General features: G+C 70.3%; 47 protein-coding genes, 1 other RNA gene and 1 pseudogene (2 of these 49 only partly in view). 33 read left to right on the top strand and 16 right to left on the bottom strand.

Annotation, left to right across the window (positions count from 1 at the left end):
* The 3 genes from ABD830_RS33345 to ABD830_RS33335 all read right to left on the bottom strand — a co-directional run.
* Nucleotides 1-576 carry the 5' portion of a hypothetical protein gene (locus ABD830_RS33345; RefSeq protein ID WP_344996513.1) on the bottom strand. 270 nt of this gene lie to the left of the window's left edge, so 576 of the gene's 846 nt are visible here — the first part of the coding sequence; its start codon is at nt 574-576; the stop codon falls past the left edge of the window.
* 69 nt (nt 577-645) lie between these two features.
* A complete protein-coding gene (locus ABD830_RS33340; RefSeq protein ID WP_344996510.1) occupies nt 646-2,160 on the bottom strand; it encodes a DUF1996 domain-containing protein in 1,515 nt (504 codons plus the stop codon).
* Nucleotides 2,157-2,801, bottom strand: coding sequence for a DUF4142 domain-containing protein (locus ABD830_RS33335; RefSeq protein ID WP_344996507.1), 645 nt, complete (start codon nt 2,799-2,801; stop codon nt 2,157-2,159). The genes ABD830_RS33340 and ABD830_RS33335 overlap by 4 nt, the downstream gene beginning before the upstream one ends.
* Nucleotides 2,802-2,909: 108 nt before the next feature.
* Here ABD830_RS33335 and ABD830_RS33330 point away from each other — a divergent pair, with 108 nt between their 5' ends.
* The 4 genes from ABD830_RS33330 to ABD830_RS33315 all read left to right on the top strand — a co-directional run bounded on the left by ABD830_RS33330 (nt 2,910) and on the right by ABD830_RS33315 (nt 9,460).
* Entirely contained in the window at nt 2,910-3,464 is a 555-nt protein-coding gene (locus ABD830_RS33330) for a sigma-70 family RNA polymerase sigma factor (RefSeq protein ID WP_344996504.1), read from the top strand.
* Complete coding sequence (locus ABD830_RS33325; protein WP_344996501.1) at nt 3,464-3,661, top strand: zf-HC2 domain-containing protein; 198 nt, start codon at nt 3,464-3,466, stop codon at nt 3,659-3,661. Before ABD830_RS33330 ends, ABD830_RS33325 begins: the two co-directional genes overlap by 1 nt.
* 82 nt (nt 3,662-3,743) lie before the next feature.
* On the top strand, nt 3,744-4,547 hold the full coding sequence (locus ABD830_RS33320; protein ID WP_344996498.1) for a tryptophan 2,3-dioxygenase: 804 nt from the start codon (nt 3,744-3,746) through the stop codon (nt 4,545-4,547).
* A 38-nt stretch (nt 4,548-4,585) separates the two neighbouring features.
* A complete protein-coding gene (locus ABD830_RS33315) occupies nt 4,586-9,460 on the top strand; it encodes an NAD-glutamate dehydrogenase (protein WP_344996496.1) in 4,875 nt (1,624 codons plus the stop codon).
* On the opposite strand, the gene ABD830_RS33310 is transcribed toward ABD830_RS33315, so the two are convergent.
* From ABD830_RS33310 to ABD830_RS33285, 6 genes are all read right to left on the bottom strand, one after another.
* Nucleotides 9,457-10,599 (bottom strand): DUF418 domain-containing protein, encoded by a 1,143-nt coding sequence (locus ABD830_RS33310; RefSeq protein WP_344996493.1) that lies wholly within the window; start codon nt 10,597-10,599, stop codon nt 9,457-9,459. The two genes, ABD830_RS33315 and ABD830_RS33310, sit on opposite strands and share 4 nt — an antisense overlap.
* Nucleotides 10,600-10,603: 4 nt before the next feature.
* Nucleotides 10,604-11,443 carry an ABC transporter permease gene (locus ABD830_RS33305; protein ID WP_344996490.1) on the bottom strand — a complete coding sequence of 280 codons (840 nt, stop codon included), beginning with the start codon at nt 11,441-11,443 and terminating at the stop codon, nt 10,604-10,606.
* Entirely contained in the window at nt 11,440-12,330 is an 891-nt protein-coding gene (locus ABD830_RS33300; protein WP_344996487.1) for an ABC transporter ATP-binding protein, read from the bottom strand. Before ABD830_RS33300 ends, ABD830_RS33305 begins: the two co-directional genes overlap by 4 nt.
* A gap of 6 nt (nt 12,331-12,336) precedes the next feature.
* On the bottom strand, nt 12,337-12,819 hold the full coding sequence (locus ABD830_RS33295) for a Clp protease N-terminal domain-containing protein (protein ID WP_344996484.1): 483 nt from the start codon (nt 12,817-12,819) through the stop codon (nt 12,337-12,339).
* Nucleotides 12,816-13,049 (bottom strand): hypothetical protein, encoded by a 234-nt coding sequence (locus ABD830_RS33290; protein WP_344996482.1) that lies wholly within the window; start codon nt 13,047-13,049, stop codon nt 12,816-12,818. Before ABD830_RS33290 ends, ABD830_RS33295 begins: the two co-directional genes overlap by 4 nt.
* 106 nt (nt 13,050-13,155) lie before the next feature.
* On the bottom strand, nt 13,156-14,172 hold the full coding sequence (locus tag ABD830_RS33285) for a DUF8094 domain-containing protein (RefSeq protein ID WP_344996479.1): 1,017 nt from the start codon (nt 14,170-14,172) through the stop codon (nt 13,156-13,158).
* Between the two features lie 216 nt (nt 14,173-14,388).
* Here ABD830_RS33285 and prfB point away from each other — a divergent pair, with 216 nt between their 5' ends.
* The 10 genes from prfB (at nt 14,389) to ABD830_RS33235 (ending at nt 25,017) form a co-directional block, all read left to right on the top strand.
* The gene (gene prfB, locus ABD830_RS33280) at nt 14,389-15,513 is read left to right on the top strand and encodes a peptide chain release factor 2 (RefSeq protein ID WP_344996476.1); all 1,125 of its coding nucleotides are present in this window, start codon (nt 14,389-14,391) and stop codon (nt 15,511-15,513) included.
* A gap of 392 nt (nt 15,514-15,905) precedes the next feature.
* Complete coding sequence (gene ftsE, locus ABD830_RS33275) at nt 15,906-16,595, top strand: cell division ATP-binding protein FtsE (RefSeq protein WP_020541427.1); 690 nt, start codon at nt 15,906-15,908, stop codon at nt 16,593-16,595.
* Between the two features lie 21 nt (nt 16,596-16,616).
* Nucleotides 16,617-17,525, top strand: coding sequence for a permease-like cell division protein FtsX (gene ftsX, locus ABD830_RS33270; RefSeq protein WP_344996472.1), 909 nt, complete (start codon nt 16,617-16,619; stop codon nt 17,523-17,525).
* 25 nt (nt 17,526-17,550) lie between these two features.
* A complete protein-coding gene (gene smpB, locus ABD830_RS33265; protein ID WP_344996470.1) occupies nt 17,551-18,018 on the top strand; it encodes an SsrA-binding protein SmpB in 468 nt (155 codons plus the stop codon).
* 19 nt (nt 18,019-18,037) lie between these two features.
* On the top strand, nt 18,038-19,897 hold the full coding sequence (locus tag ABD830_RS33260) for a penicillin-binding transpeptidase domain-containing protein (RefSeq protein WP_344996467.1): 1,860 nt from the start codon (nt 18,038-18,040) through the stop codon (nt 19,895-19,897).
* A gap of 290 nt (nt 19,898-20,187) precedes the next feature.
* Nucleotides 20,188-20,571, top strand: a transfer-messenger RNA (tmRNA) gene (gene ssrA / locus ABD830_RS33255).
* A gap of 244 nt (nt 20,572-20,815) precedes the next feature.
* Complete coding sequence (locus ABD830_RS33250) at nt 20,816-21,679, top strand: hypothetical protein (RefSeq protein ID WP_344996464.1); 864 nt, start codon at nt 20,816-20,818, stop codon at nt 21,677-21,679.
* Nucleotides 21,676-22,326: a hypothetical protein gene (locus ABD830_RS33245; RefSeq protein WP_344996462.1), complete on the top strand. Its 651-nt coding sequence runs from the start codon at nt 21,676-21,678 to the stop codon at nt 22,324-22,326. Before ABD830_RS33250 ends, ABD830_RS33245 begins: the two co-directional genes overlap by 4 nt.
* A gap of 151 nt (nt 22,327-22,477) precedes the next feature.
* Entirely contained in the window at nt 22,478-23,857 is a 1,380-nt protein-coding gene (locus ABD830_RS33240; RefSeq protein WP_344996460.1) for a hypothetical protein, read from the top strand.
* Complete coding sequence (locus ABD830_RS33235) at nt 23,854-25,017, top strand: ARPP-2 domain-containing protein (RefSeq protein ID WP_344996457.1); 1,164 nt, start codon at nt 23,854-23,856, stop codon at nt 25,015-25,017. The genes ABD830_RS33240 and ABD830_RS33235 overlap by 4 nt, the downstream gene beginning before the upstream one ends.
* Here the strand turns inward: ABD830_RS33235 and ABD830_RS33230 are convergent.
* A complete protein-coding gene (locus ABD830_RS33230; RefSeq protein ID WP_344996454.1) occupies nt 24,962-25,372 on the bottom strand; it encodes a hypothetical protein in 411 nt (136 codons plus the stop codon). The two genes, ABD830_RS33235 and ABD830_RS33230, sit on opposite strands and share 56 nt — an antisense overlap.
* 99 nt (nt 25,373-25,471) lie before the next feature.
* On the opposite strand from ABD830_RS33230, the gene ABD830_RS33225 reads away from it, so the two are divergent.
* The 5 genes from ABD830_RS33225 to ABD830_RS33205 all read left to right on the top strand — a co-directional run bounded on the left by ABD830_RS33225 (nt 25,472) and on the right by ABD830_RS33205 (nt 32,027).
* On the top strand, nt 25,472-26,434 hold the full coding sequence (locus tag ABD830_RS33225) for a GlxA family transcriptional regulator (RefSeq protein ID WP_344996451.1): 963 nt from the start codon (nt 25,472-25,474) through the stop codon (nt 26,432-26,434).
* Between the two features lie 42 nt (nt 26,435-26,476).
* Complete coding sequence (locus ABD830_RS33220) at nt 26,477-27,985, top strand: serine/threonine-protein kinase (RefSeq protein ID WP_344996448.1); 1,509 nt, start codon at nt 26,477-26,479, stop codon at nt 27,983-27,985.
* 13 nt (nt 27,986-27,998) lie between these two features.
* Entirely contained in the window at nt 27,999-30,803 is a 2,805-nt protein-coding gene (locus ABD830_RS33215; RefSeq protein ID WP_344996446.1) for an AfsR/SARP family transcriptional regulator, read from the top strand.
* Nucleotides 30,804-30,877: 74 nt separating this feature from the next.
* Complete coding sequence (locus ABD830_RS33210; RefSeq protein ID WP_344996444.1) at nt 30,878-31,501, top strand: hypothetical protein; 624 nt, start codon at nt 30,878-30,880, stop codon at nt 31,499-31,501.
* Nucleotides 31,485-32,027, top strand: coding sequence for an OmpA family protein (locus ABD830_RS33205; RefSeq protein WP_344996442.1), 543 nt, complete (start codon nt 31,485-31,487; stop codon nt 32,025-32,027). The genes ABD830_RS33210 and ABD830_RS33205 overlap by 17 nt, the downstream gene beginning before the upstream one ends.
* A gap of 9 nt (nt 32,028-32,036) precedes the next feature.
* Here ABD830_RS33205 and ABD830_RS33200 read toward each other — a convergent pair whose 3' ends face one another.
* A complete protein-coding gene (locus tag ABD830_RS33200; protein ID WP_344996439.1) occupies nt 32,037-33,119 on the bottom strand; it encodes a S1C family serine protease in 1,083 nt (360 codons plus the stop codon).
* A 17-nt stretch (nt 33,120-33,136) separates the two neighbouring features.
* Nucleotides 33,137-34,567, bottom strand: a complete 1,431-nt coding sequence (locus ABD830_RS33195; protein ID WP_344996436.1) for an AMP-binding protein — start codon at nt 34,565-34,567, stop codon at nt 33,137-33,139.
* Nucleotides 34,568-34,614: 47 nt separating this feature from the next.
* Between ABD830_RS33195 and ABD830_RS33190 the strand changes: the two genes are divergently transcribed.
* Together ABD830_RS33190 and ABD830_RS33185 are read left to right on the top strand one after the other, a co-directional pair.
* Nucleotides 34,615-35,559, top strand: coding sequence for a hypothetical protein (locus ABD830_RS33190; protein WP_344996434.1), 945 nt, complete (start codon nt 34,615-34,617; stop codon nt 35,557-35,559).
* Nucleotides 35,560-35,622: 63 nt separating this feature from the next.
* Complete coding sequence (locus ABD830_RS33185; protein ID WP_344996431.1) at nt 35,623-37,866, top strand: acyl-CoA dehydrogenase family protein; 2,244 nt, start codon at nt 35,623-35,625, stop codon at nt 37,864-37,866.
* Here ABD830_RS33185 and ABD830_RS33180 read toward each other — a convergent pair.
* Nucleotides 37,863-39,686, bottom strand: coding sequence for a hypothetical protein (locus ABD830_RS33180; protein WP_344996428.1), 1,824 nt, complete (start codon nt 39,684-39,686; stop codon nt 37,863-37,865). The genes ABD830_RS33185 and ABD830_RS33180 overlap by 4 nt on opposite strands.
* A gap of 83 nt (nt 39,687-39,769) precedes the next feature.
* Here ABD830_RS33180 and ABD830_RS33175 point away from each other — a divergent pair, with 83 nt between their 5' ends.
* The 5 genes from ABD830_RS33175 (at nt 39,770) to ABD830_RS33155 (ending at nt 47,853) form a co-directional block, all read left to right on the top strand.
* The gene (locus ABD830_RS33175) at nt 39,770-41,302 is read left to right on the top strand and encodes an MmpA family trehalose lipid delivery protein (RefSeq protein ID WP_344996425.1); all 1,533 of its coding nucleotides are present in this window, start codon (nt 39,770-39,772) and stop codon (nt 41,300-41,302) included.
* A 104-nt stretch (nt 41,303-41,406) separates the two neighbouring features.
* Nucleotides 41,407-41,541: a hypothetical protein gene (locus ABD830_RS33170; RefSeq protein ID WP_344996422.1), complete on the top strand. Its 135-nt coding sequence runs from the start codon at nt 41,407-41,409 to the stop codon at nt 41,539-41,541.
* 11 nt (nt 41,542-41,552) lie between these two features.
* Nucleotides 41,553-42,356, top strand: coding sequence for a glycosyltransferase (locus ABD830_RS33165; protein WP_344996419.1), 804 nt, complete (start codon nt 41,553-41,555; stop codon nt 42,354-42,356).
* The gene (locus tag ABD830_RS33160) at nt 42,353-43,447 is read left to right on the top strand and encodes a glycosyltransferase family 4 protein (RefSeq protein WP_344996416.1); all 1,095 of its coding nucleotides are present in this window, start codon (nt 42,353-42,355) and stop codon (nt 43,445-43,447) included. The genes ABD830_RS33165 and ABD830_RS33160 overlap by 4 nt, the downstream gene beginning before the upstream one ends.
* Complete coding sequence (locus ABD830_RS33155; protein ID WP_344996413.1) at nt 43,444-47,853, top strand: alpha-(1->3)-arabinofuranosyltransferase domain-containing protein; 4,410 nt, start codon at nt 43,444-43,446, stop codon at nt 47,851-47,853. Before ABD830_RS33160 ends, ABD830_RS33155 begins: the two co-directional genes overlap by 4 nt.
* Here the strand turns inward: ABD830_RS33155 and ABD830_RS33150 are convergent.
* On the bottom strand, nt 47,774-48,922 hold the full coding sequence (locus tag ABD830_RS33150; RefSeq protein ID WP_344996410.1) for an acyltransferase family protein: 1,149 nt from the start codon (nt 48,920-48,922) through the stop codon (nt 47,774-47,776). The genes ABD830_RS33155 and ABD830_RS33150 overlap by 80 nt on opposite strands.
* Before the next feature lie 167 nt (nt 48,923-49,089).
* Here ABD830_RS33150 and pgfA point away from each other — a divergent pair, with 167 nt between their 5' ends.
* Nucleotides 49,090-50,007 carry a cell envelope lipid trafficking protein PgfA gene (gene pgfA, locus ABD830_RS33145; RefSeq protein WP_344996407.1) on the top strand — a complete coding sequence of 306 codons (918 nt, stop codon included), beginning with the start codon at nt 49,090-49,092 and terminating at the stop codon, nt 50,005-50,007.
* Between the two features lie 159 nt (nt 50,008-50,166).
* Nucleotides 50,167-51,273, top strand: a complete 1,107-nt coding sequence (locus ABD830_RS33140) for an NAD(P)H-dependent flavin oxidoreductase (RefSeq protein WP_344996406.1) — start codon at nt 50,167-50,169, stop codon at nt 51,271-51,273.
* Nucleotides 51,274-51,336: 63 nt separating this feature from the next.
* On the opposite strand, the gene ABD830_RS33135 is transcribed toward ABD830_RS33140, so the two are convergent.
* Nucleotides 51,337-51,615 (bottom strand): type II toxin-antitoxin system Phd/YefM family antitoxin, encoded by a 279-nt coding sequence (locus ABD830_RS33135; protein ID WP_344996403.1) that lies wholly within the window; start codon nt 51,613-51,615, stop codon nt 51,337-51,339.
* 48 nt (nt 51,616-51,663) lie between these two features.
* Nucleotides 51,664-52,474: pseudogene (locus ABD830_RS33130) on the bottom strand (crotonase/enoyl-CoA hydratase family protein).
* Nucleotides 52,475-52,706: 232 nt separating this feature from the next.
* Between ABD830_RS33130 and ABD830_RS33125 the strand changes: the two are divergent.
* The 5 genes from ABD830_RS33125 to ABD830_RS33105 all read left to right on the top strand — a co-directional run.
* Nucleotides 52,707-54,254, top strand: a complete 1,548-nt coding sequence (locus ABD830_RS33125; protein ID WP_345002189.1) for an acyl-CoA synthetase — start codon at nt 52,707-52,709, stop codon at nt 54,252-54,254.
* Complete coding sequence (locus ABD830_RS33120; protein ID WP_344996398.1) at nt 54,244-55,143, top strand: Zn-ribbon domain-containing OB-fold protein; 900 nt, start codon at nt 54,244-54,246, stop codon at nt 55,141-55,143. The genes ABD830_RS33125 and ABD830_RS33120 overlap by 11 nt, the downstream gene beginning before the upstream one ends.
* On the top strand, nt 55,140-56,171 hold the full coding sequence (locus ABD830_RS33115) for a thiolase domain-containing protein (RefSeq protein WP_344996395.1): 1,032 nt from the start codon (nt 55,140-55,142) through the stop codon (nt 56,169-56,171). Before ABD830_RS33120 ends, ABD830_RS33115 begins: the two co-directional genes overlap by 4 nt.
* A 155-nt stretch (nt 56,172-56,326) precedes the next feature.
* Nucleotides 56,327-57,472, top strand: coding sequence for a thiolase domain-containing protein (locus tag ABD830_RS33110; RefSeq protein WP_344996392.1), 1,146 nt, complete (start codon nt 56,327-56,329; stop codon nt 57,470-57,472).
* A protein-coding gene (locus tag ABD830_RS33105) for an acyl-CoA synthetase (RefSeq protein WP_344996390.1) crosses the window boundary here: on the top strand, nt 57,472-57,671 show its beginning. The gene runs 1,387 nt beyond the window's last position; the window shows 200 of its 1,587 coding nt (coding positions 1-200); the start codon lies at nt 57,472-57,474; its stop codon lies off the right edge, out of view. Before ABD830_RS33110 ends, ABD830_RS33105 begins: the two co-directional genes overlap by 1 nt.

The following is a 57,671-nucleotide window of genomic DNA, read 5'->3' as shown; positions in this document are numbered from 1 at the left end:
CCAACCGGCCGGCTGGCGACCGGCCGTGAGCCCGTGCATGATCGCGATCGGCCAGGCGATGTACGCGGCGGAGTGCATGATCCGCCACATCCACGGCCTGCCCCGCACCGCGAAGCGCCCCCTCAGCATTCCCGTGGCCACGGCCAGGACCATGAGGTCCAGGCCCAGCGTGCCGAGCCCCACGTAGAGCCCGGACACAGGCACGAACGCCGCCCCCAGCGGCACGTGCCCCAGGCTGATCATGAGTCCGATGTGCGTGACCAGGTAGGCCAGTCCGATGAGCGCGGTGGCCTTGTGCGCGAGCTGCGCCCTGACCCGGTTGGCCGGCGACAGGAAGACGCGTTCGGTCGTGAGCAGACCGAGCGCGACCGTCGTGGTCAGCAGGACCAGGGCGAACACGCCCGCGTAGAACTCGAGGAAGCTGACCCCTCGGCCGAGCAGCGCGACGCCGCGTTCCGTCCTGGTCAGCGCGAACGCCGACAGCAGCACGGCCGTGATCGAGGCGCTCGCCCCCAGCCGGACGTTCCTGGAGTCCAGCTTGGTGGGGGCGTGCCGGGGGTGTCGTCTGTGGAGCATCTATGTTCCCTCCAACGTCGGGTGAGGGTGCGACTCGGAAGGCTGGATCGCCCGTGAAGGCGGTTCAGATCAGCAACGGCGGCCCCGGTTGATGCATGAGACGACGAACTGCATCAATCGGTCGGGCATCACGTTCGCGAAGTCGGCGTGGTCGGTGACCGGGTTGTGCTTCTGTTCGGGGAAGGCGTCCACGGCGAAGGACGGGCCCTGCGGCACGGAGTACGTGAGGGTCATGCGCAGTGCCGGAATCGCCCTGGTGCCCTGTGGGCAGGCGCCACCCTGACCAGGGAAGACCACGTGCGTTCTGTGATTGGCGCTGTCGGTGTTCTGGCCGTCCCAGCAGCTAGGGAAATCCAGGATACGAACGACCTGGCTGCCGCGCGGGCAAAGCGGATATTTGTCGGGACTTATGCGATTTTGGAATCCCGTGCAGGTCCAGGCGGCCCTGGCGTTGGCGCCGCCGTTGGTGGCCGCCTTGGCGTCACCGGTGATCAGCCTGAGGAACCTCGGCATCGCGACGACCCTGGAGGCGGCGTTGCCGCGGAACTGGAGCGTCACGTTGCGGGCACGCAGCACCTGGCCGACATTGCCGTCCGGGTCCTCGGTGTTCTGGTCCACCTTGCGGTCTCTGAGGACCGGCCAGAAGTACGTTGATTTGTCGCCGAACTGGCACGTGGTGCCCGCGGCGGCCAGGCTCTCGTCCGTGGAGAAGCCGTTCGTCGACAGGTTGCCCACGTAGTCGTGGAGGTGGTGGGCGCCGTTGCTCACGCCGGGGGCCACGATGAAGTTGTCCGGGTTGTTGTGGCCGTTGCGGTTCGTCCCGCACTGGGAGACGAAGCTGCCCCGCGAGCCGTTCCTGCCGATGCGGGCGTCAAGCTGACGCGGCTGCACCTGGCGGATGTCGACGAAGTCCTGGACGAACGGGCCGAGGTCGGCGCACTCGTTGTGGTCGTCGTCGTTGCCGGACGTGGGCGAGGCGGTGGGGGAAGCGGTTCCGTTGCCGTTGCCGTTCTGGCCCTGACCCTGGCTCGGCACCGGTGTGGCGGTCCTGGTCGGGCGGTTGCGGCGGCGGAACGTCTGGGCGTTCTGGTCCGGATCGGGAGCCTGGGCCTGGTCGTCCCCGTTGTTGTCGTTGGAGTCGGGGGACTGGGCCGGGTCCAGCACGGCGGCGCCGCCACCCTGGGGGGCCTGGTCCTGCTGGTCGGCGTTCTGCTGCTGATCGCCGTTCTGCTGGCCCTGCTGCCGGCCCTGGTCCTGGTTCTGGCCCTGCTGGTCCTGTCCTTGCTGGTCCTGACCCTGCTGGTTCTGGTCCTGGCCCTGCTGATCCTGCCCCTGCTGGTCCTGGTTCTGGCCCTGCTGGTTCTGATCCTGCTGCTGGTTCTGGTCCTGATTCTGGTCCTGATTCTGGTTCCGGTTCCGGTTACGCTGCGGCGTCTGGGTTGCCCGCGGCGTCTGGTTGGCCTGGGCCGGGTCGCAGTGGTCGGCGTGTGCCGGGCCGACGCCGATGACAGCCGCGGACACCAGGCCGCCTGCCGCCACGGCCAAAGCAGACATGGCCGCGGCCATGCGTCTGGATCTCCTCATATGTGTCTCCTTGTTTCGACCGCCATCGCGACGGGTGGAGCGGGTGAGGGCGACGGGGGTTCGGGCAACTGGTTGTGGTCGACCAGGCCGGTGGACTCCAGGAGCGCCATGTGGCGCATGACGAAGTTGATGCCTTGCTCGGCGAACTTCCGGATCTCCGCGTTGCGCGTTCCGGCCCGTACGCCCGCCACGACGGTGAAGACCTTGCCGTGCGCGGCACGCAACAGGTTCGCGTAGTCCCTGTCGAAGGCAGGGCCGCTCTCCGCGGCCAGCTGGGCCAGCCAGCTCTGCTGGTCGGCGTTGGGCTCGTCGGGAAGTGCCACGCCGAGCTTCTTGGCCGTCTGCCGGGTCATCAGGTCCAGCTTCATGTGGTCCTGCATGATCAGCTTGCCGACCTCCTTCACGCGCTGGGCCTCGGCGCGGGTCTGGGCGTACTCACCCGCGGGCATCTCCCAGAGGCCGGCCTGGCGCACCTTGATGAGCAGGTCGCGGTCGGCGGCCGTGAGCGGTCCTGAGGACGTCTGCGTCCACGACGCGGCCGCGGGATCGATCGAGGGCGGCATGACCAGCACGATCGTCACCGCGGCCGCTACGACGAAGCCGCCGAGCATGAAGAGCTCGCCGCGCAAAAGCCTGTGCATGGTCGGAGGTACGCGGGCTCGGCGGGACTGGTTCAGTCATGGCCGGAGATAGTTAGAAATGACTGGAGTTATCGGAGTGGCTACCGGACTGATAACGAAGGTGTAAAGATGTGCCCCGTGCTAGGTCACCTCGACGGCAGGTTCGAGAGTGCGGATGCCGAGGCGGAGCATCGCATCGCGGTGCTTTACCAGGAGTTCGGCGGCCCTCTGCTGCGCCACGTACGCAAATCGACAGGTAACGACCTTCAATGGGCCGAAGACGTCGTGCAGGAGACGCTCGTCAGAGCCTGGAGAAACTCGGCAAGACTGCAATGGGAACCAGGCCTCATATGGGCGTGGCTACTGACGGTAGCCCGCCGTATCGTTATCGACGGACGTCGGCGGAAGAGCGTCCGGCCTCACGAGGTCGAGCCGCCCGAAGTCGACATGATGGCGGTGCCCGACGGCTCGGAGCGGGCTCTCTCGGCGATCGTTGTCGCCGACGCGCTCCGCAGCCTCTCTGAAGAACACCGCGAAGTCATTGAGCAGACCTACCTCAGAGACCGTACGATAAATGAGGCGGCGGAGATTCTGGGGATCCCGCCGGGCACGGTGAAGTCCCGGCTCTACTACGGGATCCGGGCGCTCCGTGAGCTGTTGCGGGACAAGGGGGTAGCCGGCTGATGCATGACGAGGTGGCCGCTTACGCCCTTGGTGTCCTCGATCCTGAGGAGCACGAGGCGTTCGAACGCCACCTCGACACGTGCGAGAGATGCCAGGCGGAGTTGATTGAGCTTGCCGAGCTCCCGGAGCAGCTCGACGAGCTCAAGAACACTCCCTCAGCCTCCGACGACGACCCCCCGATGTCGATGTCACGTTGACGTCTGTGCCCTTTTCGGGTGGTATCGGTACGGCGAGGCTTCGCGTCCGGTGAGACACCGGGCGGTCAGGGGGAGGTGTTCGGTGGGCATCGACGGTGATGCGCCCGTTCCCCCGCATCGGCGGTTCGGCGAGGAAGGCGGCCGGCTGTCGTACGGCGGCTATCTTCGGCTGCCCGCCCTTCTCGCACAGCAGCAGCCGGAGTCGGAGGCCCCCGACGAGCTGCTCTTCATCACCATTCACCAGGTCTACGAGCTGTGGTTCAAGCTGCTGCTCCACGAGCTGGAGAGCGCCCGCGAGGCCATGTTCGAGGGCGAGCTCTGGCAGGCCAGGCACCTGTTCCGCCGGGTGCACGCGGTCGAGAAGGTGCTGATCGAGCAGGTGGACGTCCTGGAGACGATGACGCCCCAGGACTTCCTCGAGTTCCGGGCCAAGCTGGAGCCGGCCAGTGGCTTCCAGTCGGTGCAGTTCCGGGAGCTGGAGTTCCTGTCAGGGCTGAAGGACGAGCGCTATCTCAGCAGCTTCAGGCACGCCAGCGACACGGAGCTCGCGCGGCTGCGCCGCAGGCTGGAGGAGCCCACGCTGTGGGATGCTTACCTCACCGCCCTCTCCCAGCGTGGCCTGCCGGTCTCCGACGACGAGATCATGGACTCGCTGCTGGCCGTGGCGAGGGACCGCAGGTCTTACGACGACCTGTGGCAACTGGCCGAAGACCTGCTGACGCACGACGAGAAGGCAGCGCACTGGCGGATGCGTCACGTCCAGATGGTCGAACGCCAGATCGGCACCAAGTCCGGCACGGGAGGCTCGACCGGTGCCCCTTATCTGCGCGGTAGAACGCGTATGCACTATTTCCCGCTGTTGTGGGAACTAAGGGCCTGGCTATGAACAGCCATGGCAAACCCTCACAAAGGAGTGAGACCGAAATGCCCCTCGACGAGGCCAAGGATGAGCTGCTCCAGAGAGCCGCGGAAAGTTGCGCGGTCGGCAGCGAACATGTGAGCACGGAGGAGGCCCTGTCTTTTCTCCGGGTCTACTACCGGCATGTCGCACCCGAGGACCTGCTCGACCGCAACCCCGTTGACGTGTACGGACCCGCGATGTCGCAGCGGCAACTGGCCGAGCTCCGCCCCCAGGGCAGGGCGGTCGTCCGGGCCTACACCCCCACGCTGGAGGAGAACGGCTGGGACCCGGGGCACTCCGTCGTCGAGGTCGTCACCGACGACATGCCGTTCCTGGTGGACTCGGTGACGATGGAGCTCGACCGGCACGACCTGGGCATGCATCTGGTCGTCCACCCGCAGATGCGGGTGCGCCGTGACATGACGGGCCGGATGCTCGGCCGCGGCCAGGAGAACGTCACCGGCCAGATAATGGTCGAGTCGTGGATCCACATCGAGATCGACCGGCAGGCCGACCCCGAGGCCCTCGGCAGGCTCGAGGCCGACCTGCAGCGGGTGCTCAACGACGTGCGCCACGCGGTCGAGGACTTCAGGAAGATGCGGGCGCTGGCCGTACAGACCGCCGAAGACCTGAGCATGAGCCCGCCGCCGCTGGAGCCCGCGGAGGTCGAGGACAGCCTCGACCTGCTGCGCTGGCTCGCCGACGGGCACTTCACCTTCCTGGGCTACCGCGAGTACCGGCTCGAGCACACCGACGAGGGCGAGACGCTGCGGGCGCTGCCCGGGGCGGCGCTGGGCATCCTGCGTGACGACAAGGTGGGCTCCGACAGCTTCTCGGCGCTGCCCGCCGAGGTGCGCGCCAAGGCGCGGGACAAGCAGCTGCTGATCACCACCAAGGCCAATTCCAGGGCCACCGTCCACCGGGCGACCTATCTCGACTACATCGGGGTCAAGCTGTTCTCGCCCGAGGGCGAGGTGATCGGGGAGCGGCGCTTCCTCGGCCTGTTCACGCACGTGGCGTACAACGAGTCCATCTCCAGGATCCCCGTGCTCAGGCGGAAGCTGGCGGACGTGCTCGAGCGGGCGGGGCTGGCCCCCGACAGCCACGACGGCAAGGACCTGATCGAGATCCTCGAGACCTTCCCCCGGGACGAGCTGTTCCAGACCTCGGTCGACCAGCTCCTGCCGATCGCGCTGGGCGTGCTGCGGCTGCGCGAGCGCAAGCAGGTCAAGCTGTTCCTGCGCCGTGACGACTACGGCCGCTACATCTCCTGCCTGATCTACCTGCCGCGCGACCGCTACACCACCAAGGTGCGGCTGAAGATGCAGGAGGTGCTGCTGAAGGCACTGGGCGGCAGGTCGCTCGACTACAGCGCGATGATCGGGGAGTCGGTACTGGCCCGGCTGCACGTGGTCGTGCGGGGCGAGCGCGGCAAGCAGCTCCCGCCGCCGAGCGTGGACGTGGAGGAGCTGGAGGCGCGCCTCGCGGCGCTCACCCGCTCCTGGGAGGACGACCTGGCCGCCGCGCTGGGGGAGATGACTTCGGAGGAGGAGGCACCGGGGCTCATCCGTAGGTACGCGTCCGCGTTCCCCGAAGGCTACAAAGCGGACTTCCCGCCCAAGGTGGCGGTGGTGGACCTGCGCCGCCTGGAGGAGCTCGTCGCCGCCGGCGACGACGAGGAAGTGGGCATCAACCTCTACGAGCCGTACGACGCGACCGAGGGGGAGCGGCGGCTCAAGATCTACAAGGTCGGCTCGCCGATCTCGCTGTCCCAGGCGCTGCCGCTGATCCAGCGGCTCGGCGTGGAGGTCGTGGACGAGCGGCCGTACGAGGTCGACCGCGACAACGACCCCGGCACCAAGAACGCCTGGATCTACGACTTCGGCCTGCGCTACACGCCGTCCGACGAGGTCGACAAGAACGACTTCAAGCGGCTCTTCCAGGACGGCCTCAACGCCCTGTGGAAGGGCCAGGTCCAGGCCGACGACCTCAACTCGCTCATCCTGAGCGCCGGGCTGACCTGGGAGCAGGTCGAGATCCTGCGGGTCTACGCCAAGTACCTTCGGCAGGCCGGGGGCACGTTCTCGCAGCCCTACATGGAGCGGGTGCTGGCCGGCAACGTGCGGCTGGCGCGGCTGCTCGTGCGTCTCTTCGAGTCCAGGCTGGACCCGCGGCGGCCCGAGGACGTGCGGGTCGATCTCGCCGAGGCGGTCCACGAGGAGATCCTGGGGGCGCTCGACGAGGTGGCCTCGCTGGACGAGGACCGGATCCTGCGGGCCTACCTCGAGATGATCCTGGCGACGCTGCGCACCAACTACTTCCAGACCGTGGACGGCAGGCGCAAGCCGTACATCTCCCTGAAGTTCGACCCGCAGGCGATCAGCGTGCTGCCGCTGCCCCGGCCGAAGTACGAGATCTTCGTGTACTCGCCGCGGGTCGAGGGCGTGCACCTGCGCTTCGGGAAGGTGGCGCGGGGCGGCCTGCGGTGGTCCGACCGGATGGAGGACTTCCGTACGGAGATCCTCGGCCTGGTGAAGGCGCAGATGGTGAAAAACACTGTCATTGTGCCTACTGGGTCTAAAGGCGGATTTGTCGTAAAGCAGCCGCCTACGTCCGGATCGCGGGAGGACATGCTCGCCGAGGGCGTGGCCTGCTACCGGACGTTCATCTCGGGACTTCTCGACGTGACCGACAACCTCGTGGACGGCAAGGTCGTGCCGCCGCCCGACGTGGTGCGGCACGACGGCGACGACACCTACCTCGTCGTCGCCGCCGACAAGGGCACCGCGACCTTCTCCGACATCGCCAACAGCGTGGCCAAGGAGTACGGCTTCTGGCTGGGCGACGCGTTCGCCTCCGGCGGCTCGATCGGCTACGACCACAAGGTCATGGGCATCACCGCCCGCGGCGCGTGGGAGTCGGTCAAGTACCACTTCAGGACCATGGGCGTGGACGTGCAGACCACCGACTTCACGGTGGCCGGCGTCGGCGACATGTCCGGCGACGTGTTCGGCAACGGCATGCTGCTGTCCCGGCACATCCGGCTGGTGGCCGCGTTCGACCACCGGCACATCTTCATCGACCCCACGCCCGACGCGGCCGGCTCGTTCGAGGAGCGCCGGCGGCTCTTCCAGCTGCCGCGCAGCTCCTGGGAGGACTACGACGCCAAGCTGATCTCGCCTGGCGGCGGCGTCTTCCCGCGCACGGCCAAGTCCATCCACATCACGCCGCAGATGCACGCGGCGCTCGGCATCCCGGCGGGCGTCAACTCCCTGACGCCGAACGAGCTGATCAGCGCCATCCTGCGGGCCCCCGTCGACCTGCTGTGGAACGGCGGCATCGGCACGTACGTCAAGGCCTCCTCCGAGTCCCACGCGGACGTGGGCGACAAGGCCAACGACGTGCTGCGGGTCAACGCGGCAGAGCTGCGCTGCAAGGTCATCGGCGAGGGCGGCAACCTGGGGTTCACGCAGCTCGGGCGGATCGAGTTCGCCCTGAACGGCGGGCTGGTCAACACCGACTTCATCGACAACTCGGCCGGGGTGGACACCTCCGACCACGAGGTGAACATCAAGATCCTGCTCGACCAGGTCGTACGCGACGGCGAGCTCACCGACAAGCAGCGCAACCAGGTCTTCACCTCGATGACCGACGAGGTCGCCGACCTGGTGCTGCGTGACAACTACGCGCAGAACGTGGTCCTCGCCGCGACCCGCTCGCAGGCCGTGGAGATGCTCCACATCCACGCCCGCTACCTGCGGCGGCTGGAACGGGACGGGCTGGTCAACCGGGAGCTGGAGTTCCTGCCCTCGGACAAGACGCTGGCCGAGCGCCGCCAGGCCAGGCTGGGCCTGACCGCGCCGGAGTTCTCCGTGCTGCTGGCCTACACCAAGCTGGTGGCCGACGCCGAGCTGCTGGGCTCAGACCTCCCCGACGACCCCTACCTGGCCTCGTGGCTGGTGTCGTACTTCCCCTCGGCGCTGCGTGAGCGCTTCAGGCCGTACATGGACAACCACCCGCTGCGGCGGGAGATCATCACCACCTGCGTGGTGAACGAGCTGGTCAACTCCATGGGCACCACGTTCATGTACCGCTTCGGCGAGGAGACCGGAGCCTCGACGCCCGACATCGTGCGTGCCTACCTCGTGGCGCGCGAGGTGTTCGACCTGGCCAGCTTCCACCGGGCCGTGGAGTCCCTGGACAACAAGGTCGGCACAGAGGTCCAGATCGCCATGCTGCTGGAGGCCCGTAAGCTCGCCGAGCGCGGCACCCGCTGGCTGCTGGGCAACCGCCGCCCGCCGCTGGACCTGGCCGGGTCCGTCAACTTCTTCGTGAAGGGCGTCAACGGCCTGCTGTCCCACATCCCCAAGCTGCTGACCGGTCCCGACCTGGCCGCCTACGAGGAGCGCCGCGACTCGTTCGTGGCCAGGGGCGTGCCGACGGAGCTGGCCGAGCGGGTGGCCGCGATGGTGCCGGCGTACTCGATGCTGGACCTGATCGAGGGCGCGTCGCTGACGGGCCGCCCGGTCAACGAGGTGGCGGAGGTCTACTTCGACCTGGCGGACCGGCTCCAGCTGGCGCGTCTCAGGGAGCGCGTGATCGCGCTGCCCCGGGACAACCGGTGGAACTCGATGGCCCGCTCCGCCCTGCGCGACGACCTCTACGCCGCGCACGCCTCGCTGACCCGTGACGTGCTGGCCCACAGCACGCCGGGGCTGTCACCGGAGGAGCGGCTGGCCAGATGGTCGGAGGCCAACTCGGCGGCGGTCTCCCGGGCCCGTCAGACGCTGTCGGAGATCTGGGAGAGCGACCACTTCGACCTGGCCACGCTGTCGGTGGCACTCCGCGCCATCCGCACGCTGGTGTCGACCAGCAATCTGCCGCACGCGGATTCCTAGGGCGTCGTGCTCCTGCGGTAGGTCAGCCGCCGCAGGAGCACCTCCGCCGGTCCGCGGTGACCGGCGCGGCGCATCCACTCCGCCAGCAGGATCGAGACCGCCCACAGGGTGACCGCGATCCCGCAGGCGGCGGCGACACCGAGGTCGTCGCCCAGATCCAGGGTGAACGGGTAGAACAGCACGACGAACACCACCGACTGGAGCAGGTAGAACGTCAGTGACCGCCGGCCGAGCGCGGCCAGGGCGGTGGTGACCGGTCCGGGTCCGGCGTCGGTGGTGCGACGTGCCCGTTCGGCCCGCATCGCGACCAGGCCGATGAGGGCCGCCAGGCCGATGCCGCCGGCGTACCCGGTGAGGGTGTGGGCGACGGCGACGGCCGCGTACGAGTCGGTCGTCCACGCCCCGGCGACCAGGAGGGCCGCGGGGAGCCTGCCCGCCAGCGCGGCCCCGAGGCAGGCCAGGGCGACGCGGCGCAGCAGGACCGCGTGCCGCTCCGGCTCGTCCAGGATCCTGCGGCGGGCGGCCCAGATCCCCAGGAGCATGCCGGGCACGACGGCGAGCGTGGACAGGAGCGTCTTGAGCGGCCATCCCAGGAGGTCGGCCATGACGTGGGCGCCGAGGCTGTCGGGCAGGGTGCCTGCCAGCGTGGCGGGCACCATGCCGGCGTAGGTCGCCATGCTCTGCCAGGCGACCATGAGCGTCGCGGGCACGAGGGCCGCGGCGGCGGTCCAGCACAGCACCGAGTCGCGGGCACGTATCAGGGCGACGAGGGCGAGCAACGTCACCCCGTACACCGCGATGATGTCCAGCGGCACCAGCACGACGCCGTTCACGAAGCCGATGGCGATCAGCCACCCGCTCCTGCGCCGCAGCAGCGCTTTGAGCGAAGGCCAGTCGCCGCCGCGGGCCTGATGGCGCCGCAGCATCTGGCCCAGCGCGTAGCCGAACAGGAACACGAACATGGGCCGGGCCTGGTTGTCCGCCAGCAGGTGCTTGAGGAACGTCGCGACGGCGTCCACGGCCCCGGAGGCCCGCCCGGCGACGAACAGCGGTGTGTGGGCCAGCGCGATGGGCAGCAGCATGAAGCCGCGGGCCAGGTCGGGTGCGAGTGACCGGCCGGTCACGGTGGTGACGTTCACGGCGTCACCCGACCCGCTGCAGCGCGCGGTCGCGGCGTGCGGCCATGCTCGACCCGGACTCCCTGCGTGCCATCCTGCGCAGCACGACCGGCGCCGCGAGCAGGCCGAGCACGGCCCAGGCCGCCAGGACGCCGGCGGTCTCCAGGTGCCGCCACGACTCGCCGATCTCGATGGCGACCGCGCCGTCCGGCAGCAGGGCGGAGCGCATTCCGAGCCCCATCCAGTACATCGGGAACGCCTGCGCGACCCACTGCAGCCACTCGGGCAGCGCGGTCACCGGATAGAAGATGCCCGAGATCGCCATCATGGCCATGACCGGCAGCTGCAGCAGCCCTTGGCCGCGTGCGCTCGTGAACACCGAGCCCAGGACGGCCCCGATGGGCAGGGTGGCCACCAGGCCCAGCACCAGCACCCAGGCCAGCGTGGGCCACGAGCCGGCCCGGACGTGCAGCCCTTCGACGATGAACAGCCCGGGGATCAGGAAGATGGCGAGGTCCGCGATCAGGCTGCCGGACACGTACACGACCTTGCCGATCAGGTACGCGGGCATGCCGTGCGGAGTCGCCTTGGCCCGCAGCAGGGTGCCGTCCTCGCGGTCGGCGGTGAGGTGCTGGCTCATGCTGACCAGGCCGAGCCCGGCGTTCATCCCCAGGATGCCGGGGAGCGCGAGGGTGCCCAGGAGGAGCCCGCTCGACCCGAACGACCTCTCGCGCATGAAGAACATGACGGCCAGCATCAGCACCGGCCAGAGGAAGTGGCTGAACAGCTCGGCGCCGTTGGTGAACGACTGCCGCAGTTCGATCAGGCCGCGGGACCAGCCCGCGCGTAATGCGGTCGGGTTCATCGGCTCGCTCCCTCGGCATGGTGGACCAGGGTCAGGTACGTCTGCTCCAGCGAGGCCCGGCGGATCTCCAGCTCGCGGATCTCGTCGCCGTGCCGGTCGAACAGCTCACGCGCGAACCTGGTGGAGTCGGCCGTCCTGTGGGTGTGGCGCTGCCCGTCGCGGGTCCAGCGCACCTCGTCCTCGCCCGCGATCCGTCGCGCCAGCTCGCCCGCCGTGCCGTCCGCGACGATCCGGCCGCCGTCGAGCACGACGATGCGGTCGGCGAGCTTCTCGGCCTCGTCCAGGTCGTGCGTGGTGAGCAGGACCGTGGTCTCGTCGCGGCTGACGACGTCGCGTACGAGGTCGTGGAACTCCCGCCGGGCCTGGGGGTCGAACGCGGCGGTCGGCTCGTCGAGGAAGAGCAGCTCGGGCCGGCCCACGAGGCCGATCGCCACGTCCAGCCTGCGCCGCTGGCCGCCGGAGAGCGTCCTGATCTTCTTGTCGGCCTGTCCGGTGAGTCCGACGGCATCGATGAGCTCGCCGGCGTCCCACGGCCGCCGGATCCGGCCGGTGGCGTAGGAGGCGTAGTAGGTGCCGAGGTGGGCGAGCAGTTCGCGCACCCGCCACTTGCCGTGGTCGCGCCAGGACTGCAGTACGACGCCGAGCCGGGCCCGCCACCGCTCGTCGCCGCGCGCGGGGTCGACGCCCAGCACCTCGGCCCGGCCGGCCGACCGCATCCTGAAGCCTTCGAGGATCTCGATCGTGGTGGTCTTGCCCGCCCCGTTCGGCCCCAGCAGGGCCAGCACTTCGCCATGGCGGGCTTGGAACGTCACATCCCGCAGGACATCGGACGAGCCGTAACGCATGCGCAGCCCGTCGACGTCGAGAACGACTGGTCCGGTGGTCATGAGCGGTTACCAGCTTCCGTTCGCCAGCGCCTGCCGGACGCTCGCCATGAGGGCGGCCCGGTCCACGCCCGCCAGGGTCAGCGCCCTCGGCACGGTGCCGATCTCGGCCTGCAGGATGCCCAGCAGCAGGTGGCCGGGGCGCAGGTCCTTCTTGCCGGTGGCGCCCCCGATGGCGCGATCGAGGGCGAGTTTGGTCGAGGCCCCGATGCTCAGGGAGCGCTTCGGGTCGGGGGTCGGCGTGGGGAGGCGGAACGAGGCGAGCGACACCCCGGCCCCGCTCAGGCTGTGCTCGAACTCCTTGTCCAGCGCGTCCCGGATCGCCTGCCGGTCGAGGCCGGCGGCGGCGAGCGCCTGCCGGGCGGCGTTCTCCTCGATGGAGGCGATCGCCAGCAGGAGGTGGTGCGGCTCGATCGCCGCCGATCCGTCCGCCAGGGCCTCGGCCTTGCCCTGCACGATGATCGCGTTGATGTAGTGGTCGATAGCGCTCACTGTCGTCTCCTCAGCGTGACGCCCGCGGCGATGAGCCGCTTGGCGTGCTTCTTGTGGACCGCCTGACGCGTGACGCCGAGCGCCTCGGCGACGTCCGGCCAGCTCCAGCCGGATCGCATCGCCTGTTCGACGGCGGCGTCCTCCAGCTGGTCGGCCAGGCGTCGCAGGGCGACCACGGCGGCCAGCGCGTCGGCGGGCTCCTGGGGTACGGGAATGTCATCTGCCGGCATGCAAGCAACCGTAGTTGACTAAATGAGGCTTAGTCAACCTGAGTTGCTAGCGTCATGGGCGTAGCCGTACAGGATGGTGGATGGAGCGGTGTGACGAGGGGAGCGGCTACTGGCCGGAGGCGCGCGTAAGGGCCCCGTCGTGGGCGATGACGGCGGCGGGGGCGGGAGCCTTCAAGGACGGCACGACGCTGGCGTACTGGTGCGTCTCGATCAGCCTGAGGGTGCGGCGCAGCACCGGCGTGCTGATCGCCCACCGCGCGGACTCCGGCACCGGGATGTAGTCGTCCTCGGCCGTCTTCGTCGTCGTCGACGTCGTGCGGGACAGTGAGTACTGGATCAACGCGCCGCCGTCCTTGGTGCGCAGCGCGTAGACCGGAAAGCTGTCGGGGCTGAAGATCGAGTCGTAGCTGAACCCGTCGTTCTTCGCCTTCTCGCGGAGGCTGGCGATCTGCTCGGCCACGTCCGTCGTGTACGGCCCCGCCGCCACGAGCCCCGCCGTGACCCCGGCGGACCCCGTCTCGGCCACGCTGGCGTGCACGGGACCCATGAACTGCGGGCTGATCGTGATCGACTTGTCGTCGGAGGCCAGCGCGGTCACGTAGCCGTCGGCGTCCCGCTGGAACTCCGGCAGCTGCTGCCCCGGCAGGAGCAGGGCCACGGAGCTGAGCCGCCAGCCGTCGGACTTGGCGAACGTCAGCAGCGCCGGGCTGCCGTCGCGCGTCGCCACCGCGCTGAACCAGGGCGCCGGCTCGTTCGGCGCCCACCTCGGCACGAACAGTGTGGGCGTCCCCCACTTGTGGCGGAGCGGCGCGTTGCCGGTGGACAGGAACGCGGCCTTGGTGAGCTCCGTCTGGCCGCCCATCGTCTGGTCGACGGCCATCGCCAGCCGCCCCTGCAAGGGGCTCTTCACCCGCAGCCGGTCGTCGGTGACCGTGATCTTGAAGAACTCCTGGGCGGCCTCGGCCTGCGTGATGGCCACTGCCGGTGCGGTGGGCGAAGGGGACGCGGAGGGGGTGGCGGGCGCCTTGGACGTCGGGGGCGGGGCATTGCCCGTGCAGGCGGTCGCCGCGGCCAGTACGCCGGCGGCGAGCGCCAGCACCTTCCGCCGCCCGTATACACGCACCTCGCCATGTTATTCGGGCCCGCGAGACGCCGAAGCCTCCCATGCCGCTTTCCGCGCGTCCAAGATTCACCGCGCTTGCAGCTTGACCGTGTCCGCGGGGCAGAGCGTCAAGCTGCGTACGAGCGGGTGGCCGGATTGGGCGTGGACGGTGGGAATGAGCGATGGGTGGGCGCGGTGGGAGGGTGTTGCTCTCTGGGGGAAGTAGGCTTGGGAGACGTGGCAGGCATCGATCCGGCAGAAGAGATCAACGAGCTCGCGGGCACGCTCCGCAGCATCCAGGACGTGCTCGACCTCGACGCGATGCGCAAGCAGATCGAGGAGCTGGAGCAGCAGGTTGCCGCGCCCGACCTGTGGGACGACCCCGACCAGGCTCAGAAGGTCACGAGCAAGCTCTCGCACCTCCAGGGTGAGCTCAACCGTGTCGAGGGCGTCGCGCGCCGTCTCGACGACCTGACGGTCCTGTACGAGCTGGCGGCCGAGGAGGGCGACGACGACACGCGCGCCGAGGCCGACAAGGAGCTCGAGTCGCTCAGGTCCGACATCGGCGCCATGGAAGTGCGCACGCTGCTCTCGGGCGAGTACGACTCCCGAGAGGCGCTCGTGACGATCAACTCCCAGGCGGGCGGGGTCGACGCCGCCGACTGGGCCGAGATGCTCTTCCGCATGTATCTGCGGTGGGCCGAGCGCAAGGGCTACTCGACCGAGGTCTACGACACCTCCTACGCGGAGGAGGCCGGCATCAAGTCGGCCACGTTCACGATCAAGTCGCCCTACGCGTACGGCACGCTCCGTGGTGAGCACGGCACCCACCGGCTGGTCCGCATCAGCCCGTTCGACAACCAGGGCCGCAGGCAGACCTCGTTCGCCGGCGTGGACGTCGTGCCGGTCGTCGAGCAGACCGACCACATCGACATCAACGAGGACGAGCTCCGCGTCGACGTCTACCGTTCGAGCGGCCCGGGCGGGCAGGGCGTCAACACGACCGACTCGGCGGTGCGCATCACGCACATCCCGTCCGGCATCGTCGTCTCCTGCCAGAACGAGCGCTCCCAGCTCCAGAACCGCGCCAGCGCCATGAACGTCCTGCAGGCCAAGCTGCTGGAGCGCAAGCGGCAGGAGGAGGCGGAGAAGATGTCTGAGCTGCGCGGCGCCACCACGACGTCCTGGGGCACGCAGATCCGCAACTACGTGCTGCACCCGTACCAGATCGTGAAGGACCTGCGCACGGGCACAGAGGCCGGCAACCCGACGGCGGTGCTGGACGGCGACCTCGACGAGTTCATCGAGTCCGAGATCCGCTGGATGCGCCGGCAGGAGTCGGAGGGCGGCGCGGGCTCCTAGAGCCCGCTGAGGTGCTTGACCGCCAGGCTCACGAAGAGCAGGGCGACCAGGAGCAGAGCGATGAGGGCGGGTGACAGCCCGGCGAAGCCGTGCTGGTGCATCCGCTCTCTACTGGCGCGACACGTGGGGCAGCGGCCCTCGATGACGGGGTGGGCGCACTGCGCGCATACGAGATGTTCACAACTCATGACAGCCCCAAGTCTAGCCGCACAATCGTTTTGTTTCCGTTATGGACTTTCCAGCCCAGTCTTCCCCCTAGACTGTCGTCTGGCCAATCGAAACGTCGATCATCAGTAAAGACGACGTAACCCCGAGTGGCCGGTGGCGGGAAGTGGGCATGTGCCACCCTCGCTTCCGTCCTGACCCCTAGACTGGCATGCCGTGATGCTCTCGTGATCCATTTCGATAATGTCACCAAGGTCTATGCGAACCAGAACCGGCCCGCCCTCGACCACGTATCCGTAGACGTGGACAAGGGTGAGTTCGTGTTCCTCGTCGGTCCTTCGGGATCAGGCAAGTCCACGTTCCTGCGTCTGGTCCTGAAGGAGGAGCGGCCCAACTCCGGCGCCATCCACGTCGCCGGCAAGGATCTGGCCCGCCTCTCCAACTTCAAGGTGCCTCACCTGCGCCGCCGCATCGGCTGCGTCTTCCAGGACTTCAGGCTGCTCCCGAACAAGAACGTCTACGAGAACGTGGCGTTCGCGCTCGAGGTCATCGGCAAGCCCCGGCGGTTCATCCGCAAGGTGGTGCCCGAGGTCATCGAGCTGGTCGGCCTGGAAGGCAAGGCCCACCGCATGCCCGACGAGTTGTCCGGCGGCGAGCAGCAGCGCGTCGCCATGGCCCGCGCCTTCGTCAACCGGCCCATGATCCTGCTGGCCGACGAGCCCACGGGCAACATCGACCCCGCGACGAGCATCGGCATCATGAAGGTGCTCGACCGCATCAACAGGACTGGCACCACGGTCGTCATGGCCACGCACGACGCGGCCATCGTCGACTCCATGCGCAAGCGCGTGGTGGAGCTGGAGGACGGCAAGATCGTCCGTGACCAGTCGCGTGGCGTTTACGGCCAGGCGTACTGACAGGGAGCTGCAGACACAATCATGCGGGCGAATTTCATCTTTTCCGAGGTCTGGATCGGCCTCCGCCGCAACCTGACCATGACGATCGCGGTGGTCATCACCGTGGCCGTCGGCATGGCGATGCTGGGCGTCGGCCTGATGATCAACGCCCAGGTCGGCATGATGAAGGGCTACTGGGACGACAAGGTCGAGGTCTCGGTCTTCCTCTGCACCAAGGGTTCCGCCATGGACACCTGCAAGGGCAAGGAGATCACCAAGGGCCAGATGGATCAGCTCCAGCAGACCATCAAGAGCACTCCTGGGGTCAAGGAGGTGCTCTTCGAGGACCAGGCGGCGGCTTATGAGAACTTCCAGAAGCTGTACGCGTCCAACAAGGCTCTCGTGGCCGCCACCAAGGTCGAGGACATGCCGCCGTCCTTCCGCGTCAAGGTGGCAGATCCGAACAACTACCAGTCCATCATCCAGACCCTGCAGGGCAAGCCCGGAGTGGCGCAGGTGATGGACCAGGCACAGCTGATCGGGCCCTTCTTCAAGCTGCTCGACAAGCTCGCCTTCTACGCGCTCGCCGTGGCGATCATCCTGGTGCTGGCGGCGGCGCTGCTGATCGGCAACACCGTACGGCTCTCCGCGTTCAACCGGCGGAGAGAGACGGGCATCATGCGGCTGGTCGGCGCGTCCAACCTCTACATCCAGCTCCCGTTCGTCATGGAAGGCGTGATCGCGGGCCTCATCGGTGGGGTCTTCGCGGCGATCATCCTGATCGTGACCAAGGTTTTCCTCTTCGAGGAACTGGGGCAGTACCTGGGTGACGCGACCGCGCAGCTGGGCTGGAACGACGTGGCCCAGACCATCTCGATCACCATGATTATCGGTGTGGTCATCTGTGTGCTGGCGTCGTTCGTGACCCTCCGCCGCTACCTCAGGGTGTAGGCGGAATCACCGGTAAAGTCGAAACATGCCACGTGAGACCGGGCGTAAGGTCATCGCCCAAAATAAGCGTGCCAGGCACGACTACCACCTCGAGGACACGATCGAGGCGGGTCTCGTGCTCCAGGGCACCGAGGTGAAGTCGCTGCGCGAGGGCCGCGCCTCGCTCGCCGACGGCTACGCCAGCATCGACGGCGGCGAAGCGTGGCTGCTCAACGTCCACATCCCCGAATACTCCCAGGGGACGTGGACCAACCACGCAGCCCGGCGCAAGCGCAAGCTGCTGATGCACCGTAAAGAGATCGAAAAGCTCGCCGCCAAGACCAAGGAGGGCGGGCTCACGATCGTGCCGCTGACGCTCTACTTCAAGGACGGCAGGGCCAAGGTCGAGATCGCCCTCGCCCGAGGCAAGAAAGACTGGGACAAGCGGCAGTCGCTGGCGGAGCAGCAGGCCAAGCGGGAGATGGCCCGCGCGCTGCGCCACCGCAACCGATGAGAGCGGCGGCACTCACCCGATGAGACGCGCTCGCCGCATACTTGCCGCGACCGCCACCCTGGCGGTCGCGAGCACCACTCTGACAGGCTGCTTCGAGGAGCCCTCGCCGCACGACGCGGTGCGCGACTTCCTCGTGGGCTGGCAGTCGGGCGACTACGACCTGGCCGCGGGCCGTGCCGACGGCGACCGCGCCGTGGTGCGCAAGGCGCTGTCCGACACCAAGCTGGAGCTCGACGCGGCCTCGTTCCGGTTCAAGATCAAAAGCCTCAGCATGACGGGCGAGGAGGCCAAGGCCGACTTCCACGCCGAGGTCGACCTGGGCGAGAACAACCCGCTCTGGGAGTACGAGGGGATGCTCCCGCTCCACCTCGTGGACGGCTACTGGAAGGTGCGCTGGTCGCCTTCCGTGCTGCACCCGCAGCTCAAGGAGGGGCAGCGCTTCGCGGTCGACATCGAACCCAAGGCACGCAAGCCCATAGTCGACCGCACGGACGAGCCGCTCCAGAGCACCACCGTGTTCTACAGCGCGGGCGTCTACCCGGCCAAGATCGGCAACAAGGCGGAAGAGGTGGCCGCGAAGCTCTCCGAGTACACCGGCTACGCGCAGGACCGGCTGCTGAGCCGCATCAGGTCGTCGCCGCCGGACAAGTTCGTGCCGCTGGTCACGTTCGGGCGCTCGCGCTACCAGTCCATGAAGGCGAAGCTCGACACCATCGAGGGCATCGAGACGCAGCAGCAGGACCAGCGGGTCAACCCCGAGCCGCCCCGGCAGATCGTCGGCAGCGTCAGCGCCCTCACCCCCGACCTCGAGCAGCGGCTCGGCGGCCCGGAGAAGGCCGGTGACTCGGTCGGCAGGACCGGCCTGCAGCAGGCCTACCAGGACTACCTGACCGGCTCCACGCAGACCAAGGTGATCACCCTCGACCTCAAGACCGGCAAGCAGGTCGCGCTGCTCAAGGAGTGGCCGGGCCGGCAGAACGTCCCGGTGAAGACCACGATCGACCGGCAGGTCCAGGCGGCGGCCGAGCAGGCGGCGGCCGACACGGGCACGAGCGCGCTGGTGGCGGTGCAGCGTGACACCGGCCAGATCCTCGCGGTCGGGGCCAAGGGCGACATGAATCAGGAGAAGCACGCGCTGGCCGGCAAGTTCCCGGCGGGCACGGCGTTCTCGATCGTGGCCGCGGACGCGTTGATCAAGCGCAAGGTCAGCCCCAAGCAGCGGCTGGCGTGCCCGGAGGAGCGCACGGTCGGCGGCGCCAAGTTCCAGCAGGCTGGGCAGTCCACCGGGGTGACCACGTCGGCCAGCTTCCAGGAGAACTTCGCGAAGGGCTGCGTCACCGCGCTGGCGTCGCTGGCCCGCCGCGTCTCGGCCGCCGACCTGACCGCGAGCGCCAAGGCGTTCGGCGTGGGGCAGTCGTGGCGGCTGCCGCTCAAGTCGTTCAGCGGCTCGCTGCCCACGCTGTCCAGCGACGCCGACAAGGCCAAGGCCATCGCGGGCGAGAACGTCGAGGTGAGTCCGCTCGGCATGGCGCTGGTGGCCGCGGCGGTGGCCTCGGGCACCTGGCATCCGCCGGTGCTGATCACCGACCCCAAGTCGCCCGATCCCACGGCGGAGGCCGTGCAGCTTCCGCAGCCCGCTCCCGTGCCCCTGGACCCCGAGGTCCGCACGGCGCTGACCTCGATGATGCGGGCCGGCGCGGCCGGCATGAGCGCCGGGACGGGCAAGGACCGGGTGTACGGCGTCAAAGCCACCGTGGACAACCAGTACACGTGGTTCGTGGGCTGGCGGGGAGAGGTGGCCGTCGCGGTGCTGGCGAAGAACTACGACGCCGCGGCCGAGGCGGGCGCCTTCTTCGCCGCCCTTCAGAACTCACCGTGAAATTGTCGTCACACTGAGCAACCATTGGCGGCTCCGGCTGCGTCTTACTGAGTGACTGGGCCCGCTCGGGGGGTTGCGGATCCAGTCGCCGTGATGAGACAGGACTTCATCTCGGGGGAAGTCCTGCCGTCCGGACCGGCTCGACCCTGCCGGTCGGCCCCCGGGAGCGCGTGCTGCTGTGCCACGCTCCCGGGGGTTTCGTCATGGGGAATTAAGTTGGCGTTGAGGGCGTTGTCTCTTGTACATTCGTGTTGCTCACCCGGTGACGCGGGTGTGTTGACAACTGCACAGGGGGTGACTGGCTTCGACTTCGACTTTGCAAGCCAGGTGAAGCGGGCCGAGGACTGCGGACATAACCTCGTTAATCCTGTGACCGCAAACAACAAGTGCCAATTCCAAGCGCACTGTGGTAGCCCAGGACTCCCTGGGCCTCGCTGCCTAAGTAGCGAAACCACTGTCAGCCCGGGAGTGCCTTCGGCCCGGTGTCTGGCATCGCTAGAAGGCTCAACCGATCGACCCGGCCACGGGGGAGATCGGGAAATCAAACAGTGGCTGAGCCCGTCGGCGACTCGCCTGCGTGATCGCCGGGGCTGAGAAAAGCACAGCAGGCTGCGCCCGGAGAAGCCCTGACTTGGGGTTGAAGGACGCGGGTTCGATTCCCGCCACCTCCACTTGAGGGCCCGTGTGGTCGGAAGCTTCGCTTCCTCCCGCGGGCCTTTGTGCTGTCCAGGGGGAACCCCGCGGGGAACCCCCAGTTGTCCAGCCGTCCCTGACCCGCCGATACGCGGTGGGCAGGGGCGGTTCTCGTGTTTCCGGGGGCACACTCGGTGCACATTCGACACCTCTCTGCCACCAATGAGTGCTTTGTATGTGCTTAGGTGGTCCTCTGACAATTGTGGGTCGGAATGAGGTTGAAGGGTGTCAAGGTACGGCTGGCGTCACTCGGCGTTCGCGCCTGTGGTGGGCCTGGTGATCTCCGCGCTGCTCATGGCGGCCGGACTGGTGGAATCCCTGCTGCAGGCCGTGGGCGCGAGCACGGCCCCGACGGCCGCGGAGCTCGTGGTCGCGCTCATCATCGCGGTCTTCTTAACGGCCGTGCTCAGGATCGTCAGGGCCATCCCCGACATCCAGCGGGAGAGCGCCGCGACCGCGAAGGCGGTGTCGAACGTCCACGCGGTGCGACTGAACGAGGACACCCTGGTGGCGCGGCGGCTCAAGCTGTTCAAGGAGGCGGCCGAGGCCGGCAATGACTGCGAGGCGGTGCTGAGCGCCCGGTCCGCGCTGGACGACAGCGAGATGGCCAACAAGCACCACCTCGACCACGCGCTCATCTGGGCGCTGCCGGTCTTCGGGTTCATCGGCACCGCGCTGACCATGGGCGCGATGGTCAGCTCGTTCGGCGACGCCCTGGACAGCAAGGGAGACCCCGGGGTGCTGATCGCCGCGCTCAAGCAGCACGTGCTGCCCGAGCTGGCGTCCGCGTTCGGCGTCACCCTGATCGCGCTGTTCCTGAGCGTGCTCGCGTTCGGCGCGATGGCCTTCGTCGAGCGGGCCGAGCGGGCCGGCGTGGTGGCCGCCGACGAGGTGTTCCTCAGCTACATCGCGCGCCTGCCCGCCAAGCAGGCGGCCCCCGCCATGCAGGGGCTCACCCAGGAGCTGGCCCAGTCCAGGGGCAGGACCGAGGAGCTCGTCAAGGGCCTGGACGCGCTGCGCACCGCGGTGGAGCGGCTGAGCGCGGTCGAGAGCAGGCCGCAGAAGTACACGCTGGTGAGGGAGCCGTGAGGAAGCGGGCCACCAGGTCGTTCGCGCCGCCGCTCGACCTGCGCTTCATCGACCTGTTCATGGCCATCGTCCTGGCGCTGTCGTTCGTCGCGATCATGCTGACCGTCGTGGCGCGGATGCTGCCGACGGAGGCGTCCACGCCGCCCCCGCGCCAGGAGACGCGTCAGAGTGTGGCCCAGCTGAGGAAGCAGCTCGACGCCGCCGTCGAGGCGCAGCAGAAGGCCGAGGCGGAGCTGCGCGCCACCCAGACGGAGCTGCGCACCGCCCAGTCGAAGATCGCCGAGCAGACCGCTTTCGCCCTGCCGTGGTGGCTGATCGGGTTCTGCGCCCTGCTCGGCGTGCTCGCCGTGTTCATGGGCTGGCGGATCCGGCTGTGGAACGAGGGCAACCTGCCGCGATTGCGCAGCTGGCTGATGGTGACCGCGGTGGTGACCGTGGTCACGGCCGTGATCAGGTGGCTGAGCGACAGCGAGGGCTATCTGCTGCTCGCCGCCATCCCCTGGTGGGCGGCAGATGCCCTCTGCCTCGGGCTGCTGCTGGTCGCGTACGTGCTGATCTCCGTCATCAGGGACAGCCGCGCCAAGCTCCGCGGCATCCAGGCGGGATCGGCGCCCGAGCCGAGTCCTGAGCGGCAGCCGGTGGGATAAATCCCGTCGCATCGGTGGGAAAGGCCCGGTAGGGTCCGGAACCAGACAGGCCGCGGGACTCCGGTGCGACTTCCGGAATCCGCCTTTACCGCGATACTTCGCAGCTCGTGCCCCCATTCCCCGGCCAGTCCTCCGACCGCCGGGGGAGCCCATGGAGACGTACGCTGACCTGATCGAGTGCGAGGACGTCCTGCTCTTCGCGAACGCGGCCATCACCTCCACAGGGCAGCGCGAGTTCCACAGCACAGCCGGCGACCAGCGGCTCTCCCTCGACTTCCTGCACCGCTACATCCAGGGCAACTATCCCGACCTGTACGCCGCCACGCTGGCGCTCGACATCAACGACCACAACGCCGCCCTGATCATCGCCAACCTGCTGAGCGGGGCGGAGGGCGACGGAGGGCTGATCGCCCGGCGGCTGGACAGGATGAGCCCGCCCAGGGTCTACCGCCTCTTCCAGCGGCTGCGCGGTGCCGGCGTCAACAACAGGCGCACCAGGGCGCTCATCCGCGACTGGCTCGCCGGCCGCCCCGACCTGGCCTTCGACGCGGTGAAGTACCGCACGCAGCTGAAGTCCGCGGTGCGGCACGCCCACCTGCGGCTCCCGGGCGAGCTGGGTGACTTCCTGTTCGCGCCGTTCAGCCGCGCCCGGTACGACACGCCCCTCCTGGAGGCCTGGCGCCGTGCCCACTACGACAAGAGCGCCCTGTACGAGCTCCCGTACACCGTCGCCGAGGGGTTCGCGGCCCGCCACGGCATCAGCAGGGCGGTCTTCCTCGAACGCATCGCGCCCCAGCTGACCAGGCTGGAACGCCTCCGGCTGGCGGAGTCCGCGCAGGCGGGCGGGCTGGACACCGAGGCGGACCTGGCCGCGATGCCGCTGGTCAGGCTGGCCTCGTACGTGCTCTCGCTCCGCGCCGACGTGCGGACGCGGCGCCGCGCCGAGCTGGTGGGCGCGCTGCGGGCGGCCGCGGCGCGCGCGGCCGGGGCGCGGGCGGGCACGTGGGGGAGCGTCGCGGCGGTGCTCGACGACAGCTTCTCCTCGTTCGGCTCGCCGGTGAAGCGCCGCCGCCCCCTGGCGGTCGCGCTGGCCTGCCACTTCCTGCTGGAGGCCCTGGCGGGCGACTACCGCGGCCGGTGGCTCTCGCTCAGGACGGACCCGCTCCAGGCGCGGCCGTCCGGGCCCACGCCGCTGGGACAGCGCGTCATCGACGCGCTCGAACACCGGCCAGGCCTGCTCGTCATCGTCTCCGACGGCTGGGACAACGCGCCGCCCGGGCTGGCGGGCGAGGTGCTGCGGGTCTGGCGGCGCAAGCTCGACCTGGCCGGCGAGGTCGGCATCGTGCACGTGAACCCGGTCTACGACGCCGGGCAGTTCGACGTGCGGCGGCTGTCGCCCATGGTGCCGACGGTCGGCATCCGCGACGCCGAGGATCTGCCGGCGCTGGTGGAGCTGGCCAGGTTCGCGGAGGGGCGGGCGGGGCTGGGGGACCTGAGGGCGTACCTCGAGGACAGGGCGGCAGCGCGATGATCGATCTCACGGGGCTGGACACGCGGCCCGCGCAGACCTGGGGCGCGCTGCGGCTGGTGCCGTTGGTGCGCCGCGAGCCCATCGAGGACCTGCGCCTGCACGCCAAGGTGTACGGCGACGAGGCGTCCATGGTGTACCTGCCGGACAAGACCGTCTACACCGCGTACGTCCCGCACGCGTTCGTCGCGTCGTGGAGCGACGACGGGACCCCGGCGGCGGCGTACGGCACCCAGCTCGGGCGGCCGCTGGAGCACATGTGCATCAGGACCAGGCGCAGGATGGCCAGGCGGGTGGACAAGGGCAGGCTCAGGTTCCTGCCGCTGCACCTGGCCGTGGAGGGGTTCCTGGCGCTGCACTTCGGCGGTCCCGTGGTCGCGTGGGAGGAGTGGTCGCGGCAGGCGCTCGCGCACGGGCTGTCGTCCCGCGCCGAGGACGCGTACATCGGGGCGGAGGTGAGCGGGCTGGAGGACGCGCTCAAGGTGTTCGAGATCTACCCGGGGCAGTGCGGGCTGCTGCTGTACGCCGGTGACGCGCTGGCCAGCGCCTTCGTGGTGCCCCACCCTGAGGACTACCGGGCGCTGCACCCGACGCTCGTCCGCGACATGTACGGCGAGCTGATCTACGACTACGCCCTGTTCTACCCCGTCAGAGACTTCCCCGCGGTGATCGACGAGAGCGTGGTCTCCTCGCTGGGCGACCTGCGGGCCGAGGCCGTGCGGGCCGAACGCGACTGGGCCGGCTTCCACGACTCGGTGATGGCCGCGGACCTCCTCCGCGCCCCCGCGCAGGTGGAGGAGGTGTACCGGCTGGGCCGCTTCACGCTGAGCCGGTTCCTGCCGGCGTTCGAGCGGAAGAGCGAGAACCACATCGGCGAGACGATCACGGACGTGGACGGGCGGCTGGCCTACCTGAAGACGTTCAGGCTGTCGGAGGCGCAGGTCAGGCGCGGCCATCTGCTGAGCACGCTGGCCGGGCACGACTGGAGCCTGCCCGCCGCCGCGGCGACCCTGCGGATCAGCGCCGCCGCCCTGGGGCTGCGGCTGGAGCGGGCCGGGTTCGGGCATCTGCTGCGGCAGGACGTGCTCGACGGCTACCGCAAGGCGCTCAGTGAGCGCAGCCGGCGTACTCGTCGAGGCGGCGCGCCATCGCCGCCAGCATGAGCGGGAGCATCGCCACGTGCGCCACGAGCATCAGCGCCCCGCCGTCGATCACGCCCAGCCACAGCAGGGGGAAGAGCGGCACGACCGGGACGAACATCACGGCGCACATCTCCAGCGTCGAGGCCCAGCCGTGCCGGCGGATCCGCATCCACACGGCCATGCCGACCGACATGTTGAACGCCATGAGCAGGTACGCGAGGTCCGGCTGCCGGTCGAGGGAGACGCTGAGCCCGAGGACCGACTCGAGCATGCCGAGCGCGAACATGCCTGCGAACATGGCGATGATCATCTCGACGTAGTGCAGGGCGAACCTGCCCCAGCGGCGACCGGTGGTCGGGCTTGTCGGTGTCGTCATGCCCCGACTGTCTCCGGGGCCGCCGTCGGGTGCCAAGGGAAGCGGCCAGGGATGTCCGGAAACTTGGGTTCTTCGTCCTTCGGACCTACAGTCGAGGCCATGGAGAGACGACGGGTCGTCGTCGTGGCCTACCACGCGGCGGCGTTACTCGACATCGCATGCGTCACCTCGACGCTGGAGGACGCCAACTGGCACGGCGCCGCGCCCTACTACGAGGTGCGCGTGGCCACACCCGGCGGGCAGGCCATCACCTCCGCCACCGGGCTGGTCATCCAGGCCCAGCAGTCGCTGGAGCGGATCACCGGGCCGCTCGACACGCTGGTGATCTCCGGCGGGATCGGCCACGAGGACGCCGCCGCCGACCCGCTCATCGTCGGCCACATCCGCAGGCTGGCCAGGGAGAGCCGCCGCGTCGCGTCCGTCTGCACGGGAGCGTACATCCTCGCCGCGGCCGGGCTGCTCGACGGGCGGCGCGCCACGACCCACTGGGGCGAGGCCCAGACCCTGGCGGCCCGGTTCCCCGAGGTGACCGTGGACGCCGACCCGATCTTCATTCGCGACGGGAACGTCTCCACGTCCGCCGGCGTCACCGCCGCGCTCGACCTCACCCTGGCCTTCGTCGAGGAGGACAACGGCACCGAGCTGGCCCGCATGGTGGCCCGCAACCTGGTCACCTACCTGCAGCGGCCCGGTAACCAGGCGCAGATGAGCATGTTCGTCAGCGCCCCCGCCCCCGCGAACAGCCTGGTCAAGCGGACCGTCGAGCACATCGCCGCCCACCTGCGCGACGACCTGACCACCCCGGCGCTGGCGGCCGAGGCGGGCGTGAGCGAGCGGCATCTCACCCGGCTGTTCCTCAAGCACCTGGGGCTCACGCCAGGTCGGTACGTCCGGCAGGCCCGCACCGAGGCCGCCGCCCACCTGCTCGCCTCCACGTCGCTGCCGATGGCGTCCGTGGCCGTGCGGTGCGGGTTCGGAACGGCGGAGACGCTGCGGCAGGCGTTCATCGACCGGTACGGGATCCCGCCGTCGCGCTACCGGTTGACGCAGGCAGCCGGGTAGGGATCAGTCTGATATAACCGGGTTCTGGCTAATCTGTCAGCGATGAACGAGGTCATAGGCGGGTACACGCTGCGGCGCCTGCTCGGCAGCGGCGGCATGGGCGAGGTGCATCTCGCCTCCACGCCCACCGGTGGCCTGGCCGCGGTCAAGGTCATCCATCCCGCGCTGGCCCGTGACCCGGCGTTCAGACGGCGGTTCCAGCGCGAGGTCGCGGCGGCCCGCCGGGTGGCCAGGTTCTGCACCGCGCCCGTGCTGGACGCGGGGATCGACGGCGACGTCGCCTACCTCGTCACCGAATACGTCAAGGGGCCCGACCTGGCGCGGGCCGTACACGATCAGGGGCCGCTCTCGGGCGGGAACCTGGAGGCGCTCGCGGTGGGCATCGCCACCGCTCTGAGCGCCATCCACGGGGCCGGGGTGATCCATCGCGACCTCAAGCCGTCCAACGTGCTGCTCTCGCCGCTCGGCCCCCGCGTGATCGACTTCGGCATCGCCCAGCTCGTCGAGCACGACGGCCTGGCCAGCCAGGCGATACTCGGGACACCCGCGTTCATGGCGCCCGAGCAGGTGCGCGGTGAGCCGCTCACGCCCGCGGCCGACGTGTTCGCGTGGGGCGGGGTGATCGCGTTCGCGGGGACGGGGCGGCTGCCGTTCGGGGGCGGCGCGCCCGGGGAGATCCTGTACCGGATCACGCAGGAGGGGCCCAGGCTGGACGGGCTCGACGAGGGGATCAGGCAGGTCGTGGAGCGGGCCCTGGCCAAGGATCCCCGCTTGCGGCCGACCGCACAGCAACTGCTGGCGGAGCTGGTCGGCGGCACCCGCCTGGCCGCGGCCACCGAGGTGGTGGAACGCACCTGGACCGGCGGCACCGTGCCGCCCGTGCCGCCTGTCGTGCGGAGGCAGCGGGGGCAGCGGAAGCGGCGGAGGTGGCCGTGGATCGCGGGGGCCGCCGCGCTCGTGCTCGCCGTCGCGGCCGCGGTCGTGCCCGCGCTCTTGGAGAAGGCCTGGCCGTACGAGGCGGGCTTCGGCGACTCGTGGGCCGTCGGCTCGTCGGAGGGCGGGACCGCCCGGCAGTCGCACTCCGGCTACGAGCTGACCGTCAAGCCCGGCTGGCGGCTGTGGAAGTCGGCCCCACGGGAGGAGCCGGAGGGCGGCGTGATCGTCAGCGTGAAGGCCACCCTCGAGAAGGGGTCCGGGGAGTACGGTGTGTGGTGCCACGGCTCGGCGGGCACCGGAGACCGCTACGAGTTCGGGGTGAGCAGTTCGGGCCAGGTCACGATCGTCAAGCGCCGCACGGGCACCAGGGGCAGGACCCTGTACGGCCCGGCGAGCACACAGAGCGCGGCCGTCAACAGCATCGTGGCGGCGTGCGGCGAGAGCGGGGGCAAGGTGACGCTGCGGATGTGGCTGAACGAACGCCTGGTCGCGGAGGCGTCCGACGCGGACGCCCCTTACGGCCCGAACGAGTCAGGCGTCCACGCCGCCTCCGCCGACACCGCCGACCTGCGGGTCCGCTTCGACTCCTTCGAGCTCCGACCGGCGGGCCAGTGATGCCGAGGGGTGCGTGAACGTGCGCTTCGGCGTGCTCGGGCCGCTGCGGATCGACGGCGCGCAGCCGCCGGGACCGGCCAAGCACCGGGCGTTGCTGGCCGCGCTGCTGCTGTCGGCCGGCGAGACGGTGCCGGTCGAGCGGTTGGTCTCCGTCGTCTGGGACGACCGGCCGCCGGCGTCGGCGGGCTCGGTGCTCAGGGTGTACGTCAGCGCGCTGCGCAAGCTCGTGGACGGTATCCGCACGGTGCCGGGCGGTTACCTGCTCGAGGTCGGGCGCGACGAGGTCGACTGCCACCGGTTCGAGCGGCTGGTCACCACGGCCAGGCAGGAGCGTGCGTCGGGGCGGGTCGAGGAGGCGGCCGGCACGTTCAGGACGGCACTGGGGCTGTGGCGGGGGCAGGCGCTGGCCGATGTCGAGTCGTCCACGTTGCGCCGTGGGCACGCCGTACCGCTGGAGGAGCTGCGTCTGACCGCGCTGGAGGAGCGGGTGGAGCTGGACCTGCGGCTGGGCCGGGGCGCCGAGGCGGTGGGGGAGCTGCGGGCGCTGGTCGGGACGCATCCGCTGCGCGAACGTGCCTGGGTGCGCCTCATCGAGGCACTCCACCAGGCGGGACGCAGGTCGGAGGCCCTCGGTGCCTACCAGGACGCGCGCAGGACGCTGGTGGACGAGCTGGGTCTGGAGCCGGGCGCTGAGCTGACCGCCGCACACCAGCGGGTCCTGAACGACGAGGGCGGCTCGGTGACACGAGCCGACCGGCACTCGCAGCTGGTCGATGAGCTTCCGCCCGACATTTCCGATTTTGTCGGCCGGCAGCGGGTCCTCGACTGGATCGTCCGGATGGCCCGCGAGCACGCGTCCGCGCCGGTGCACCTCGTCCTGCACGGCCCGCCGGGCTGCGGGAAGTCGGCCGTCGCCGTGCACGCGGCCACCGCGATCGAGCGGCCGGACGGCCGCCTCTACGCCTCGCTCGGCGCCAGACCGCCGGGCGCCGTCCTGGAGGACCTGCTGCGCTCGCTGGGCTGCCCGGACGGCGCGGTCCCGCCGGCTCTGGACGAGCGCGTGCGGCTCTACCGGAGCATGACGGCCCGCAGGAGGCTGCTCGTCGTCCTGGACGACGCCGCCGACGAGGCCCAGGTGCGCCCGCTGCTGCCGACCGGTCCCGGCAGCCTCACCCTGGTGACCAGCCGGTCGCCGCTGGCCGGGCTGGAGGCGGCGCGGGCGTACGAGCTGGAGGTTCTCGGCCAGGACGAGGCCGTGGCGCTGCTTGGCGAGGTGGCGGGGCAGCACAGGGTACGCGCCGAGCCCGAGGCCGCTCTGCGCATCGTCCGGCTCTGCGGCCACCTGCCGCTGGCCCTGCGCATCGCCGGGTCCCGGCTGGCCAGGAAACCGGGGTGGACGCTCGACCACCTGGCGGGCCGCCTCGGGGACGAGCGGCGCAGGCTCGACGAGCTCAGCGCGGGCGACCTGGCCGTACGGGGCAGCCTGGCGCTCGGCTACCGGGGCCTGCCGGACCCGGAGCGGCGGCTGCTGCGCGGGCTCGGCGCGCTGTCGGCGCCCGACTTCGCGTCCTGGGTCCTCGACACGGACCTGGAGCCGCTCGCCGAGGCCGGGCTGCTGCAGTCGCGCGGCCTGGACGAGGCGGGCCAGGAGCGGTACGGGTGGCACGACCTGACCAGGCTCTACGCCGCCGAGCGCCTCGCGGAGGAGGACGGCGGCGCGGCAGGCGTGCTGGCGGCCAGGGCGGGCGCGATCCTCGAACGGACCAGGCAGGCCAGAGCCGCCCTCCTCCCGGCCGAGCCCGGCACCGGCCGTACCGAGGTCCATCCGCCCGGAGCCGCGGCCGTCGGGCAGGGCCTGGAGACCGGCCGGCTGCGGCAGGAGGCGCGGTGGCTGAGCGCCGAGCGCCGGTTCCTGGTGGCGACCGTCGAGGACTTCTACCGGGCGGGCCTGTACGAGGCCGCCTGGCGGCTGGCGTTCTACCTGACGCCGCTGTTCGAGCTGGGCGCGCACCACGACGACTGGCACGTGACCACGGCGACCGGGCTCGACGCGGCCAGGGCGGTGGGCCACCGGCACGGCGAGGCGCTCCTGCTGCGCGGCCTGGCCGACCTGCACAGGGCCGAGGGCCGCACGGAAGCGGCGGCCGCGGCGCTCCGGGCGGCGCAGCCCCTGGTGGAAGGGCTGGAGCTGGCCAGGATCACGCTCAGGCTCGGCCTCGTCCAGGCCCGGCCGGAGCAGGCGGAGCAGGCGTTCGTGCGGGCCCTGCGGGTCTTCGAGGAGGCCGGGGACCGGCGCGGCCGGGCCGACGCCTTACGGGCGCTGGGCGCGCTGCGCCGGGACGCCGGCGCGCTCGACCGGAGCCTGAGTGCCTACCAGGACCTCGGGGATCCGCGTGGCGAGGCGGAGGCGCTGCTCGACCTGGCTCGGGTGCACCTCGGCGCCGGCAGGCGCGCCGAGGCCCGCGACTGCGTGGAGCGGCGGCTGCGGATCAACCGCCGCCTGGGGGACCGGCTGCCCGAGGCGGCGGCGCTGCTCGTCCTGGCCGAGATCGCCAGGGCGGAAGGAGCGCCCGGCTCCGCCGCCGGGTTCGCACGCGAGTCGCTGGAGACCTTCATCTCGTACGGCGACCGCAGGGGTACCGCGCAGGCCCTGATGGCGCTCGCCCACGCCGCGCTCGACCTCGACGACATGGATGAGGCGGTTGAGGCGCTTACGCGAGCTATGGGAGAGTTTGACCGCCTCGGTGACGAGCAGGGCCGGGCCGGCGCCGAACGGCTCGCGCAGGAGGCCCGTAGGCGGCGTGGCGGGCGGATATAGGCGACTATGCGGATCCTGAACGTCGCTTCCCTACGGTGAGGGCCATACCCCCGGACGACGAAGGTGATCACAGAATGCGAAAGACGATCGCGCTGGCTGTCGCGGCCGTCACGCTGGCGGGCTGCGGCGTGCTCCCCGGCAGGCAGGGCGGCGGCGGCGAGGAGCGGCAGCCGTCGCATGCCGTCGCCGATACCCCCACCGAGAAGCAGCCGGACGCGACCCCCGCAGAGAAGCAGCCGGACACGGCCCCCGCGCAGGCGCAGCAGAGCGCGCCCCCGCAGGACACCAAGGTGATCGCCTCCCGCGAGGCCGACGTGTACGCGGGTGGCGCGCACGGCAAGGCCCGGGCCGACATCACCGCGCTCAAGCGCCAGGGCAGGACCCTCACACTCAACTGGACGGTCACCTCGCTCGACGGCAAGGTCAACCTGCACAACGGCATGGGCACCGCGCCGCTGGACTTCTCCGTCGCGGGCGTCTCGCTGATCGACCCGGTGAACGCCAAGCGCTACCGGGTGGCCCGCAACGGCACGGACGAGAACGCCACGTGCGTCTGCTCCGGCACCCAGGGCCAGTGGCTGGAGAAGGGGGAGGCGTCCACGCTGTACGCGATCTTCGCCGCTCCTCCCGCGGACGTCACGAAGATCAACATCGAGCTGCCGATGATCGGCGTGTTGACCGATGTTCCGATCTCTTAGCGTCGCCCTGGCCCTCGTCCTGTCCCCCACCCCCGCGCCCAGCCCGCCCGCCGATGCCACCGGGGCCGTGGAGGACCTGGTGCTGCCCGTCGAGGACATCATCGGCGAGGTCGAGTCGCTGGACGGGACCGAGAGCGAGACCAAGCAGGGACGCCAGGTGACGGTCGCGCTCACCAGCGACGTGCTGTTCGCGCTGGACAAGTGGCAGCTGACCGCCAAGGCCAGGCAGCGGCTCTCGCAGGTGGCCGGGAAGGTGAAGGCCGACGGAGCGGGCGGGGTGGTCAAGATCGAGGGGCATACGGACGACCAGGGGAGCGAGGCGTACAACGTCACGCTGTCGCAGCGCCGGGCTCAGGCCGTCGAGGCGGCCATGCGCGGGTTGCTCGCCGGGGCGGGCGTGACCCTCGAGGCGCGGGGGTACGGCGAGAGCCGGCCCAAGCGGCCGAACATGGTGGACGGGAAGCCCAACGAGAAGAACCGCGCCCAGAACCGGCGCGTGGAGGTCGTCTTCACCGCCAAGCAGTGACTGCGGGGGTTACTCGCTCCGTAGTTGGCCCAGAGTCACGGTGACCGTCTTCGTGCTCCCGTCCGGATGGAGGACGCCGATCTTGGCCTGGTCGCCGGGCTTGAGGGCGGCGATGGTCTCCGCCAGGACCGCCATCGTCGGCGTCTTCTTGCCGTTGATCGAGACGATCAGGTCACCGGCGCGGATCCCGGCCTTGGCGGCGGCACCGCCCGGCTCGGCGCGTACCACGCCCACCCCGGTCGGCCTTCCGTCCGAGCCGATCACCGTGCTGCCCCTGATGCCGAGTGCGGCCCGGTGGCTGTTGGTGACCCTGCCCTGCTTGACGATCTGGGCGGCGATGTCCGTGGCGGTGTTGCTCGGGATCGCGAAGCCGATGCCGGGCGCGGTGCCCCCGCCCAGGTCGGGGTCGGTGGCGGCGAGCGTGGGAATGCCGATCACCCGGCCCGACAGGTCCACGAGCGCCCCGCCGCTGTTGCCCGGGTTGATCGCGGCCGAGGTCTGGATGGCGCCGGCGATCGTGGCGCCCGGCGAGCCCTCCTCCTGCGGCTCGGAGATGGTACGGCCGATGGCCGAGACGATCCCGTTCGTCACGCTGCCCGACAGGCCCAGCGGGTTGCCCATGGCGAGCACGATCTGCCCGACCCGCACCTTGGCCGAGTCGCCGAACTTCGCGGGCCGCAACCCGTCGGGGTGGTCCACCTTGATCACCGCGAGGTCGCCCGCCTCGAAGGACTTGACCAGCCTGGCCGGGCGCGGGGCGCCGCCGGTGGCGATCGTGACCTCCATCTTGGTGGACTGTCCGACCACGTGGGCGTTGGTGATGATGTGTCCGGCGGTGTCGTACACGATGCCGGACCCGAGCCCGACCTTGGTGTTGATCTGCACGATGGACGGCAGCACGTTGGCGATGACGTCCTCGTACGCCGCCTCGAGGGACTCCAGCGACATCGGGGAGGGCGAAGCCGGGGACGGGGACGAAGCGGCCGGCGATGAAGTGGGCGAGCCCGACAACGTGGCTCTGGACGTGGGAGCGGGTCCGCAGCCGGTGAGCAGCACGGCAGCGGTGGCCAGTCCCGCGACGATCCTCTTCATGGCAGGAGTGTGCCCCCTCAGCCAGAAAGATACGCTTCCCGGACGTTACGCCTGCTCAGCTTGCCTGTGGGCGTGCGCGGCAACGACTCGCGGTACTCGATCACGCGCGGGTGCTTGAGCCTGGCCAGCCGGGGCTCGCAGTGCCGCAGCAGCTCCCGCGTGAGCTCGTCCGAGCCCGTGATCCCGGCCGCCGGCTGCACGAGCGCGACGACCTTCTGGCCCCACTCCGGGTCCGGTACGCCGATCACCGCCACGTCCGCGACGGAAGGGTGCTCGAGCAGCACGGCCTCGATCTCGGCCGGGTAGATGTTGACCCCGCCGGAGATGATCAGGTCGGTCCGCCGGTCCAGCAGGAACAGGTAGCCGTCCTCGTCGAGGTAGCCGATGTCGCCCGGGGTGTACGCCTGCCCGCGCATCGCCGCCGCCGTCTTGTCCGGGTCGCCGTGGTACTCGAACCGGTTGATCCCGCCGATGTAGACGAGCCCCGGCGATCCGGGCTCCACCTCCCGGCCGTCCTCCCCGACGATCGTGAACGTCATCCCGTCCAGCGCCCTGCCGACCGTGCCGGGCCTGACCAGCCACTCCTCCGACGACACCATGGTCGCCACGGCCGCTTCGGTGGACCCGTAGTACTCCCACAGCACGGGCCCGAGCCAGTCGATCATGGCCTTCTTGGTGGCCGGCGGGCACGGGGCCGCCCCGTGGTAGAGGTGGGTGAGGGACGACAGGTCGTACGACTCCCGGTCCGGCACCCCCAGCAGCCGGTGGAACATCGTGGGCACCATGAACGCGTTCGTCACCCGATACCGCTCGATCAGCCGCAGCGCCTCGGCGGCCTCGAACCGCTCCGGCGCCACGATCGCGTGCCCGAACTGCAGCGCCATCATGGCCTGCCCGTACGGCGCCGAGTGGTAGAGCTGCGAGCACACCAGGTGCACCCCGCCGAACGGCAGCCCGAAATGCCGCCAGCTCTTCCGCATCAGGATCGGGTACAGCTCCTCCGGCGTCAGGTCCAGCAGCCGCCGCCGCACTCCCTTGGGCCGTCCCGTCGTACCCGAGGTGTAGAGCATCATGGACCCGGCCCGCCGGTCCGCGGGCGGGTCGGCGGGCTGCCCCGAGACGAGCTCGCCGACCGTGAGACCCTCCGGCGAGACCACCACCCCCGCCCCGCAGTCGGCCACGATGTAGTCGATCTCCTCGCCCGTGAAGTGCCAGTTCACGGGGACGAGGTACGCGCCGGTCTGGTATGTCGCGAGCATCATGGTGAGCGCGTCGAGCCCGTTCTTCAGCACGGTGACCACGCGGTCGCCGGGCGCGACCCCGCGGGAGGCCAGGCCGTTGGAGGCCTGGTTGACCCGGGCGAGCAGCTCTCCGTAGGTGGCGCCCGCGTCGCCGAGGAGGGCGGGACGTTGGGGGTCGTTGACAGCGATCTCATAGAAACCCCTCATATCCGCAGACCATACAGAATGCTCGCTTGTGACGTAATCTCGAGGTCATGGCGGATGTCGGCGACCAGATGCCCTCGCACGATTCACCCACCACCCCGTTCCGTAAGGTCGTCCTGCCGTCCGAGGAGACGGTCCAGATCCCCCGCCCACCGGCACAGCGGCTCCCCGCTCAGCAGGTCCCGGAGCAGCAGCCTCCGGACAGTGTGCTGTCCTCGCTGCCGCCCATCCCGGAGCCGCCGAAGCGTGGCATCGGCGACATCCCGATGAAGGTCGTCTACCTTGTCGCCGCCATCATCGGCACCGTCCTGGCCGTGTTCCTGATCTTCATGCTCTTCTCCGGCGACGTGCCCGCCAACAAGAAGGCCGCCGAGCGGGGCGCCTCCGTCGCCCCCGCACCGGCCTCCGCCGGCTCCGCGGCCCCGGCTCCGAGCGGCACCGCGAGCCGGGTCGCGCTGCCGGCGGCGCCGGCGAGCAGGAAGTACCCGACCCTGTCGGGCACGGCGTCCGTGGTCATCGGCATCGTCAGTGACAAGAACACCGGGATCAGCTATCCCAGCCTGGCCGCGCCGTGGAAGGCCAAGTCGTTCCCGCCGTTCTCGGCCGCGCAGCGCATCGGCAAGGTGGCCGTCCCGCCCACGGTGATCGCCTCGGCCATGTTCCCAGGTGACTCGCCCGCGAAGGAGCCCTCGAAGGACGCCGACTACCGCGCGCTCGCCGTCGAGGCCGCCCGCTGGGCGATCACCACCCAGTACCCTCAAGGCGCCACGCTCACCTGGACCGCCTCCAAGAAGATCCCGGTCGGCAAGGGCTGGACGCTCGGCTACCAGGTCACCTACACCCTCAGCGGCAAGGAGCAGGTCGCCCAGGCCATGGTGACGGTCGTCGAGGTGGGCAAGACCAAGCCCGCGATGCTCCTGGCCTCCATCCCCGAGGCGCACAAGAAGCACTGGCGCGACATCAACACCCTCGTGGAACGGATTCGCCCGCTCTAGGCCCAGAAGCATCCTCTAGAATATGGTTCTGGGTGATGGCCGGACCTGGCATGGAGGATGAGCATGGCGATCGGGTTGAGCGAGGAGCACGAGGCGCTCCGCGAGTCGGTGAGCGGCTGGGCCGAGCGGAACATCCCGTCGGAGCTGCTGCGTGCCGGGGCGGACACGCGCCCCGCGTTCTGGCCGGGCCTCGCCGAACAGGGGCTGCTCGGCCTGCATGTGCCCGAGGAGCACGGCGGCTCCGGCTACGGGCTGCTGGAGACGGCCGTGGCCGTCGAGGCGCTGGCCGAGCGCATGGCTCCGGGGCCCTACGTGCCGACCGTGCTGGCCAGTGCCGTGATCAACGCCTCGAAGCGTCCCGAGCACCTGGAGTCGTTCGCCGACGGCACCCTGACCGGCGCCGTCGCGCTGACCGGCACGTTGAGCGGCACCCGCACGGAGGACGGCTCCCTGGTCGTCTCCGGCACGGCCGACCACGTGCTCGGCGGCTCGCTGGCCGACGCGCTCGTGCTGCCGGTCGCCACGGACGACGGTGAGGAATGGGTCCTCGTCGACGCCTCCTCCGCCACCGTCACCCCGGTCAAGTCCCTCGACCTGACCAGGCCGGTGGCCAAGGTGGAGCTGTCGGAGGTCGTCGTGCCCGCCGAGGGCATCCTGGGCGGCGTCCAGAGCTCCGACGTGCGCAACATCGCCGCGATCCTGCTCGGCGCCGAGGCGGCGGGCCTGGCCTCCTGGTGCGTCACGGCCGCCGCCGAATACGCCAAGGTACGCGTCCAGTTCGGCCGCCCGATCGGCCAGTTCCAGGGCATCAAGCACAAGCTCTCCCGCATGCTCGTCGCCCTCGAGCAGGCTCGGGCCACCGTCTGGGACGCCACTCGCGCGGCGGAGCGGCGAGCCGGGCCGGAGAGAGCGAGGGCGTCCAGCCCGATGCCAACGGAGGGCCGAGGGAGCGCGACCATCGACGCAGCCAGGGAGTTGGACTACGCCGCCGCCATCGCCGGCGTGATGGCCCCCGACGCCGCCGTCCAGTGCGCCAAGGACGCCATCCAGACGTTCGGCGGCATCGGCTACACCTTCGAGCACGACGTCCACCTCTACTACCGCCGCGCCCTCACGCTGCGTGCCCTGCTCGGCTCGTCGGCCGAGTGGGCGGCCAAGGTGACCGAGCTGGCCCTGCAGGGCGTCTCGCGCGAGATGGTGATCGACCTGCCCGAGGACGCCGAGGAGCTGCGCGAGTCGATCCGCGCCGAGATCGCGGAGATCGCCCAGTTGGAGGGCAAGGAGCAGAAGCGGGCCCTGGCCGGGCGCGGCTTCGTCATGCCGCACCTGCCCAGGCCGTGGGGCCGTGACGCCAAGCCGCTGGAGCAGGTGCTGATCGCCCAGGAGCTCAAGGCCGCCAAGGTCAAGCTGCCCGCGATGATCATCGGTGCGTGGGTGGTGCCGTCCATCGCCGCGTACGGCACCCAGGAGCAGCAGGAGCGCTTCCTGCCGAAGACGCTCAGCGGCGAGATGATCTGGTGCCAGCTCTTCTCCGAGCCGGGCGCCGGCTCCGACCTGGCCTCGCTGCAGATGAAGGCCGAGAAGGTCGAGGGCGGCTGGACGCTCACCGGGCAGAAGATCTGGACCTCCGTCGCCCACGTGGCCGAGTGGGGCATCTGCATCGCCCGCAACTCCAGCGACGGCTCCAAGCACGAAGGCATCACGTACTTCCTGGTCGACATGAAGGCCCCGGGCGTCACCGTCAGGCCGCTGACCGAGATGACCGGCGAGAACCTGTTCAACGAGGTCTTCCTCGACGGCGTCTTCGTCCCCGACGACCTGGTTGTGGGCGAGGTCGGCGACGGCTGGAAGGTCGCCCGCAACACGCTCTCGAACGAGCGCGTCTCGCTGTCGTCCGGCTCCGGCGGCACCGGCGCCTCCGTGCCCGACCTGCTGGGCCTGATCGGGCGGCTCGGCCGCGAGCTGACGCCGGCCGAGGAGCAGCAGGTGGCCGAGGTGGTCTGCGAGGGCCACTCGATCAACGCGCTCTCGCTGCGGGTCACGCTCAAGCAGCTGGCCGGGGCCGAGCCGGGCGCGGACGCCTCCGTACGGAAGCTGCTGTCCACCTCTCACGCCCAGCACGTCTCGGAGACGGCGGTCGAGCTGCTCGGCCCGTCGGCGGTCGTGGCCGCCGACATCAAGCTCGGCGACGCGGGCTACTGGAACCGGGCGGTGCTCGCCACCAGGGCGATGACCATCTACGGCGGCACCACGGAGGTGCAGCTCAACATCATTGGCGAGCGCATGCTGGGCCTGCCGAGGGACTAGCGGACGGGCTGCGGCGGGACGGGCGCGACGTTCTCGGCCGGGACCGGGACGCCGATCTTGATCTCGCCGACGCAGGAGCCGGGGCCGGCCGCGCGGACGGCCAGCTCGCTCCCGCCGCCGCTGATCGTCGCGTACGTCGTGCCCAGGTCGCTGCCCGCGGGCACGGCGGTGCTCCGCGCCGCCCCGAGCCGCACGTCCAGGGTGGTCGGTGCGCCGTTCAGGTAGGTGATCTGGACGGTGTGCTCGCCGTCCGGGATAGGGACGGGCAGCCGCAGGCGCACCTCGGCCCGTCCGACCGGGGTGCAGGAGGCGCCGGACGGGATCGTGACGCCGTCGATCGCCACCGGCCGCAGCCGGCCCTGCTCGTCGAAGATCAGCGGCTGGGCCAGGGGGCCGGCGAGCCTCCTGGCCCAGGTGACCTCGCGGGGCGCGGTCGGGCCGAGGACGCGGGACTGCAGCGCGTAGTCATAGAAGAAGACCGGGAACGCGATCTTGGCGGGCACGTAGGTGTCCAGGACGACCGAGCCCGCGGGCAGGCGTGCCAGCGCCTGCCTGGCGGTCTCCACGTAGCTCCTGACGTTCGCGCCGAGCGGTCGGTCAGCGTAGGCGGTGACCGACCACACCGAGCCCGCCGCGAACACGGCCGCCACCGGCACCCACGCCCACCTGAGCCGGAGCGCGGGGCGGCGCCAGGGCCGCTCCTCGCCCTCGACCGGGATGAACGCCAGCCCGATGACCAGGGCCACGACCGTGGCCGTGGAGGAGACGTACCGCAGCTCGAACCCGCTCAGATCGGGACCGAGCAGCTCGACCCGCCCCAGCATGATCGGCACCACGTCGGCCAGCAGGAAGTAGCCCAGCAGGGTCAGCCACGCCAGCCAGGCCCGCCGCCGCCAGATCACGGACACGCCCACGGCGACGCCCGCGACCGCCAGGCTCACCCAGACGAGTGCGGGCGGCGTGGCGGCCAGCGCGTAGTCCTCGCCGATCGGCTGCCACCGCCAGGGGCCGCCCAGCGACGTGGGCAGGAGGGAGCCGGTCAGCAGCGTCCACGCCGACTTCGCCGCGACCTCGGCGCTGGGCAGCATGGGCCGGAACGTGTCGTTCGTGAGCTGCACCGACGTGAACAGCTGCCGGAAGAACAGCACCGCGTACGGGACGAGCACGCCCAGGTAGAGCAGCCACCCCCGCCACAGCCGCAGCCCGCCCAGCCACCCGAGCGTGAGCACGAAGGCCAGCACCAGGATGAACGGCGCCTTCACGAAGAACACCATCCCGAACACCGTCCACCCGGCCGCCGCCACCGCGTGCCTGAAGCGCCCGGTGCGGGTGTAGTGAACGTGGGAGGCGAGCGCCATCGGCAGCGCGATCTGGAACGGCAGCGTCTCGGCCACCACCGCCCACCACGACAGCCCCGGGATCGTCATCGGCGTCAGCAGGTAGAACCCGAGCGGGACGAGGATCGCCGGACGCGCCCCGAACAGCAGCCGCAGCAGCCGCAGCAGCGCCAGGCCGGCCGCCGCCTGCAGGCTGATCGTGAGCACGTGCGCGAGGGCGTCGTTGTAGACGCCGAGCCGGCCCATCGCCCAGTGGATCGCGAACGCCCCCGGCATCAGGTGGCCGAAGTCGACCCGCATGAGGTAGTCCCAGGACAGCGGGCTCTCCAGCCCCCTGGCGATGAACATGAAGTCGTCCTGGCGGAAGTACGTCCGCCTGACCAGCTCGAACTTCCACACGAGCTGGACCGCGACCATCACCAGACCTGCGGCGAGCACGGCGTCGCCGCTGCGCGACCACTGGCGCGCCCCCGCTGTAGCCACCCTGAACATCACCCCCGCGACGACTCAACCACTTCGGGGTCGGCCGTGGAATGTCCGTAGCACGGTTGTGATCTCATAGCGGGATGCCGCACACGCCCCGAGCCGGGCACGCCTCCGCCCTCCTCGGGCTCGCGCTCGGCTGCCTGGCGCTCGGACCCGCGTTGGGCTGGGGTTTCACGCTGCTCCAGGACATGGTGTTCGTGCCTGACCCGTCGTTCACGGCGTGGACGTTCGGGCTGGCGGGCGGGGCCGCGCGGGTCGTCCCGAGCGACGCCGTGGTGACCGCGCTGTCGCTGGTGCTCCCTGCCGAGCTGGTGCAGAAGGCGATCCTGCTGGGGATCTTCGTGCTGGGGTGCTCGGGGGCCGCGCTGCTGCTGCCGTCGGAGTCGCTGGGGCCACGGCTGGTGGCGGGCGCGTTCTACGTGTGGAATCCGTACGTGGCCGAGCGGCTGCTGATGGGGCAGTGGGCGCTGCTGCTCGGGTACGCCGGGCTGCCGTGGGTGGTGCGGGCCGCGTGGACGGGGCGGCGGGTGGCGGTGGCCATGCTGCCCGCGGCGGTCGGTGGGTTCGCGGCGATGACGGTCACCGCGATCACGGCGCTTCCGGTGGCTCGGCGGGTCCTGCCGGTGGCGGGGCTGCTGGCGGCGTTCAGCCTGCCGTGGCTGGTGCCCACCGCGCTGCGGCCCGAGGGGATCGCCGGCGACCCGGTCGGTGTGTACGCGTTCGCGGCCAGGGCCGACACGCCGTTCGGCGCGGTGGGGAGCCTGCTGTCGTTGGGCGGGATCTGGAACGCGTACGCGGTTCCTCCTGGTTACGGCGCCTTCGTCGGGGCGGCGGCCAGGCTGCTGCTCACGCTGGCCGGGATCGTGTTCTTCCTGCGGGGAGACGTGCCGTACAAGAAGGGGCTGGCCGTGGCGGCCCTGGCCGGGCTGGGCATCGCGTGCGCGGGCGTCACCGGGCCGGGGCGGGAGGCGTTCGCGTGGCTGGTGGGGGTGTGGGGCGGGTTCGCGGTGTTCAGGGACGCCCAGCAGTTCGTGGCGCCGCTGGCGCTGGTGGCGGCTCTGGGGCTCGGGCTGCTCGTCGAGTCGGTCGCGCGCGAGCGGGTGTGGGTCGTCGCGATGGCGCTGGTGCCGGTGGCCGTGCTGCCCACCATGGCCTGGGGGTCGCTCGGGACGCTGGGGGCCGTCTCCTATCCGGAGAGCTGGACCGCCGCGCGTGAGGTGATCCGGCGCGATCGGGAGCCGGGGGACGTGCTGGTGCTGCCGTTCGAGTCCTACCGGCGGTTCCCGTGGAACGGGGGGCGCGCTGTGCTGGATCCCGCGCAGCGTTTCTTCGCCGTGCCGGGGCGGCGGGTGGTCTCCAACGACGTCGTACGGGTGGGTGACATGGTCGTGAAGAGCGAGGACTCGCGCGCCCAGGCGGTAGAACACGTACTAGAAGGGCCCTCGCCCGATCTTCCCGCGGCGGGATTTCGCTACGTGATAGTCAACGCGGGGACAGTTGAAGAGCGGCAGCGGTTCGGCGTATGGCTAAGGAGCGCAAGAGTGCTGGTCGGTACGGGTGACCTGCGGCTCTACCGGTTCGACGGTCCCATGCCGTCCCGACACGTGTCCTGATCAGGGGATTTATAAAGATTTCGCAGAGCTACTTCCGAGTAGCAAGAATTGGTTCTAGGTTGGGACGGACCCGCACCATTTGTCCGCTCGAGGAGGAACCCCCCGTGATAAAGATCCTCTTAGCAGCGATCATCGGCGTCGCCGTGGCGGCGCTCGTGGCGACGGTCACCACGGTCTCTCTCACCGGCGCCACGGCCACGCCGGTCAACCAGCCTCTCTACTTCTACGGCGACCGGTAACCCGAGCCGACATGCCGCCCTCTCCACATGGGGACGAGGGGACGAGCCGACCACCACTGCTTGAGATCGTCATTCCCGCCTACAACGAGGAACGACGACTTCCCGGGGGCCTCCTGCAGCTGTGCGCGAAGCTTGCCCGCATGCCGTTCCCGACCGCCGTCATCGTGGTCGACAACAACAGCACGGACCGCACGGCCGAGATCGTCAGAAACTGGCCGCGTGGACCTGTGGCGGTCCGGCTGATCCGGTGTCCGGCTCCCGGCAAGGGGGCCGCCGTACGTACCGGACTGCTCGACACCGGCGCCCCGTTCGTCGGGTTCGTCGATGCCGACATGGCCACCGACCTCGACGCCATCGACATCGCCTTCGGGCAGTTGCTGTCCGGAGAGCGGGTGGTGGTCGGGTCGAGGGCGCACCTGGACTCCCACGTCGAGAACCGCCACAGCAAGGTCCGCGAGCTGGGCGCCTTCGCGTTCCGCGCGCTGGCCGGCGTGCTGGTGCGCGGGGTGAGCGACACCCAGTGCGGGTTCAAGTTCTTCGACGGGGTGCTGGCCCGCGAGATCGCCGTCCTGCTCCGTACCTCCGGCTTCGCCTTCGACGTCGAGCTGCTCGCGCGCTGCGTCGGGCAGGGGGCGGCGGTGAAGGAGATCCCCGTGCGCTGGCACGACATGCCGGGCTCGCGCTTCTCACCGGCCCGGCACACGTTCGGCATCGTGATGGAGCTCGGGAGGATCTGGCTGCGGCTGCGCGCTCGGCCGCGCGCCGCCGCCGACCCGGCCTGGGAGCCGCCGCTCGACCCCGTCGGATATCCGTGAAGATCGCTGTCGTCAACTGGCGTGACCCCTGGCATCCCCTGGCAGGCGGTGCTGAGACGTTCGCCTGGGAGATGGCCCGCCGATTCGTGGGCGCGGGCCATCAGGTGTGCTTCGTCACCGCGCGAGCGCCGGGCCAGGGCCGGGGGGAGTCCGTCGACGGGGTGCGCATCGTGCGGATGGGCGGGGTGTTCACCGTCTATCCGCTGGTGCTCTGCTGGCTGCTGCTCCGGCGCGGCCGCTTCGACGTGGTGCTCGACTGCCAGAACGGGATCCCGTTCTTCACCCCGTGGGTCGTGCGGCGGCGTACCAGGGTGCTCTGCGTCGTGCACCACGTGCACGATCGGCAGTTCGGCCTGCACCTGCCGCGGTGGCTGGCGGCGTTCGGGCGCTTCCTGGAGGGGCCGGCGGCCCGGTGGACCTACCGGCGGCATGCGAGCGTGGCCGTGTCGCCGTCCACGGTGCGGGCCATGCGGGAGCGGCTCGGGTGGGACGGTCCTGTGCACATCGTGCCGAACGGGGTGAGCATCGCCCGGCCCGGTGATGTCGTGAAGAGCCCGGCGCCGCGGCTCGTCTGCCTGGGGCGGCTCGTCGCGCACAAACGCGTTCACCTCCTGCTCGACGCCGTGGCCGAGCTCAGGGAGCGCTGGCCGGACCTGGCCGTGGACATCATCGGCCGCGGTCCCGAGGAGGAGCGGCTGCGCGCCCGCCTGCCTGAGGGCGTCACGCTGCACGGCTACCTGCCGGAGGAGGAGAAGGCGCGGGTGGTCGAGCGGGCATGGGTGCACGTGAGCGCCTCGCAGGGTGAGGGATGGGGACTGAGCGTGCTCGAGTCGGCCGCGCTGGGGGTGCCGACCGTCGCGTTCGACGTGGACGGGCTCCGTGATGCCGTACGGCATGGGGAGACGGGGTGGTTGCTGCCCGAGGGCACGGAGCTGGCCAAGGGCGTAGCCGCGGCACTCACTGAGCTGGACCAGACTTATGCCGTGAAATGTCGGGCATGGGCTGACCGCTTCTCCTGGGACCGCAGCGCGCAGCGCCTCACAGCGCTGATGCTGGGCCAGGACGTCGAGCCGGGCTGGGAGGCGTGGTGACGCGCAAGCCGCCGATCGACCGGATCGTGGCCGGACGCTCTGCCAAGCAACCGGCCACCGACCGCCTGGTGGCCGGACGCCCAGGCACCGGCCGCCCGAAACCCGCGCCACCGGCCCCCGACACGACGCCGCCGACACCCGACACGCCCGCCACCATGCCACCTGTGCTCGGCGCGCCCGGGACCGCGCCGCCTGTGCCTGGCGCGTCCGCCGCCGCGCCGCCTCTGCCTGGCGCGCCCGCCAGCACGTCGGCAGCGCCCGACGCGCCCGTTGGCAGGGACCCGAAAATGTGGCCGCCTGCCGATGGGGGTGCGACGCCGCCGTCCTCCACCGGTGAGAAGGGTGGGCGTGCCGCGGCCCGGGAGCCGGTCAGTGAGCGGGTGCGGCGGCGGTGGTGGCTGGTGGTGTGCTGCCTCGGCTTCGCCGTGCTGGCGTTCACCACCAAACCGGGCAACCTGATCTCCGACACCAAGATGGACCTCGCGCTCAACCCGCTCGGCTGGCTGGAGCGCGCCTCCCACCTGTGGGACATCCAGCACTTCGGCCAGCTCCAGAACCAGGTCGCCGGCTACATCTTCCCGATGGGCCCGTTCTTCGCCCTGGGCGACCTGGCCGGCGTGACGCCGTGGGTGACGCAGCGGCTCTGGCTGACGCTGCTGATGTGCGTGGCGTTCCTGGGCGTGGAGCGGCTGAGCAGGCAGCTCGGCATCGGCGCCGAAGGCACCCGCATCGTGGGCGCGCTGGCGTACGCGCTGGCCCCGCGGACGCTGTCCATCCTCGGCGAGATCTCGATCGAGTGGCTGCCCGCCGCGATGCTGCCGTGGATCCTGATCCCGCTGCTGACCGCCTCGGAGACGGGCCAGCGGGCCCGTGGGGCCGTCAGGTCGGCGCTGGCCGTGGCGCTGTGCGGCGGCGTGAACGCGGTCGCCGTGCTGGCCGTGCTCGTCGCCCCGGTCGTCTACATCCTCACCAGACCGCGCCCGGTGCCGCGCTGGCGGCTGCTCGCCTGGTGGACGGGGGCCGTGTCGGTCGCCACCCTGTTCTGGACGCTGCCGCTGCTGCTCGTCGGCCGGTACGCGTTCTCGTTCCTGCCGTACACCGAGACCTCCGAGACCACCACCCAGGTCACCTCGCTCACGAACGTCCTGCGCGGCGCCTCCGACTGGGTGCGCTACCTGCCGGTCAACGGCGTCTTCGACCAGCCGCCGGGCTTCGCGATCGCCACCTCCGCGGCCATGGTCGTGGTCACCGGCGTGCTGGCGGCGCTCGGCCTGGCCGGGCTGTCCCGCCGGGACCTGCCCGCCAGGGGGTTCGTGGTGGCGCTGTTCCTGGTCGGCGTGACGGCGCTGGTCGCCGGGCACATCAGCGTCCTGGAGCCGGTCGTGGCCGAGCCGGTGCGCTGGCTGCTCGACGGCCCGCTCGCGCCGCTGCGCAACCTGCGGAAGTTCGACCCGCTGGTACGCCTCGCGCTCTCCTTCGGGCTCGCTCATCTGCTCGTGAGGGCCAGGCTGCCCCTGCGTACGGTGTCGGCGGTGGCGTTCGCGGCCCTCGTCCTGCCCGTGTTCAACCAGGGCCTGGCCGCGCCCGGGGACTTCAAGCAGGTGCCGGCGCACTGGCGGGAGGCGGCGGCCTGGCTCGACGAGAACGCCGGCGACGACGGTGTCCTGATCGTGCCGGGCGCCAAGTTCGGCGAGTACGTCTGGGGCCGCCCGATGGACGAGCCCATGCAGGCGCTGTCCACGGCCCGCTGGACCACCAGGCAGATCACGCCGCCGGGCTCGGTGGGCCTGACCAGGCTGCTCGACGCCATCGACCAGCGGCTCACCGCGGGCCATGGCTCGGCCGGGCTGACCGCCGTCCTGCGCAGGATGGGCGTGCGCTACCTGCTCGTCAGGAACGACCTGAACAGGGCGAACCTCCAGGGCGCCTGGCCCGGGCGGATCTTCGAGGCACTGCGCGAATCGCCCGGCGTCAAGCGGCTGCGCTCGTTCGGCGAGCTCGTCGGCGACAAGGAGACCGACGACGCCGTGGAGTCGCTGGACGCGCCGTTCCCGGCGCTGGACCTGTACGAGGTGACGGGCAGCTCGGATCTGGTCTCGGTGCAGCCGGTCGCCGACGCGCTCGCCGTGCGCGGCGGGCCGGACTCGCTGCTCGCGATGGGCGACCTCGGCCTGCTCGGCGACGGCCCGGTGCTGGTGAACGGCGACGCGGGCAAGCGGGAGGCGCCGACCGTGGTCAGCGACGCGCTGCGGCTGCGCGAGCGCTCGTTCGGTGAGATCAGGTCGAACTGGTCGCCCACGCTGACGGCCGACAGCAAGGCGGACTTCTCCGGCGTCAGGGCGCTGGACCTGCTGGAGAAGGGCTGGCTGGACGACTCCGCCACCGCCGAGTACGACGGCATCGCAGGCGTGACGGCCTCCTCCTCGGTCGCCGACCCGTACGCGATCGCCGGGATCAGCACGACGGGACGGGGCCCGTGGGCGGCCGTGGACGGCAACGGTCAGACCGGCTGGGAGAGCGACGGCTCGAAGCCCGCCGAGGGCGAATGGCTCCGCGTGGACCTGCCCAACCGGATGCGGATCCCGTACGTGCAGGTGATGCTCGCCCCCGACCTGCTGCTCGGTCAGGCGATCAAGCGGGTGGCCGTGGAGACCGAGTCGGGGAGCCTGGCGCAGGACGTGCGGCGGATCACGGAGCCGCAGCGGCTGCGCGTCCCCGACGGGCCCACGAGCTGGGTGCGGGTCAAAGTGCTGCAGACGGTTACCGGCGAGTGGAGCTACGGGCAGCGGGTCGGCATCGTCGAGCTGTCCATCCGCGGCGTCACGCCGGAGCGCACGATCAGGCTGCCGGGAAAGGGCGGCGACGTGTTCGTCATGGACCGGGGGCTCGACGAGCGGCCCGCCTGCATGCGCAACCAGTACCGGTGGATCTGCAACGCGACGGCGCTGGCCAAGCCGGGGGAGGAGACCGGGTTCGACCGGACCTTCACCGCCGAGTCCGCCGCGACCGTGAACGTGCGGGGATCGGCCGTGCTGAAGGATCCGGTGCTCGCCGACCGGTTCACGCGCATCAGCGCGGACCTGACCAGCGTGACCGGCTCGTCCCAGCTCACCTTGGACGCGGTGGTCTCGCCCCGGTCGGCGTTCGACGGGGACGCGAGCACCACCTGGATCCCCGCCACCGACGACGCCCAGCCCGCGCTCGCCATCGCCTGGAAGGGCAGGCGGATGATCTCCCAGATCCGGATCGGCCGCCCCGGAGGCGACAAGCAGGCGCTCGACGTGGTCGTGACCGGCGATCGCGGCGCCGTCCGCGCGGGACGGGTCGATCCGCGCGGCCTCCTGACGTTCAAGCCGCTGTCCACCTCGCGGCTCCAGCTCCGCTTCACGCCGATCTCGAAGCGGCTGCAGGTGACCGAGATCGTGGTGCCCGGCGTCGCTCCCGTGGGCAGGCTCGCCGGCGTCCCGCTCAGGCTCACCTGCGGCTCAGGCCCCAGGATCGAGGTGAACGGGCAGGTCATCCAGACCAAGGTCGCCGGTACTCAGGCCGACCTGCTGGAGCAGCGGCCCGTGCAGATCTTCGGGTGCTCGAAGGCCAGGCTCAAGGCCGGCGACAACCGGGTGCGGGTCGCGGGCTGGGAGTCGTTCGCCATCGACGACCTGGTGGCAGGCGCGCTGCCCGACAAGCCGCGCGGCGTGGAGGGAGCGGCCGTGCAGAGCACCTGGACGCCGTCCGTACGCGAGGTCGAGGTGACCGCGCCGAAGGACTCCTTCCTCGTCGTCAACGAGAACTACAACGCCGGCTGGCGGGCACAGATCGCCGGCAAGACGCTCAAACCCGTGCGGATCGACGGCTGGAAGCAGGCCTGGGAGCTGCCGGCCGGGACCACGGGGACCGCGCGCCTTGAGTACGTGCCGGACCGCGCCTACTGGCTCGCGCTCGTCCTCGGTTTGGCCGGGATCGCCCTGCTGACCCTGATCGCCCTGGTCCTGCGTGGCCCGCGCCCGGAGCACGTGCTCGAGACCGCCCCGGCCTCGGCCGCCCGGCTGCGGCACCTGCGCGCGCCGTACGCCGTCGCGCTCGCCCTGGCGTTCGGCGGCTGGGTGGCGAACTGGCCGGGCATGCTCGCGGTCCTCGGCGCCCTGCTCGTGACGCTCGTGCTGCGCGACAAGGGCCTGCCCGCGCACTGGGCGGCCGCCGCCGTCCTCGGCGCGGCCACGCTCTCGCTGGCGGCGGCCATGGTGTCGCCCGGCAGTGAGCTGCTGCTCGACGTGGTGCCGCAGCTCGCCGCCTGCGCGGCCATGGGTGTGCTCTTCGGCCAGCTCGTCAAGGAGCCGGAGCGACCGGCGCCGGAGCTGGAGCGGCCGGCGGCCGAGCAGGTGCTGACGGGAGCCGGCCGAGCTTGAGCGCCGGGACCTCGATCAGGTGGTAGCTGCCGACGCTGAGCAGCAGCGTGCCCAGGAACGACACCACCGCCACGCTGGGGAAGTCACCGCCGAACGGCGGCGCCCCGGTGAGCTTGAGCTGCAACGTGATCAGCGGCGCGTGCCACAGGAAGAAGCTGTAGGAGATGCGGCCCAGGTAGGCGGTCACGGGGTTGCCGACCAGCCGGTGTCTGAGCGAGTCGCCTCTGGGGGCCAGCGCGAACGGCGCCACCAGCAGCATCGCGACCGCCGCCTCCAGGCTGATCCGCAGCAGCGACTCCCACAGGGTCGGCAGCGTCAGCGTGCGCGGCCCGGCCAGCGCGGTGCTCAGCACGGCGTACAGCAGCAGCGCCAGCACCAGGAGCTGCGGCGTCAGCGCGTCGATCACCCTGCTGTGCCCGATCCACACCGACAGCACGGCCATCGCCATGCCGCAGGCGAAGAACACCAGGTGGTACGGCAGCAGCAGGGCGAGCTGCGCCTGCCCGAACTCCCGCGTCACGATCACGGTGACCACCGAGATCACCGGCAGCACCCCGATGCCCGCCAGCAGCCTGACCGGCGGGTTGCCGCCGCGGCGCGCCCATTTGTGCAGCAGCCAGGCCAGGACCGGAAGCACCACGTAGAAGGCCATCTCGATGGGCAGCGTCCACATCTGGTACAGCCCCTCGGCCGCCTGCTCGCCGGGGAAGTAGTTCTGCAGCAGCAGCATCCACTTGACCCAGCCGAGCCAGTCAGGCGAGCTCCACGCCCACAGCGCCGGCACCACCACGAGCCAGTAGACCGGCATGACCCGCAGCACTCTGCGCCACAGATAGAGCAGGGGTTTGGGGCGTGGCGTATTCTCGATCACCGCGCGCGCCCACGGGCGGTAGAGCAGCAGGCCCGACAGGAGGAAGAAGATGGGTACGGCGATGCCGAGGCGGGCCAGCATCCAGGCGTACATGCCCTCGCGGTACATGACGCCGGTGTTGCTGCCGACGTGCAGCAGCCAGACGCCCAGAGCGGCGAACGCGCGGATGCCGTCGAGGGCCGCATCCCTGCTCTTCACCTCTGCTCACACCCTCTCGCTCGGCCGGCGGAAACCACGATAGAACCTGTTTCTATCGATTTGATTGCGGTGATATGGCCGCCAGTGACGCGCATCACCCACTGTCATACTTTGTTGCTCGACGATCGCGCTAGACGACAACACGTTCTACAAATGCGGAGGCCTCGATGGGTCGTATCTCCACGCTCGTCCTCATCGGGTTCGGGGCTTTCTTCATCGCGCTGGCGCCGCTGCTGAAATTCTGGGCGTCCGGCCAGATCATCGCCGCTCCCGCGGACCAGTTCGGCATCGCGCGGCTGGAGGCGAAGGGCGCTCGCTACTTCTCGCTCCAGGACCTGAAGGTCCTCACCGGTGACCTCCAGATCTTCGTCACCACCCGCGGGGACGTGAAGGAGGCCAACTCCAAGAGGGTGGTCTGGGACGAGGCCACGGTGGTCAACGACGTGACCAACAGCCGGCCGCAGATCGACCTCTCCGAGCGCCGCAGCGCCTTCGACCGCTACACCGGAGTGGCGCTCAACTGCTGCGGGGACAGCATCGACAAGGAGCCGGTCACGCTGGAGGGGCAGATCTACAAGTTCCCCTTCGACGTGGAGAAGAAGACGTACAAGGTGTTCAACGGCACGGCGGGCAAGGCGTTCGACGCCGCCTTCGTGCGTGAGGACAACGTCAACGGCCTGCCCGTCTACGTCTTCGAGCAGAACGTCCCGCCGACCAAGACCGAGACCCGCAGCGCGCCCGCCAACGTGCTCGGCATGACGGGCACCACCGGAGACGTGCAGGTCGACCGCTGGTACGACGGCAAGACCACGTTCTGGGTCGAGCCGGTCACCGGCTCCCCGGTCAAGCAGGAGGTGCAGCGCCACGAGGTGCTGAAGACCCAGGACGGGATCGAGCGGTCGGCGGCCTTCATCGGCACCGCGAAGATGACCGACCAGACCGTCAGCGACCTGGTCAAGCAGGCGCAGTCGGGCAAGAGCCAGATCAACCTGCTGCGCAACATCATCCCGCTGGTCCTGCTCATCGTGGGCGCCGCGCTGGTGCTGACCGGCGTCGTCCTCGGCCGGCGGCCCCGCGGCGAGTAATCCTCATTCGGGGGCCCGCGATGTGCGGGCCCCTTTTTCATGCCTGGAGAAGGCCAAACTAGAACAGGTTATCGCTCTAGGTTACCCGCCAGTACCAGACGGAAGATTCTAGTCTAGAACGCGTTGCAGTTCGACATCCGGGGGACGTATTGTCGGGCCATGCGGACACGTGTCACGGACATGTTCGGAATCGAGTTCCCGATCTTCGCCTTCAGCCACTGCAGGGACGTCGTCGCCGCCGTCAGCCGTGCGGGCGGCATGGGAGTGCTCGGAGCGCTCTACTTCACCCCTGAAGAGCTCGAGACGGAGCTCAAGTGGATCGACGACCACGTGGACGGCAGGCCGTACGGCGTGGACGTCGTCATGCCGGCCTCCTACGAGGGCGCCGACTTCGCGCCCGAGGAGCTGGTGGGCCGCCTGCAGTCGATGATCCCCGAGGGCCACCGGTCGTTCGTCGAGAACCTCCTGGCCAAGCACGGCGTCCCGCCGCTGTCCTCGGACGCCGACCCCGGCAAGGTGCTGCTCGGCTGGACGGACGCCACCGCCCGGCCGCAGGTGGAGGTCGCGCTCCGCCACCCCATCGCCCTCCTGGCCAACGCCCTCGGCCCGCCGCCCGCCGACGTGGTGGACCTCGCCCACGCGCACGGGGTCAAGGTCGCCGCCCTGGCCTCCACACCCAGGCACGCGCTCAAGCAGGTCGAGGTCGGGGTGGACGTGGTGGTCGCCCAGGGCACCGAGGCCGGCGGTCACACGGGCGAGATCTCGACCATGGTGCTGATCCCGCAGGTGGTGGATGCCGTGGACGTGCCCGTCCTGGCCGCCGGCGGCATCGGCAACGGCCGCCAGATGGCGGCGGGGATGGCGCTGGGCGCCGAGGGCGTCTGGACCGGCTCGCTCTGGCTGACCGTGGAGGAGGCCGACACCCCGGAGATGGCCAAGCGCCGCATCCTGGAGGCCACGTCCAGGGACACCGTGCGGTCGCGGAGCTGGACGGGCAAGCCGGCGCGGCTGCTCAAGAACGAGTGGACGGAGGCGTGGGAGTCGGAGGAGTCGCCCGGCACGCTGCCGATGCCCCTGCAGTTCATGCTGGTCTCGGACGCCCTGCGCCGCATCGGCCGCTCCGACGTCGCCGAGCTGGCCACCTTCCCCGCCGGGCAGATCATCGGGATCACCAACCAGGTGCGGTCGACGAAGGACGTGGTGTTCGGCCTGGTGGAGGAGTACGGCGAGGCCCTGGAACGGCTGGAGCGCCTCACCGGGGACTGACGTATACCTGTCCCGGTCACGGTGCGCCCCTTGGTCACACCCTGGGGGAGCTGCGCGTGGCGATCAGTCGCGACGCCGCTCCCAGGGGTCGTCGTCGACATGGTCATCGGCGCCGAAGAATTCGCCGGCCTCTCGCCGCATTTCGGCATACTCCACGTGCGGGAGCCGGCGATGCCTTGCGACGAGCTCTTCGGCGCTCAGATGCCGCTTGCATGGGAGCGGGCGCAGCTCCGCGATCTCGACTCCATCGCGAGCGATGCGGAAAGTCTCGCCCGCCTCGACCTGATCCATGGCGGCGTCAGGCTCGTCGCGAAACTCGCGCTGAGAGATGACCTTCGCCATGTGCCGACCGTAGCCTTGGGCGGCCTCTTGCGCCGCTCAAGCCTGTAATCAGCGCGCCTGGTAGGTCGCGGCGCGCTTCTCGCGGAAGGCGCGCGTGCCTTCCTTGGCGTCCTCCGAGCCGATCACCGGCCACCCGATCTCGTCCGACACCTTCAGCGCCTCCACCTCCGGCATGCCCAGCGTGTCCCGGTACGTACGCAGGATCGCCTGCACCGCCAGCGGCCCCGAGGCGGCGACGTCCTCGGCGAGCTCCCGCGCCGAAGCCAGCGCCTGGCCGTCCGGGACCACCCGGTTGACCAGCCCCATGGACAGCGCCTCCGCCGCCGTGACCGCGCGGCCGGTGAGGAGGAGGTCCATGGCATGGCAGTACGGGATCTGCCTAGGCAGGCGTACGGCGCTGCCGCCCATCGGGAAGAGGGCGCGCTTGGCCTCGAACAGCCCCAGCGTGGCGGACTCGGCCACCACCCGCAGGTCGGTCCCCACCAGCAGCTCCGTGCCCCCCGCCACCGCGTAGCCTTCTACGGCGCTGATGATCGGCTTGGTGGGCAGATCCTCCCTGAGCAGCCCCTTCCAGTGGAAGTTGGGGATCTGCGCGGCCCTGGCCTGGACCTCAGGGTCCGTGGAGGGCTGCCCCATGGCCTTGAGGTCCGCCCCCGCGCAGAACGTGCCCTCCGCGCCCGTCAGGATCGCCACCCGGATCCCGGCCTCCGCCGACGCGTACGCCCACGCCGAGGCCAGGCCGATCAGCATGTCCGAGGAGAGCGCGTTGCGGGCCTCCGGCCGGTTCATGGTGACGATCAGGATGTGGCCGTCGCGTTCGATCCGGCAGTGGGGGGGTGCTGATCGGCAGGTGCTCCACGTACGCCTCCGAAGTGTCTAATCAAGCGCTTGCTACGAACTTCGGCCCCAGGATACGCTCCCAGCAGCAAACGAGAACAGGTTCCTGTTTTACTTCGCGCCACGACTCCCGCGGGGGAGCGCCGTCGTCTGGAGGAGCGGCGGGAGGGGAGCGACCAGAGCGAGGGAAGGCGACGGCATCAAGGGCGACCGAGCCCGCTTCACGGAGTGAAGCCATGAGCAGAGGAGTTCAGATGGGCACGCTCGGTTTCTGGAGGCTCGCGCAGGCGGATCCCGAGTGGATCGCGGCCGTTGACCCCGATGGCACGGAGCATCGCGCGGGCGACCTGCTGGCTCGCGCGAACCGCCTCGTGCACGGCCTGCGCGGCCTCGGGCTCCAGCCAGGGGACGGCATCTGCGGCCTGGTCCCGAACGGCGTCGACGGGCTCGTGCTCTACCTGGCCGCCATGCAGGCCGGCTGGTACTACACCCCGGTCAACTGGCATCTCACCGGCCCCGAGATCGCGTACATCGTGTCGGACAGCGAGGCCAAGGCCTTCTTCGTGCACCCGCGCTATCTCAAGGAGGGCGCAAGGGGGGCGGAGACCATCGAGCCGCACCGCCGTTTCATCCTCGGGGAGAAGATCGACGGCTTCCGGCAGGTGAGCGAGCTCACCGACGGTCAGCCGGACACCGCACCGGAGGGCCGCACCGCCGGCGCCACCATGCACTACACCTCGGGCACGACCGGCAAGCCGAAAGGCGTCAAACGCGGGCTGAACGGCCTGGATCCGGACGACTCCGCAGAGCTGATGACGTTCCTGCTCGGGCTGTTCGGCATCACCCCGGGCCGCCCCAACGCCCACCTGATCACGTCCCCGAACTACCACACCGCGGTGACCCAGTTCGGCGGCACCGCGCTGCACATGGGACACACCCTCGTCTACATGGACAAGTGGGACGCCGAAGAGATGCTCCGGGTCTGCGAGCGCTACCGCGTCACGAACTCCCACCTGGTCCCCACCCACTTCAAGCGGCTGCTCGCGCTGCCGGAGCAGACCCGCGCCAAGTACGACCTGTCCTCGCTCAAGTGGATGATCCACGCCGCCGCCCCCTGCCCCGTCCCGGTCAAATGGGCGATGTTCGAGTGGTGGGGCGACTGCGTGTACGAGTACTACGCGGCCACCGAGGGCGGCGGCACCCTGGCCACGCCCGAGGGCTGGAAGACCCATCCGGGCACGGTCGGCAAGGCGTGGCCCATCAGTGAGCTGCTCATCGTGGACGAGCAGGGCGAGCCTGTACCGACCGGCACCGCCGGGACGATTTACATGAAGATGATGGGCGCCTCGTTCGAGTACAAGGGCGACCCCGACAAGACCGCCGCGAACCGGCTCAAGGACTACTTCACCGTCGGGGACATCGGCTACCTGGACCAGGACGGCTACCTCTACCTCTGCGACCGCAAGGCCGACATGATCATCTCTGGAGGGGCGAACATCTACCCGGCCGAGATCGAGAACGAGCTCATGGTCCACCCGAAGGTGGCGGACGTGGCCGTGTTCGGCATCCCGGACGAGGAGTGGGGCGAGCAGATCAAGGCCGTGGTCGAGCCGGCACCGGGCATCGAGCCCGGCCCCGAGCTGGCCCGCGAGCTGCTCGCGTCGCTGGAGGGCCGCCTGGCCAGGATGAAGTGGCCCAAGAGCGTCGACTTCATCGCCGAGATGCCCCGAGAGCCCAACGGCAAGCTGCTCAAACGCAAGCTCCGCGCCCCGTACTGGGAGGGACACGACCGTGCCATCTGATCCGCTCGTCGCCCAGCACGTCCTGGAATTTCCCGGCGGCTACACGCGTACGACAGGCCCCGTGATCGGCCGGTTCCTGAGCGAACTACGCGGCCGGCGCATCGTGGGAGTGCGGACGAAAGAGGGCAAGGTGCTCGTGCCGCCCCTGGAGTACGACCCCGCGACGGGCGAGCCGGTGACCGGCGAGTACGTCGAGGTCGGCCCGGCCGGCACGGTCACCACCTGGGCGTGGGTGGCGGAGCCGCTCGAGAACCACCCGCTCGACCGCCCCTTCGCCTGGGCCCTGATCAAGCTGGACGGGGCGGACACCGCGCTGGTGCACGCCGTGGACGCGGGCAACCCCAAGGCGCTCGCCGCGGGCACGCGCGTCTGGCCCGCCTGGAGCGACCACCCCACCGGCCACATCACTGACATTTCGCATTTCGTCCCTGAGGTCACGAAGATCGTGTCCAACGTGCGCTCCGAGTACCGCCTCCAGGCGGGCGGCGCGCTCCGCGTCTTCCTGGAGGGCATCGAGCGCGGCGTCTTCCTCGGCGGCCGGTGCGAGAGCTGCGCCAAGGTGTACGTGCCGTACCGCATGTCCTGCCCCGAGTGCGGAAGCGCCATCGGGGAGACGCTAGAACTGCCCGACACCGGCACGATCACCACGTTCGCGATCAACAACCTGCCCGACCCGCGGGCTCCGCAAGTGCCGTTCGTGTCGGCGTACATCCTGGTCGACAACGCCGATGTCCCCATGATCGCGCTCATCGGCGACGTACCCGCTCACGAGGTGCGCCAGGGCATGCGGGTCAAGGCGGTCTGGGTGCCGGAGAGCGAGCGTACGGCGTCAATGTCGAACATCCGCTGGTTCGCCCCCACCGGCGAGCCCGACGTGGAGCTGTCATGAGAGATGTCGCGATCGTCGCGTTCGCCCAGACTCAGCACACCGACCACGACACCGGTGCGACCGAGCCGGAGCTGATCCTGCCCGTGATCAACGAGGTCAAGGAGCGCACCGGGCTCAAGAGGTTCGGCTTCACCTGTTCGGGCAGCTGTGACTACCTCGCCGGCGCGCCGTTCTCGTTCGTGTCGGCTCTCGACGCCCTCGCAGCCTGGCCGCCGATCTCCGAGAGCCACGTGGAGATGGACGGCGCCTGGGCCCTGTACGAGGCGTGGGTGCGCCTCCAGCACGGCGACATCGACTCGGCCCTGGTCTACGGGTTCGGCAAGTCGTCGCTCGGCGACCTGCGCACGATCATGACGATCCAGCTCGACCCGTACTACCTGGCGCCGCTCGGCCTCGACCTGCTCTCCTACGCGGCGCTCCAGGCCGGTGCGGTCGGCGCGGACAGGAAGGAGCTCGACGAGATCGTCCGCAGGAGCCGGGCGGACGGGAGGAGCAACCCGTACGCGCTCGATCTGCCCGACCCGGACGACTCGGAAGACTCGGACGGCTTCGCGGTGCAGCCGCTGAAGAAGACCGACGTGCCGCCCATCACGGACGGTGCGGCGGCGATTGTGCTCGCCGCCGGCGACCTGGCCAGGGAGCTGTGCTCGAATCCCGCCTATATCAGGGGCATCGCGCATCGCATAGAGCCCCACTACCTGGGTATGCGGGATCTTGCCCTGTCGGCCTCCGCGGCCGATGCCGCACGAGCCGCGGGGGTCGGCAAGGGTCCCGTCGAAGTGGCCGAGCTGCACGCGCAGTTCCCCCACGAGGAGATCGTCCTGCGCCGCGCCCTGGAGCTGCCCGGCGACACGGTGATCAACCCGTCCGGCGGCCCGCTGGCCGCCAACCCCGTCATGGCCACGGGCCTCATCCGCATCGGCGAGGCCGCGCGGCGCATCCTCGACGGCGACGCGAGCCGCACCGTCGGGCACGCCGCCGGCGGCCCCTGCCTGCAGCACAACCTCGTCACCGTCCTGGAGGCCTGACATGGGAAACCGGGAGCGAACCCGACGCCCCGCGAGCGGAGCGAGCAATTCGACAGGGTGCGTCGCGAAGCGGAGTGGAGGGCCGACACGTGCTGATGGCGCGCCTTCGGCACGACAGGCACTCCGCGGAGCGAATGAGGAGTGGTGAGCGACCAATGAACAGGTGTGCGGTCATCGGCGTCGGGCAGACGCACTACACGACCAAGCGCAGGGACGTGTCGATCGCCGGGCTGGTCCGCGAGGCGGCGCTGCGGGCGCTGGAGGACGCCGGGCTGACGTTCAAGGACATCGACGCCGTGGTCATCGGCAAGGCGCCCGACCTGTTCGAGGGCGTGATGATGCCGGAGGCGTACCTGGCGGACGCCCTCGGTGCGGCGGGCAAGCCCATGATGCGCGTGCACACGGCGGGCAGCGTGGGCGGCTCGACGGCGCTGGTCGGAGCCTCGCTGATCCAGGGCGGCGTGCACGACCGGGTGCTGGTGGTGGCGTTCGAGAAGCAGTCGGAGTCCAACGCCACCTGGGCGCTCTCCACGCACCTGCCCTTCAACGCGTCGCTGGTGGTGGGCGCGGGCGGCTACTTCGCGCCGCACATCCGCGAGTACATGCGCAGGTCGGGCGCGCCCGGACACATCGGGACGCTCGTGGCGGTCAAGGACCGGCTGAACGCGCTCAAGAACCCGTACGCGCACCTCAAGATCCCCGGCATCGACCAGAAGATGGTCGAGTCCACGCCCATGCTGTGGGAGCCGATCCGCTACCTGGAGACCTGCCCGTCCAGCGACGGCGCCTGCGCCATGGTCCTGTCGTCCGAGTCGAAGGTCACCGGCACCCCGGCCTGGGTGCACGGGACGGCCATGCGCTCCGAGCCGATCTTCCGCGCCGCGCGCGACACGGTCAGCCCGCAGGCGGGCAAGGACTGCGCGGCCGACGTCTACCGCCAGGCCGGCATCGCGGACCCGCGGCGGCAGATCGACGTGGCCGAGACGTACGTGCCGTTCTCCTGGTACGAGCCGATGTGGCTGGAGAACCTGGGGTTCGCGGCGGACGGGGAGGGATGGAAGCTCACCGAGTCGGGCGCGACGGCGCTCGACGGTGACATCCCGTGGAACGCCTCGGGCGGGGTGCTGTCGAGCAACCCGATCGGGGCATCGGGGCTGATCAGGTTCGCCGAGGCCGCGCTGCAGGTGCGCGGGCTGGCGGGCGAGCACCAGGTGGACGGCGCCCGCATGGCGCTCGGCCACGCGTACGGCGGGGGAGCCCAGTTCTTCGCGATGTGGATCGTCGGACGGGAGAGACCCTGATGGAGTTCAACCACGCTGACCTGTTCGAAGGGCTCGCGGACACGATCGGGGACAGGACGGCCATCGTCTGCGGCGCGGACCGGCGCACCTACGCCGAGCTGGAGGCCGAGGCCAACCGGCTCGCCCACTACCTCATGGACCTGGGCATCCAGCCGGGCCAGCACGTCGGGCTGCACCTCTACAACGGCGTCGAGTACGT

It is taken from the genome of Nonomuraea helvata, from assembly GCF_039535785.1.
GTDB lineage: Bacteria > Actinomycetota > Actinomycetes > Streptosporangiales > Streptosporangiaceae > Nonomuraea > Nonomuraea helvata.
This window is presented reverse-complemented; position numbering and strand designations above follow the sequence as displayed.

Bases quoted from the DNA above. Each gene is read 5' to 3' on its own strand.
- ABD830_RS33340 (WP_344996510.1), bottom strand. From the start codon at position 2,160: ATGAGGAGATCCAGACGCATGGCCGCGGCCATGTCTGCTTTGGCCGTG.
- ABD830_RS33335 (WP_344996507.1), bottom strand. From the start codon at position 2,801: ATGCACAGGCTTTTGCGCGGCGAGCTCTTCATGCTCGGCGGCTTCGTC.
- ABD830_RS33330 (WP_344996504.1), top strand. From the start codon at position 2,910: ATGTGCCCCGTGCTAGGTCACCTCGACGGCAGGTTCGAGAGTGCGGAT.
- ABD830_RS33325 (WP_344996501.1), top strand. From the start codon at position 3,464: ATGCATGACGAGGTGGCCGCTTACGCCCTTGGTGTCCTCGATCCTGAG.
- ABD830_RS33315 (WP_344996496.1), top strand. From the start codon at position 4,586: ATGCCCCTCGACGAGGCCAAGGATGAGCTGCTCCAGAGAGCCGCGGAA.
- ABD830_RS33305 (WP_344996490.1), bottom strand. From the start codon at position 11,443: ATGAACCCGACCGCATTACGCGCGGGCTGGTCCCGCGGCCTGATCGAA.
- ABD830_RS33300 (WP_344996487.1), bottom strand. From the start codon at position 12,330: ATGACCACCGGACCAGTCGTTCTCGACGTCGACGGGCTGCGCATGCGT.
- ABD830_RS33290 (WP_344996482.1), bottom strand. From the start codon at position 13,049: ATGCCGGCAGATGACATTCCCGTACCCCAGGAGCCCGCCGACGCGCTG.
- ftsX (WP_344996472.1), top strand. From the start codon at position 16,617: ATGCGGGCGAATTTCATCTTTTCCGAGGTCTGGATCGGCCTCCGCCGC.
- smpB (WP_344996470.1), top strand. From the start codon at position 17,551: ATGCCACGTGAGACCGGGCGTAAGGTCATCGCCCAAAATAAGCGTGCC.
- ABD830_RS33260 (WP_344996467.1), top strand. From the start codon at position 18,038: ATGAGACGCGCTCGCCGCATACTTGCCGCGACCGCCACCCTGGCGGTC.
- ABD830_RS33240 (WP_344996460.1), top strand. From the start codon at position 22,478: ATGGAGACGTACGCTGACCTGATCGAGTGCGAGGACGTCCTGCTCTTC.
- ABD830_RS33235 (WP_344996457.1), top strand. From the start codon at position 23,854: ATGATCGATCTCACGGGGCTGGACACGCGGCCCGCGCAGACCTGGGGC.
- ABD830_RS33230 (WP_344996454.1), bottom strand. From the start codon at position 25,372: ATGACGACACCGACAAGCCCGACCACCGGTCGCCGCTGGGGCAGGTTC.
- ABD830_RS33225 (WP_344996451.1), top strand. From the start codon at position 25,472: ATGGAGAGACGACGGGTCGTCGTCGTGGCCTACCACGCGGCGGCGTTA.
- ABD830_RS33220 (WP_344996448.1), top strand. From the start codon at position 26,477: ATGAACGAGGTCATAGGCGGGTACACGCTGCGGCGCCTGCTCGGCAGC.
- ABD830_RS33210 (WP_344996444.1), top strand. From the start codon at position 30,878: ATGCGAAAGACGATCGCGCTGGCTGTCGCGGCCGTCACGCTGGCGGGC.
- ABD830_RS33205 (WP_344996442.1), top strand. From the start codon at position 31,485: ATGTTCCGATCTCTTAGCGTCGCCCTGGCCCTCGTCCTGTCCCCCACC.
- ABD830_RS33200 (WP_344996439.1), bottom strand. From the start codon at position 33,119: ATGAAGAGGATCGTCGCGGGACTGGCCACCGCTGCCGTGCTGCTCACC.
- ABD830_RS33195 (WP_344996436.1), bottom strand. From the start codon at position 34,567: ATGAGGGGTTTCTATGAGATCGCTGTCAACGACCCCCAACGTCCCGCC.
- ABD830_RS33190 (WP_344996434.1), top strand. From the start codon at position 34,615: ATGGCGGATGTCGGCGACCAGATGCCCTCGCACGATTCACCCACCACC.
- ABD830_RS33185 (WP_344996431.1), top strand. From the start codon at position 35,623: ATGGCGATCGGGTTGAGCGAGGAGCACGAGGCGCTCCGCGAGTCGGTG.
- ABD830_RS33175 (WP_344996425.1), top strand. From the start codon at position 39,770: ATGCCGCACACGCCCCGAGCCGGGCACGCCTCCGCCCTCCTCGGGCTC.
- ABD830_RS33165 (WP_344996419.1), top strand. From the start codon at position 41,553: ATGCCGCCCTCTCCACATGGGGACGAGGGGACGAGCCGACCACCACTG.
- pgfA (WP_344996407.1), top strand. From the start codon at position 49,090: ATGGGTCGTATCTCCACGCTCGTCCTCATCGGGTTCGGGGCTTTCTTC.
- ABD830_RS33140 (WP_344996406.1), top strand. From the start codon at position 50,167: ATGCGGACACGTGTCACGGACATGTTCGGAATCGAGTTCCCGATCTTC.
- ABD830_RS33135 (WP_344996403.1), bottom strand. From the start codon at position 51,615: ATGGCGAAGGTCATCTCTCAGCGCGAGTTTCGCGACGAGCCTGACGCC.
- ABD830_RS33125 (WP_345002189.1), top strand. From the start codon at position 52,707: ATGGGCACGCTCGGTTTCTGGAGGCTCGCGCAGGCGGATCCCGAGTGG.
- ABD830_RS33115 (WP_344996395.1), top strand. From the start codon at position 55,140: ATGAGAGATGTCGCGATCGTCGCGTTCGCCCAGACTCAGCACACCGAC.
- ABD830_RS33110 (WP_344996392.1), top strand. From the start codon at position 56,327: ATGAACAGGTGTGCGGTCATCGGCGTCGGGCAGACGCACTACACGACC.